54 protein-coding genes and 1 tRNA gene (2 of these 55 cut by a window edge) are annotated in these 56,753 nt (G+C 71.5%); 20 read left to right on the top strand and 35 right to left on the bottom strand.

Annotated features, from left to right (window positions below):
- Positions 1–237: the 5' portion of a hypothetical protein gene (locus D1648_RS10040; protein WP_122941321.1), read on the bottom strand. The gene continues 639 nt to the left of window position 1, outside the view; 237 of the gene's 876 nt are visible here — the first part of the coding sequence; it begins with the start codon at positions 235–237; its stop codon lies off the left edge, out of view.
- 221 nt (positions 238–458) lie between these two features.
- On the opposite strand from D1648_RS10040, the gene nucS reads away from it, so the two are divergent.
- Together nucS and D1648_RS10030 are read left to right on the top strand one after the other, a co-directional pair.
- Entirely contained in the window at positions 459–1,166 is a 708-nt protein-coding gene (gene nucS, locus D1648_RS10035; protein WP_122941845.1) for an endonuclease NucS, read from the top strand.
- 30 nt (positions 1,167–1,196) lie between these two features.
- Entirely contained in the window at positions 1,197–2,408 is a 1,212-nt protein-coding gene (locus D1648_RS10030; RefSeq protein ID WP_122941319.1) for an N-acetylglucosamine-6-phosphate deacetylase, read from the top strand.
- A gap of 27 nt (positions 2,409–2,435) precedes the next feature.
- On the opposite strand, the gene D1648_RS10025 is transcribed toward D1648_RS10030, so the two are convergent.
- The 17 genes from D1648_RS10025 to D1648_RS09945 all read right to left on the bottom strand — a co-directional run bounded on the left by D1648_RS10025 (position 2,436) and on the right by D1648_RS09945 (position 18,284).
- Positions 2,436–2,870: a DUF2550 family protein gene (locus D1648_RS10025; protein WP_122941316.1), complete on the bottom strand. Its 435-nt coding sequence runs from the start codon at positions 2,868–2,870 to the stop codon at positions 2,436–2,438.
- Between the two features lie 18 nt (positions 2,871–2,888).
- Positions 2,889–3,170, bottom strand: a complete 282-nt coding sequence (locus tag D1648_RS10020; RefSeq protein WP_122941314.1) for a F0F1 ATP synthase subunit epsilon — start codon at positions 3,168–3,170, stop codon at positions 2,889–2,891.
- Positions 3,167–4,639 (bottom strand): F0F1 ATP synthase subunit beta, encoded by a 1,473-nt coding sequence (gene atpD, locus D1648_RS10015; RefSeq protein ID WP_122941312.1) that lies wholly within the window; start codon positions 4,637–4,639, stop codon positions 3,167–3,169. Before atpD ends, D1648_RS10020 begins: the two co-directional genes overlap by 4 nt.
- A 60-nt stretch (positions 4,640–4,699) precedes the next feature.
- Positions 4,700–5,614 carry a F0F1 ATP synthase subunit gamma gene (locus tag D1648_RS10010; protein WP_122941310.1) on the bottom strand — a complete coding sequence of 305 codons (915 nt, stop codon included), beginning with the start codon at positions 5,612–5,614 and terminating at the stop codon, positions 4,700–4,702.
- A 71-nt stretch (positions 5,615–5,685) separates the two neighbouring features.
- Positions 5,686–7,311 carry a F0F1 ATP synthase subunit alpha gene (atpA, locus tag D1648_RS10005; protein ID WP_122941308.1) on the bottom strand — a complete coding sequence of 542 codons (1,626 nt, stop codon included), beginning with the start codon at positions 7,309–7,311 and terminating at the stop codon, positions 5,686–5,688.
- An 82-nt stretch (positions 7,312–7,393) separates the two neighbouring features.
- Positions 7,394–8,209 carry a F0F1 ATP synthase subunit delta gene (locus tag D1648_RS10000; RefSeq protein WP_122941306.1) on the bottom strand — a complete coding sequence of 272 codons (816 nt, stop codon included), beginning with the start codon at positions 8,207–8,209 and terminating at the stop codon, positions 7,394–7,396.
- A 9-nt stretch (positions 8,210–8,218) separates the two neighbouring features.
- On the bottom strand, positions 8,219–8,764 hold the full coding sequence (locus D1648_RS09995) for a F0F1 ATP synthase subunit B (protein WP_122941304.1): 546 nt from the start codon (positions 8,762–8,764) through the stop codon (positions 8,219–8,221).
- A 10-nt stretch (positions 8,765–8,774) separates the two neighbouring features.
- Positions 8,775–9,005, bottom strand: a complete 231-nt coding sequence (gene atpE / locus D1648_RS09990) for an ATP synthase F0 subunit C (RefSeq protein ID WP_122941302.1) — start codon at positions 9,003–9,005, stop codon at positions 8,775–8,777.
- Positions 9,006–9,080: 75 nt separating this feature from the next.
- Entirely contained in the window at positions 9,081–9,935 is an 855-nt protein-coding gene (gene atpB, locus D1648_RS09985) for a F0F1 ATP synthase subunit A (protein ID WP_241155437.1), read from the bottom strand.
- 174 nt (positions 9,936–10,109) lie between these two features.
- The gene (locus D1648_RS09980; RefSeq protein ID WP_122941297.1) at positions 10,110–10,598 is read right to left on the bottom strand and encodes a hypothetical protein; all 489 of its coding nucleotides are present in this window, start codon (positions 10,596–10,598) and stop codon (positions 10,110–10,112) included.
- Entirely contained in the window at positions 10,582–11,706 is a 1,125-nt protein-coding gene (locus D1648_RS09975) for a glycosyltransferase family 4 protein (RefSeq protein WP_122941295.1), read from the bottom strand. The genes D1648_RS09980 and D1648_RS09975 overlap by 17 nt, the downstream gene beginning before the upstream one ends.
- On the bottom strand, positions 11,703–12,686 hold the full coding sequence (locus D1648_RS09970; protein WP_122941292.1) for an L-threonylcarbamoyladenylate synthase: 984 nt from the start codon (positions 12,684–12,686) through the stop codon (positions 11,703–11,705). The genes D1648_RS09975 and D1648_RS09970 overlap by 4 nt, the downstream gene beginning before the upstream one ends.
- The gene (gene prmC, locus D1648_RS09965; RefSeq protein WP_122941289.1) at positions 12,683–13,615 is read right to left on the bottom strand and encodes a peptide chain release factor N(5)-glutamine methyltransferase; all 933 of its coding nucleotides are present in this window, start codon (positions 13,613–13,615) and stop codon (positions 12,683–12,685) included. The genes D1648_RS09970 and prmC overlap by 4 nt, the downstream gene beginning before the upstream one ends.
- Positions 13,612–14,760 (bottom strand): peptide chain release factor 1, encoded by a 1,149-nt coding sequence (gene prfA / locus D1648_RS09960; RefSeq protein ID WP_122941287.1) that lies wholly within the window; start codon positions 14,758–14,760, stop codon positions 13,612–13,614. The genes prmC and prfA overlap by 4 nt, the downstream gene beginning before the upstream one ends.
- A gap of 137 nt (positions 14,761–14,897) precedes the next feature.
- Positions 14,898–15,110: a 50S ribosomal protein L31 gene (gene rpmE / locus D1648_RS09955; RefSeq protein ID WP_122941285.1), complete on the bottom strand. Its 213-nt coding sequence runs from the start codon at positions 15,108–15,110 to the stop codon at positions 14,898–14,900.
- Positions 15,111–15,291: 181 nt separating this feature from the next.
- Positions 15,292–16,269, bottom strand: a complete 978-nt coding sequence (locus D1648_RS09950; protein WP_122941283.1) for a LacI family DNA-binding transcriptional regulator — start codon at positions 16,267–16,269, stop codon at positions 15,292–15,294.
- A complete protein-coding gene (locus D1648_RS09945) occupies positions 16,266–18,284 on the bottom strand; it encodes an aldo/keto reductase (RefSeq protein WP_122941281.1) in 2,019 nt (672 codons plus the stop codon). Before D1648_RS09945 ends, D1648_RS09950 begins: the two co-directional genes overlap by 4 nt.
- 407 nt (positions 18,285–18,691) lie before the next feature.
- On the opposite strand from D1648_RS09945, the gene D1648_RS09940 reads away from it, so the two are divergent.
- The 3 genes from D1648_RS09940 to D1648_RS09930 are packed head-to-tail and all read left to right on the top strand — an operon-like array spanning position 18,692 to position 21,758.
- Positions 18,692–19,858 (top strand): ABC transporter substrate-binding protein, encoded by a 1,167-nt coding sequence (locus tag D1648_RS09940; RefSeq protein WP_241155459.1) that lies wholly within the window; start codon positions 18,692–18,694, stop codon positions 19,856–19,858.
- Positions 19,855–20,856, top strand: coding sequence for a carbohydrate ABC transporter permease (locus D1648_RS09935; protein WP_122941277.1), 1,002 nt, complete (start codon positions 19,855–19,857; stop codon positions 20,854–20,856). The genes D1648_RS09940 and D1648_RS09935 overlap by 4 nt, the downstream gene beginning before the upstream one ends.
- Positions 20,853–21,758: a carbohydrate ABC transporter permease gene (locus D1648_RS09930; protein ID WP_122941275.1), complete on the top strand. Its 906-nt coding sequence runs from the start codon at positions 20,853–20,855 to the stop codon at positions 21,756–21,758. Before D1648_RS09935 ends, D1648_RS09930 begins: the two co-directional genes overlap by 4 nt.
- 28 nt (positions 21,759–21,786) lie before the next feature.
- Here D1648_RS09930 and rho read toward each other — a convergent pair whose 3' ends face one another.
- The 5 genes from rho to lysA form a co-directional block, all read right to left on the bottom strand.
- Positions 21,787–23,829, bottom strand: a complete 2,043-nt coding sequence (gene rho / locus D1648_RS09925) for a transcription termination factor Rho (RefSeq protein ID WP_122941273.1) — start codon at positions 23,827–23,829, stop codon at positions 21,787–21,789.
- A 327-nt stretch (positions 23,830–24,156) separates the two neighbouring features.
- Positions 24,157–25,071: a homoserine kinase gene (thrB, locus tag D1648_RS09920; protein WP_122941270.1), complete on the bottom strand. Its 915-nt coding sequence runs from the start codon at positions 25,069–25,071 to the stop codon at positions 24,157–24,159.
- Complete coding sequence (thrC, locus tag D1648_RS09915; protein WP_122941268.1) at positions 25,068–26,126, bottom strand: threonine synthase; 1,059 nt, start codon at positions 26,124–26,126, stop codon at positions 25,068–25,070. Before thrC ends, thrB begins: the two co-directional genes overlap by 4 nt.
- Before the next feature lie 4 nt (positions 26,127–26,130).
- Entirely contained in the window at positions 26,131–27,486 is a 1,356-nt protein-coding gene (locus D1648_RS09910) for a homoserine dehydrogenase (RefSeq protein WP_122941266.1), read from the bottom strand.
- Positions 27,487–27,628: 142 nt separating this feature from the next.
- Entirely contained in the window at positions 27,629–29,041 is a 1,413-nt protein-coding gene (gene lysA, locus D1648_RS09905; protein WP_122941264.1) for a diaminopimelate decarboxylase, read from the bottom strand.
- Between the two features lie 354 nt (positions 29,042–29,395).
- Between lysA and D1648_RS09900 the strand changes: the two genes are divergently transcribed.
- Both D1648_RS09900 and D1648_RS09895 read left to right on the top strand, forming a co-directional pair.
- Positions 29,396–31,675 (top strand): bifunctional alpha,alpha-trehalose-phosphate synthase (UDP-forming)/trehalose-phosphatase, encoded by a 2,280-nt coding sequence (locus D1648_RS09900; RefSeq protein WP_122941262.1) that lies wholly within the window; start codon positions 29,396–29,398, stop codon positions 31,673–31,675.
- Positions 31,672–32,715, top strand: coding sequence for a hypothetical protein (locus D1648_RS09895; RefSeq protein WP_122941260.1), 1,044 nt, complete (start codon positions 31,672–31,674; stop codon positions 32,713–32,715). The genes D1648_RS09900 and D1648_RS09895 overlap by 4 nt, the downstream gene beginning before the upstream one ends.
- Before the next feature lie 76 nt (positions 32,716–32,791).
- Here D1648_RS09895 and D1648_RS09890 read toward each other — a convergent pair.
- The 3 genes from D1648_RS09890 to D1648_RS09880 form a co-directional block, all read right to left on the bottom strand.
- Positions 32,792–32,867: transfer RNA gene (locus D1648_RS09890), tRNA-Arg, on the bottom strand.
- A 78-nt stretch (positions 32,868–32,945) separates the two neighbouring features.
- A complete protein-coding gene (gene tsaD, locus D1648_RS09885; protein WP_122941258.1) occupies positions 32,946–34,004 on the bottom strand; it encodes a tRNA (adenosine(37)-N6)-threonylcarbamoyltransferase complex transferase subunit TsaD in 1,059 nt (352 codons plus the stop codon).
- Positions 34,001–34,864 carry a M23 family metallopeptidase gene (locus D1648_RS09880; protein WP_241155436.1) on the bottom strand — a complete coding sequence of 288 codons (864 nt, stop codon included), beginning with the start codon at positions 34,862–34,864 and terminating at the stop codon, positions 34,001–34,003. The genes tsaD and D1648_RS09880 overlap by 4 nt, the downstream gene beginning before the upstream one ends.
- Positions 34,865–35,226: 362 nt before the next feature.
- Here D1648_RS09880 and D1648_RS09875 point away from each other — a divergent pair, with 362 nt between their 5' ends.
- The 5 genes from D1648_RS09875 (at position 35,227) to D1648_RS18495 (ending at position 42,078) form a co-directional block, all read left to right on the top strand.
- The gene (locus D1648_RS09875; RefSeq protein WP_122941256.1) at positions 35,227–36,039 is read left to right on the top strand and encodes a response regulator transcription factor; all 813 of its coding nucleotides are present in this window, start codon (positions 35,227–35,229) and stop codon (positions 36,037–36,039) included.
- Positions 36,036–37,145 (top strand): ATP-binding protein, encoded by a 1,110-nt coding sequence (locus D1648_RS09870; protein WP_370239788.1) that lies wholly within the window; start codon positions 36,036–36,038, stop codon positions 37,143–37,145. Before D1648_RS09875 ends, D1648_RS09870 begins: the two co-directional genes overlap by 4 nt.
- Positions 37,146–37,268: 123 nt before the next feature.
- Entirely contained in the window at positions 37,269–41,138 is a 3,870-nt protein-coding gene (locus D1648_RS09865; protein WP_122941254.1) for a multifunctional oxoglutarate decarboxylase/oxoglutarate dehydrogenase thiamine pyrophosphate-binding subunit/dihydrolipoyllysine-residue succinyltransferase subunit, read from the top strand.
- A gap of 80 nt (positions 41,139–41,218) precedes the next feature.
- Positions 41,219–41,863, top strand: a complete 645-nt coding sequence (locus D1648_RS09860; RefSeq protein WP_122941252.1) for a GDSL-type esterase/lipase family protein — start codon at positions 41,219–41,221, stop codon at positions 41,861–41,863.
- Positions 41,864–42,003: 140 nt separating this feature from the next.
- Positions 42,004–42,078 (top strand): 50S ribosomal protein bL37, encoded by a 75-nt coding sequence (locus tag D1648_RS18495; RefSeq protein WP_369801468.1) that lies wholly within the window; start codon positions 42,004–42,006, stop codon positions 42,076–42,078.
- Positions 42,079–42,192: 114 nt separating this feature from the next.
- Here the strand turns inward: D1648_RS18495 and rsrA are convergent, their stop codons facing one another.
- Together rsrA and D1648_RS09850 are read right to left on the bottom strand one after the other, a co-directional pair.
- The gene (rsrA, locus tag D1648_RS09855; protein ID WP_122941250.1) at positions 42,193–42,534 is read right to left on the bottom strand and encodes a mycothiol system anti-sigma-R factor; all 342 of its coding nucleotides are present in this window, start codon (positions 42,532–42,534) and stop codon (positions 42,193–42,195) included.
- Entirely contained in the window at positions 42,531–43,232 is a 702-nt protein-coding gene (locus D1648_RS09850; protein WP_122941248.1) for a sigma-70 family RNA polymerase sigma factor, read from the bottom strand. Before D1648_RS09850 ends, rsrA begins: the two co-directional genes overlap by 4 nt.
- 260 nt (positions 43,233–43,492) lie before the next feature.
- On the opposite strand from D1648_RS09850, the gene D1648_RS09845 reads away from it, so the two are divergent.
- From D1648_RS09845 to D1648_RS09820, 6 genes are all read left to right on the top strand, one after another.
- On the top strand, positions 43,493–44,059 hold the full coding sequence (locus D1648_RS09845) for a hypothetical protein (protein WP_122941245.1): 567 nt from the start codon (positions 43,493–43,495) through the stop codon (positions 44,057–44,059).
- A gap of 5 nt (positions 44,060–44,064) precedes the next feature.
- Positions 44,065–45,390 (top strand): 3-phosphoshikimate 1-carboxyvinyltransferase, encoded by a 1,326-nt coding sequence (gene aroA, locus D1648_RS09840; RefSeq protein ID WP_122941243.1) that lies wholly within the window; start codon positions 44,065–44,067, stop codon positions 45,388–45,390.
- Positions 45,391–45,448: 58 nt separating this feature from the next.
- Positions 45,449–46,519 (top strand): ribosome small subunit-dependent GTPase A, encoded by a 1,071-nt coding sequence (rsgA, locus tag D1648_RS09835; RefSeq protein ID WP_164518673.1) that lies wholly within the window; start codon positions 45,449–45,451, stop codon positions 46,517–46,519.
- A gap of 84 nt (positions 46,520–46,603) precedes the next feature.
- A complete protein-coding gene (gene hisN, locus D1648_RS09830; protein ID WP_122941241.1) occupies positions 46,604–47,398 on the top strand; it encodes a histidinol-phosphatase in 795 nt (264 codons plus the stop codon).
- Positions 47,399–47,582: 184 nt separating this feature from the next.
- Complete coding sequence (locus D1648_RS09825; protein WP_122941239.1) at positions 47,583–48,803, top strand: pyrophosphate--fructose-6-phosphate 1-phosphotransferase; 1,221 nt, start codon at positions 47,583–47,585, stop codon at positions 48,801–48,803.
- Positions 48,804–48,834: 31 nt separating this feature from the next.
- On the top strand, positions 48,835–49,698 hold the full coding sequence (locus tag D1648_RS09820; protein WP_241155435.1) for a C2 family cysteine protease: 864 nt from the start codon (positions 48,835–48,837) through the stop codon (positions 49,696–49,698).
- 111 nt (positions 49,699–49,809) lie between these two features.
- Here the strand turns inward: D1648_RS09820 and D1648_RS09815 are convergent, their stop codons facing one another.
- From D1648_RS09815 to D1648_RS09800, 4 genes are all read right to left on the bottom strand, one after another.
- Entirely contained in the window at positions 49,810–50,436 is a 627-nt protein-coding gene (locus D1648_RS09815; RefSeq protein ID WP_122941237.1) for an SGNH/GDSL hydrolase family protein, read from the bottom strand.
- Between the two features lie 188 nt (positions 50,437–50,624).
- Entirely contained in the window at positions 50,625–50,930 is a 306-nt protein-coding gene (locus tag D1648_RS09810; protein WP_122941235.1) for a type II toxin-antitoxin system RelE/ParE family toxin, read from the bottom strand.
- A complete protein-coding gene (locus D1648_RS09805) occupies positions 50,927–51,160 on the bottom strand; it encodes a type II toxin-antitoxin system ParD family antitoxin (RefSeq protein ID WP_122941233.1) in 234 nt (77 codons plus the stop codon). Before D1648_RS09805 ends, D1648_RS09810 begins: the two co-directional genes overlap by 4 nt.
- A 182-nt stretch (positions 51,161–51,342) precedes the next feature.
- On the bottom strand, positions 51,343–52,062 hold the full coding sequence (locus tag D1648_RS09800) for a hypothetical protein (protein ID WP_126281988.1): 720 nt from the start codon (positions 52,060–52,062) through the stop codon (positions 51,343–51,345).
- Positions 52,063–52,095: 33 nt separating this feature from the next.
- Between D1648_RS09800 and D1648_RS09795 the strand changes: the two genes are divergently transcribed.
- Together D1648_RS09795 and D1648_RS09790 are read left to right on the top strand one after the other, a co-directional pair.
- Positions 52,096–52,950 (top strand): hypothetical protein, encoded by an 855-nt coding sequence (locus D1648_RS09795; protein WP_126281987.1) that lies wholly within the window; start codon positions 52,096–52,098, stop codon positions 52,948–52,950.
- A gap of 136 nt (positions 52,951–53,086) precedes the next feature.
- Complete coding sequence (locus tag D1648_RS09790) at positions 53,087–53,575, top strand: hypothetical protein (RefSeq protein WP_122941226.1); 489 nt, start codon at positions 53,087–53,089, stop codon at positions 53,573–53,575.
- Positions 53,576–55,426: 1,851 nt separating this feature from the next.
- Here the strand turns inward: D1648_RS09790 and D1648_RS09785 are convergent.
- The 3 genes from D1648_RS09785 to D1648_RS09775 all read right to left on the bottom strand — a co-directional run.
- A complete protein-coding gene (locus D1648_RS09785) occupies positions 55,427–55,660 on the bottom strand; it encodes a hypothetical protein (protein ID WP_122941224.1) in 234 nt (77 codons plus the stop codon).
- Entirely contained in the window at positions 55,657–56,358 is a 702-nt protein-coding gene (locus D1648_RS09780) for a hypothetical protein (protein WP_122941222.1), read from the bottom strand. The genes D1648_RS09785 and D1648_RS09780 overlap by 4 nt, the downstream gene beginning before the upstream one ends.
- A 142-nt stretch (positions 56,359–56,500) precedes the next feature.
- On the bottom strand, positions 56,501–56,753 hold the 3' portion of the coding sequence (locus D1648_RS09775) for a hypothetical protein (protein ID WP_126281986.1). The gene runs 200 nt beyond the window's last position; only the last 253 of its 453 coding nucleotides appear in the window; its start codon lies off the right edge, out of view; it ends in the stop codon at positions 56,501–56,503.

Here is a 56,753-nt window from a genome sequence, read left to right as displayed (position 1 = left end):
GTCGCCGTTCGAGGCGGTGATCACGGAGACGTCGGAGGCGCCCTCGATCGTGACCTGGCCCTCCTCGCCGCCCACGTAGAGCACGCCGGGGTCGATCACGACCGCGGGCCCCGGGTCCTCCAGCGTCACGGAGGCGGTGGTCTCGGTGTCGGGAGCCCAGACGGTGTCGCCCAGACGGCCGAGCGCGAGCCCGATCAGTCCGACCAGGACCAGCAGGACGGCCAGGAGTCGTTGCACGGTGGATTGCTCCTTCGATGGGGGCCGTCAGGGCCCCGGGCACGGGACCGCTCCACGATACGAGCCGACCGCGGCGCGGACCAGGCCCGCGTGAGCATGGGCACGAGAGATGAGGCGGCTCTCACGCGCCTCTCGTCCCGCCCTCATGCGGCCCGTCCCGGGCGCCCGGGGCACCCCTCGGGCAGTCCCGGGCGCGGTCCCGCGTGTCGTACGCTGTCCGGGTGCGTCTCGTCGTTGCCCGCTGCTCCGTCGACTACACCGGTCGACTCACCGCCCACCTGCCGCTCGCCCCCCGGCTCCTGATCGTCAAGGCCGACGGCAGCGTGCTGGTCCACTCCGACGGCGGCAGCTACAAGCCCCTGAACTGGATGAGCCCGCCGTGCACCCTGACCACCTCGCGCCGTGACGACGCGGAGGCGGAGCAGGATCCCGAGGGCGACTGGATCGAGCAGTGGGACGTGGTCCACGACAAGTCCGGCGACCGCCTGAGGGTGCGGCTGCACGAGGTGCTCGAGGACTCCTCGCACGAGCTGGGCGTCGATCCCGGCCTGCAGAAGGACGGCGTCGAGGCGCATCTGCAGGCGCTATTGGCGGAGAACATCGAGACCCTCGGCGACGGCTGGTCGCTCGTGCGCCGCGAGTACTTCACCGCGATCGGTCCCGTCGACATCCTCGCGCGCGACGAGAGCGGCGGGACGGTCGCGATCGAGATCAAGCGCCGCGGCGAGATCGACGGCGTCGAGCAGCTGACGCGCTATCTCGAGCTGCTCAACCGCGACCCGCTGCTCGCCCCCGTGCGCGGCATCTTCGCCGCCCAGGCCATCAAGCCGCAGGCCAAGGTGCTGGCCGGGGACCGCGGCATCGACTGCGTGACCCTCGACTACGACGCCCTGCGCGGCATCGACGACGCCGAGTCGCGCCTGTTCTGAGCCCGTTCCGCCCCCGAGACCGGAGAGAGCATGTCCACCGCCGAGTCACCGCTGAGAGTCGACCTCGCCCTGCGCGGCACCGCCGTGCTCGAGCAGGGGGTGGTCCCGGGCGCGCTCGTGCTGGTGCACGGCGAGCGGATCCGCTGGGCCGGCCCCGCCGAGCACGCCCCCGCCCATGAGGCCGCCCGCACCCTCGAGCACGAGGGGCTGATCCTGCCCGGCCTCGTGGACCTGCACTGCCACGGCGGCGGCGGCGCCTCCTTCCCCGACTCCCCCGGGGCGGAGGAGATGCTCACCGCGATCCTCGAGCACCGTCGGCACGGCACGACCTCGCTCGTCGCCTCCCTGGTCACGGCCGACGCCGCGACGCTCCGGGACCGGGTCGCCCAGCTCGCCCGGCTCCACCGGGACGGGGAGATCGCCGCGATCCATCTCGAGGGCCCCTTCCTCTCCGAGGCGAGGCGCGGCGCGCAGAACCCCGCACATCTCACCGGCGGGGACCCCGATCTCGTGCGCGAGCTCGCCGAGATCGCCGGCGGCGCGCTCGCGACCATGACCGTCGCCCCCGAGACGGACCGCGCCGACGAGGTCATCGATGCCCTCGCCGTGGCCGGCGCCGTCCCCTCCCTCGGCCACTCCGACGGGAGCAGCGCGGAGATGACCCACGCCGTGGAGCGTTCGCGGGATGCGCTGCGCCGGACCCGGGGCCGATCGCCGCTGCCCACCGCGACCCACCTGTTCAACGGCATGCGGCCGATCCACCACCGCGATCCGGGGCCGGCGCTGGCCGCCCTCGACGCCGCCTCCCGCGGCGAGATGGTGGTGGAGGCGATCGCCGACGGCGTGCACCTCGACCCCCGCACGGTCGCGCACGTCTTCTCCCTCGCGGCCGAGGACTGCGTCGTCCTGGTCACCGATGCGATGGCCGCCGCCGGGATGGCCGACGGCCGCTACCGGCTCGGCGCGCTCGACGTCACCGTCCAGAACCAGGTCGCGACCCTCACCGAGGGCGGGGCGATCGCGGGCGGGACCGCGCACCTGGTGGACGTGCTGCGCCATGCCGTGCGCGAGGCGGGCGTGGAGCTCGTCGCCGCGGTGCGGGCGGCCTCGACGGTCCCGGCGCGCGTGCTCGGCCTGGAGGACGAGATCGGCGCCCTCGCCGCGGGGCGCCGCGCCGACGTGCTGCTGGTGGACGCGGAGCTGCGCCCCGTCACCGTGCTGCGGGGCGGCCAGCAGGTCTGAGCACCGCTGCCCCCGCCCCGCGAGGGCTCAGTCGGCATCGCCGCGCACACCGCCCGTCGGGGCCGCCTCGAGCCAGGAGTTCAGCGCCGCGCCGGGCACGAGGTCCACGATCGCGTGGATCTCACGCCCGTCGCGCAGCGTGAACTCCAGCAGATAGCTCTCCTGTCCTCCCTCGAGACGGGCCGGGAGCCGGCGACGGCTCACCTCCAGGATCTCCCCGCGCCGGAGCACCACCGCGGGTCCCAGCCGCAGGGAGAACGCCCGGAACCAGCGCAGACGGTCCGTGCCGAAGCGCATCATCCCGCGCTGCCAGCGCTCCCCGCCCACGATCCCGCGCCGCTGCAGCGAGCACTCGAAGGCGCCGCGGCTGCGCTGGACCAGCAGCTGGCGCAGCACCAGCGCCGCCACGACGACGAGCATCCCGACCCCCACGAGGAGGATCGGGATGCTCAGGTCGGTCATCTCAGGGCAGTCCGCGGCTCAGAACCGCTCGGAGCGCGGGGCGACGGCCTCGGCGTCGTCCACGCCGATCGTGACCACGTCGGAGTCGACCGAGACGAAGCCGCCGCTGACGGACCGCTCGTCGGCATGGCCGTCCTCGTCGGTGATCTTCACGATCCCGTCGCCCAGGATCGCGAGGGTCGGCTGCATCTGCGGCAGGATGCCCATCGAGCCGTCGATCGCGGGGACGACGACCTGCGAGGCCTTCCCGGTCCAGACGGTCCGGTCCGCGGTGACGAAGGTGACCTCGAGCGCACTCACGCCCCGAGCTCCTTGTCGATGCGGTGCTGGTTCTCGAGCACCATGTCGATGCCGCCCACGTTGAAGAAGGCCGACTCGGTGATGTGGTCGAACTCGCCGTCGCAGATGCCCTTGAAGCCCTCGATGGTGTCCTTCATCGGGACGTCCGAGCCGTCCACGCCGGTGAACTGCTTGGCGAGGTGGGTGTTCTGCGAGAGGAACTGCTGGATGCGGCGTGCGCGCGAGACGATGACCTTGTCCTCCTCGGACAGCTCGTCCACGCCCAGCATCGCGATGATGTCCTGCAGCTCCTTGTTGCGCTGCAGGATCTGCTTCACGCGCACCGCGGTGTCGTAGTGGTCCTGTCCCACGTAGCGCGGGTCGAGGATCCGCGAGGTCGAGGCCAGCGGATCGATCGCCGGGTAGAGGCCGCGCGAGGCGATCTCTCGCGAGAGCTCGGTGGTGGCGTCGAGGTGGGCGAAGGTCGTCGCCGGAGCCGGGTCGGTGTAGTCGTCGGCCGGGACGTAGATCGCCTGCATCGAGGTGATCGAGTGGCCGCGGGTCGAGGTGATGCGCTCCTGCAGCACGCCCATCTCGTCGGCCAGGTTCGGCTGGTAGCCCACCGCGGAGGGCATGCGGCCCAGCAGCGTGGAGACCTCGGAGCCCGCCTGGGTGAAGCGGAAGATGTTGTCGATGAACAGCAGCACGTCCTGCGCCTGCTCGTCGCGGAAGTACTCCGCCATGGTGAGGGCGGAGAGCGCGACGCGCAGACGGGTGCCCGGCGGCTCGTCCATCTGGCCGAAGACCAGGGCGGTCTTCTCGATGACGCCGGACTCGGTCATCTCCTCGATGAGGTCCCAGCCCTCACGGGTGCGCTCGCCGACGCCCGCGAAGACGGACACGCCGTCGTGGTTGTTCGCGACGCGGTAGATCATCTCCTGGATGAGCACCGTCTTGCCGACGCCCGCGCCGCCGAACAGGCCGATCTTGCCGCCCTTGACGTACGGGGTGAGCAGGTCGATCGACTTGATGCCCGTCTCGAACATCTGCGTGGCGGACTCGAGCTGGTCGAAGTTCGGCGCCTTGCGGTGGATGGGCCAGCGCTCGGTGATCTGCAGCTGCTCGGCCGGCTTGTTCAGCGGGGTGCCGACCACGTCGAACACGGTGCCGAGGGTGACGTCGCCGACGGGCACGGAGATCGGTGCGCCGGTATCGGTCACGGCCTGGCCGCGGACCACGCCGTCGGTGGGCTTCAGCGCGATGCCGCGCACCATGCCGTCGCCGAGGTGCTGGGCGGTCTCGAGCACGAGGGTCGAGGCCTCCAGGCCCGAGCCGCTCGCCTCGATCTCGATCGTCAGCGCGTTGTACAGGTCGGGGATGTTCCCCGGGGGGAACTCGATGTCGACGACGGCGCCGGTGACGCGCGCGACGCGCCCGCTGGCGCTGGGCGCCGCGGCGACGGGGGCCTGGCTGTCAGTGGTGGTGGTCATGTGTTCTCTCCATGTCGTGCCGACGCGGGGCGGGGTCGGCCAGATAGCTCGGCGGATGTCTCAGCGTTCGGTGCGGCCGGATCCCGAGAGGGCGTCGGCGCCGCCGACGATCTCCGTGATCTCCTGGGTGATCTCCGCCTGGCGGGCGGAGTTCGCCAGCCGGGTGAACTTGTCGATCTGCGTCTGGGCGTTGTCGGTCGCCGTCTTCATCGCACGCTGCGTGGAAGCGTGCTCGGAGGCCATCGCCTGGAGCAGGATGTTGATGATCCGCGACTGGATGTAGCGGGGCAGGAGCTCCTCGATGACCGCGTCCGCGTCCGGCACGAACTCGTACAGCGGGAACGCGGGGCGCTCTGCCGCGGCCTCGGCCTCGACCAGGCCCATCGGCACCATGCGGATGGACTTCGTGTGCTGGATGAAGCGGCTCTCGAACTTCGTGCCGACGACGTACAGCTCGTCGAGATGCACCGCCGGGTCCTCGGACAGGAGGTCCTCGGTGAGCACGGACGCGATCTCGCGCCCGAGCGCAGGCAGCTCGTTCTCCTTGTACGGCGTCCACGCACGGTGCGGGGGCCGGTTGCGGAAGCGGTAGTACGACTCGCCCTTGCGGCCGACGACGTACATCACGGGCTCCTTGCCCGCATCGCGCAGCGTGTTCGCGAGCTGCTCGGCGGCCCGGATCACGTTGTGCGAGTACGGGCCGGTCATGCCGCGGTCCGCGGTGATCATCAGGATGCCGACGCGGCCGGTCTCCCGGCGCTCGCTGTCCAGGAACGGGTGCGAGATCTCCTGGGAGTGCGTCGCCACCGATCCGATCGCGCGGGTGAGCGCCTCGGCGTACGGCGTGGTCGCCTCCACCCTGGCGTGCGCCTTGGCGATGCGCGAGGCCGCGACCATCTCCTTGGCCTTGAAGATCTTCTTCATCCCCTGGGCGGAGCGGATCCTCTGCTTGTATACCCTCTGCTGGGCTCCCATTGCTCTCCTCGTGCGAGATCGGTGCGTGGCCGGCGGGCGCCGCCGCCCCGTGCGGGGCGGCGGCTGCCCCGTCAGCCTCGGACGATCTGCTCCTGCTCGATCTCGCCGGCGTCCATGCGTCCGCTCTCGTCGCTGCGCGCCTGGCCGTCGGCCTTCCCGGCGAGGAAGTCCTGCTTGACCTGGTCGAGGGTGCGCGCGAGCTCCTCCTCGGTGGCGGACTCGAACTTGCCGGAGGTGCGGATCGCCTCGAGCACGCCGCCGTTGTGGCGCAGGTGCTCCAGCAGGTGGTTCTCGAAGTCGCGGACGTCCTCGACCTCGATGTCGTCGAACTTGCCGTTGGTGCCGGCCCAGATCGAGACGACCTGCTCCTCCATCGGGAAGGGCGAGTACTGGGACTGCTTGAGCAGCTCCATCAGGCGGGCGCCGCGGTGCAGCTGCTGCTTCGAGGCGGCGTCGAGGTCCGAGGCGAACATCGCGAAGGCCTCGAGGTCGCGGAACTGCGCGAGCGAGAGCTTCAGCGTGCCGGATACGGCCTTCATCGCCTTGGTCTGCGCGGAGCCGCCCACGCGGGAGACCGAGATGCCGACGTCGACCGCCGGGCGCTGGTTCGCGTTGAACAGGTCCGACTGCAGGAAGCACTGGCCGTCGGTGATCGAGATGACGTTGGTCGGGATGTACGCCGAGACGTCGTTGGCCTTCGTCTCGATGATCGGCAGGCCGGTCATCGAGCCGCCGCCCATCTCGTCGCTCAGCTTCGCGCAGCGCTCGAGCAGGCGGGAGTGCAGGTAGAAGACGTCGCCCGGGTAGGCCTCGCGGCCCGGCGGGCGGCGCAGCAGCAGCGACACGGCGCGGTAGGCCTCGGCCTGCTTCGAGAGGTCGTCGAAGATGATCAGGACGTGCTTGCCCTCGTACATCCAGTGCTGGCCGATGGCCGAGCCGGTGTAGGGGGCGATGTACTTGAAGCCCGCGGGGTCCGAGGCGGGGGCGGCGACGATCGTCGTGTACTCCATGGCACCGGCCTCCTCGAGGGTGGCGCGCACGGAGGCGATGGTCGAGCCCTTCTGGCCGACGGCGACGTAGATGCAGCGGACCTGCTTCTCGGGGTCGCCGGACTCCCAGTTGGCCTTCTGGTTCAGGATCGTGTCGATGCCGATGGCGGTCTTGCCGGTCTGGCGGTCGCCGATGATCAGCTGGCGCTGGCCGCGGCCGATCGGGGTCATCGCGTCGATGGCCTTGAGGCCGGTCTGCATCGGCTCCTTGACGGCCTTGCGCTGCATGACCGTGGGGGCCTGCAGCTCGAGGGCGCGGCGACCGACGGTCTCGATCTCGCCGAGGCCGTCGATCGGGGCGCCGACCGGGTCCACGACGCGGCCGAGGTAGCCGTCGCCGACGGGGACGGAGAGCACCTGGCCGGTGCGGCGGACCTCCTGGCCCTCCTCGATCCCGGTGAACTCGCCGAGGACGACGACGCCGACCTCGCGCAGCTCGAGGTTCAGGGCGAGGCCGATGGTGCCGTCCTCGAAGCGGACGAGCTCGTTGGCCATGACGTTCGGCAGGCCCTCGACGCGGGCGATGCCGTCCGCGGCCTCGCTGACGCGGCCGATCTCCTCGCGCTCGGTGGCGCCTGCCTGGTAGGTGGACACTGCGGTGTCCAGGGCGTTCCGGATCTCCTCCGGGCTGATCGTGAGCTCCGCCATCTGGTGCTTCGCTTCCTCTCGGTCTCCCCGTGACGGGGATGGTCTGGTCAGTGCTGGGGACGCCGGGGCGTCGAGGGCTGGGTCACGCCACCAGCGTGGACCGGGCCCGCGAGAGCCTGGCCAGCACCGTGGCGTCGAAGAGGTCGTCGCCGACCTGGATCCGGAGCCCGCCGACGACGTCCGGGTCGACGTTGAGGTTCAGCTGCACCTCGCGGCCGTAGATGCCGGCCAGGACCGCGCTGAGGCGGGCCTGCTGCGGCTCGCTGAGCGGGATGGCGCTGGAGACCTCGGCGAAGGCGCGGCGGCGCCGGTCCGCCGCGAACCGCGCGAAGTCCTCGACCCGACGGGCGGGCTTGAGCTCGCTGCGCCGGCCGACGGCGCGAGCCGCGATGGCGATCGCGAGCGGGTGCGCACGGCCGTCCAGCAGCGTGCGCAGCAGCGCGGCGCGCCGTCCGGGCTCGTCCCGCGCACCGTCGAGGGCGGCGGTGAGCTCACCGCTGCCGTCGATGAGGCGGGAGACCTCGAAGAGCTCCCCCTCGACCTGCTCCAGCACTCCCTCGCGCAGCGCGAGGTCGAGGAGGGTCGAGACGCCGAGCAGCTCGAGGGCATCGAGGATGTCCTCCTGCTCGGACCAGCGCCGCTGCACGACATCGAGGGTCAGCTCGAGGGTGCGCGGGCCGACCCGGCCGTCGAACAGCGAGCGCACGGCGGCCTCCTTGACGGCCGCGGGGCGGCCGGCGTCGGAGAGCGTGCGCACGAGCTGGTTGCTGGAATCGATGGCGTCGGCCACCGAGAACAGCTCCTCGGCCGCGGTCTCCGGGGCGGCGCCGTCGGCCGCGAAGGCGGCCTCGGCCCGTCGGAGCACCTCGGCGAAGGAGGTGGAGGAGGTTCCTCGCATCACGGGTCCTTATCGGGTGGTGGTCTGGCTCGACTCGAGGTCGTCCAGGAACCGGTCGATCACACGGCGGGAGCGCTCGTCGTCGGAGAGGGACTCCCCGACGATCTTCGAGGCCAGGTCGCTGGCGAGGGTTCCGACCTCGCTGCGCAGCTCGGTCGAGGCGGCGATCCGCTCGGCGGACAGCTGCTGACGGCCGGCGGCGAGCACGCGCTCGCTCTCGGCCTCGGCGCGGGCACGGGCCTCGTCGACGATCTTCTGACCGTCGGCGCGGGCCTTCTCGCGGATGGACGCCGCCTCCTGGCGCGCCGCCGCGAGCTCCTGCTCCTGATCGTTCTTGAGCTGGTCGACCTGTTCCTGGACCTGCTCCGCCTTGCGGAGGCCGCCCTCGATCTTCTCGGTGCGCTCGTCCAGCACCGCGGTGAGCCGCGGCAGGATGAACTTCATGAAGACCAGCGCGAAGATCACCAGGAAGATGAGCGACCAGACGATCTCCTGGGGCATCGGGACCAGAAGGCGCCAGCTGGGCACCGTCTGCTCTCCTTCGGCGAGAATCATGGGGTGAACCTCAGCCGAAGAGCAGGCCGGTGACGATGGCCAGCAGCGTCAGGATCTCGGTGAAGGCGATACCGATGAACATGGTGGACTGCAGGGCGCCGCGCAGCTCGGGCTGGCGGGCGGTGGCCTCGGCGGTCTTGCCGACGATGATGCCGATGCCGATGCCGGGGCCGATGGCAGCGAGGCCGTAGCCGATCGACGCGACGTTGCCGTTGAGCTCAGAGAGGATCATCGGGTCCACAGGGGGTTTCCTTTCGTTGTGCCGCCCGGGCGGGCGGCGGACAGGTCAGTCGGGGGTCGAGGGGTCGGGGGCAGGTCAGTGCTCGTCGGCGGTGGCCATCTGGATGTACACCGCGGCGAGGATCGTGAAGATGAAGGCCTGGAGGCCGGCGACGAAGATCTCGAAGCCGTAGATCCCGATCGCCAGCGCGCCGGCGAAGGGCGAGATCACGGTGAGCCACGAGGCGGAGAACAGCAGGCCGTGGGTCAGGCCGATGAAGACGACCATCATGATGTGGCCGGCGACCATGTTCGCGAGGAGTCGGATCGTGAGCGAGGCCCAGCGGATCAGGACCACCTGGAGGAACTCGATCGGCACCAGCAGGAGGTAGATGGGCTTGGGCAGGCCGGGCGGGGCGGTCTCGTGCTTGAGGTAGCCCGCGAACCCGCGCTTCTTCACTCCGGCGACGACGTAGACGACGAAGGTCCACAGCGCGGCGAGCAGCGGCAGGCCGATCACGGAGGTGCCGGCGAGGTTCAGGCCCGGGATGACGCCGGCGATGTTCATCGTCAGCAGGAACACGAACAGGGTGATCAGGAAGGGCGCGAAGCGCATGCCGTCCTTGAGGCCCAGCGTGTTCTTGATGATGCCGTTGTGCACGAACTCGATGATCAGCTCGACGATGCTCTGCGCACGGCCCGGCACGAGCTTCGCGCGGGAGGCGATGATGCACAGCACGATCAGCACGACGGCGATCATGATCAGGCGCACCAGCTGGACGCGGTTGAACTCGAAGGGGGTGCCCGCGAAGAGGAGAGCCTCCGGGAAGAACTCGTCCAGCGTCGGGATGTGGAAGAGCGAATCGCCCTCGGCGTGCAGCGTGGGGCTGAGGTCTGCGGTGTTCAGCTCGATCTCCCGGGGTCTGGGGCCGACAGCGGGGTGCCCGGCCACGTTGTGAATCTCGATCCGTGCCGACCCGGGTGCGGCCACCATTGCGTGCAGCGATGGACGACGCCGTGGCGTCCGGGTGGTCGATCAGTGGTCGGCCCGATCGCGGTTATGCACCGTGATCAGGGCTCGAACACCTCGGGAAGCATAACAGAGGATCCCCTTCGCACAGGGGCGTCAGCCATGGTCGCGGGGCTCGCTCGGAGGGGCGACGTCGAGCGGCTGGCGGGTGCGCATCAGCACCGTGGCCTCGACGACCATCGCCGAGACCGCACCGACCAGCAGTGCGAGCCCGATCCACGTGGTCGACAGCGCCGCCATGTCCCTGACCAGGAGTAGGACCAGGATCACAACGAACATCTTCACCGCCCAGGAGCCCAGCACCGTCGCGGCCATGCTCACCGGGGTCAGGCGCGGCCCGGCGAAGGCGATCGCGACGGTGGGCAGCACGATCACGAGCGTGAGGCCGGTCCCGACGAGCGCGCCGTACAGGGCCGCGCTCTCGGGCCGCGTCACGGCGATCGCGAGCAGCACGAGGTCCGCGACGAGGCCGACGCCGGCCGCGATCAGCGTCGCGCGCTGCATCGAGCGGTCGCTCGCGGCGCGGCGGGCGGAGACGGGAGGGCGGGCGCCGGGGTCGGAGGGGGTCTCAGGCTGAGCGGGCATCGTGGTCCTTCCGGTGGCGGCCGGGCCGCCATCTGAGGGGGTCGAAGGTGAGCAGGACGGCGAAGAGCATCCCGATCACCCAGAACAGCAGGACGGTGCGGAGGGAGGCCACCAGCGGCAGCAGCAGCCCCACGGAGATCACGATCGTCCAGGTGTACATGATCAGCACGGCGGTGCGCTTGGAGTGGCCGAGGCTGAGCAGGCGGTGATGGAGGTGGGCCTTGTCGGCGTGGAAGGGCGACTTGCCCGAGCCGATGCGGCGCAGCACGGCGAGCCCGAAGTCGAGGAACGGGACGACCATCACGCCGATGGGCAGGAGGATGGGCAGGAACTGACCGAAGAAGTCCGCGCCGGAGAGGCGCGCGGGGTCGACCTGCCCGGTGACCGCGATGGTGCTCGCGGCCAGCAGCAGGCCCAGCAGCATCGAGCCGGAGTCGCCCATGAAGATGCGGGCCCGGGTGAGGTTGTGGGGCAGGAAGCCCAGACACGCGCCGATCATCACGGCGGTCAGCAGCGCGGCGAGGGAGGAGTAGTCCGAGGCGGAGGTGCCGCGGGTGAGGGTGTAGGCGTAGACGAAGAAGGCGGAGCCGCCGATCGCCATGACCCCGGCGGCGAGCCCGTCGAGGCCGTCGACGAAGTTCACCGCGTTCATGCTCACCACCACCACGAGCACCGTGAGGATCAGCGCCGAGCGGCCGGAGAGCACCGTCATCCCGTTGATCGGGAGGGTCACGAGGCTCACGCCCTGCCAGGCGAGGAGGAGGGCGGCGAGCACCTGGCCGGCGAGCTTGGTGACCCAGTCCAGGTCCCAGCGGTCGTCGGCGGCGCCCAGCAGGCACACCAGCGCACCGGCGGCGAGGATCGCCCAGGGCTGGCGCGAGTCGTGGAAGAGCCCCTCGAGGAAGGGCACGTTGCTGGCGATGAGCATGGCCGCGACCACGCCGCCGAGCATCGCCAGTCCCCCCAGGCGCGGGGTGACGGCGTCGTGGACGTCGCGGTCCCGCACTGCCGTCATCGCCCCGGCGCGTCGGGCGAGCAGCCGCACCGCGGGCGTGACCAGGAAGGTCACCGCCGCCGCGAGCAGCAGCAGGAACAGATAGATCCTCACCCGGGCGTGTTCTCCGCGGCGGCGGTCCCGTCGTCGGGGCGGTCCTCGGGGCGTGCCCCGGGCGCGGGGTCGGGCTCGGCGGCGGGGGCGGCCGGCGGGGTCTCGGCGGAAGCCTGTGCAGGGGTGGCGAGCTCGGGCTCGGAGGGGAGGTCCAGCACGGGGGCCTCGGGAGCGGCGGGCTCGGCCCGGGCATCCTCGGTAGCCGGTACGGGACCGTCGGCGCTCGTCCCCTCGGCCTCCTGCGCGTCGCCCGTCGGCGCGTCGGCGTCGCCCGTCGCGGTGCCGTCGCCGTCCTCGCCCTGCTCGGCGTCCGCGTCCGCAGGGCCCTCCTCGGGCTCGGGGGCGGTGAAGATGTCCCCGACCACGTCGATGATCTGCTGCTTCGTGATCCCGCCCGCGCGGACGATCTCGGCGGGGGTCACGGTCGCATCCAGGATCGTGGAGCTCTCCCCGATCTGCGCATCGCCCCCGTCGAGGTAGATCTCGACCGCGTCGCCCAGCTGGGTCGCGGCCTCGAGGACCGTGCGCGCGGCGGGCTTGCCGTGGCGGTTGGCGCTGGAGACGGCCAGCGGGCCGGTGCGGCGCAGCAGCTCGAGGGCGGTCTCGTCCTCGGGCATGCGCAGCGCGACGGTGCCGCGGGTCTCCCCCAGGTCCCACGTGAGCGAGGGCTGGGCGGTGAGGATGATGGTCAGCGCCCCGGGCCAGAGCGCCTCGGTCAGGTCCTCGACGTAGTCCGGCAGGTCCGTCGCGAGCGCCATCAGCACGGCGTGGTCGCCGATCAGGACCGGGGGCGGGGTGTCGCGGCCGCGGCCCTTCGCCTCGAGCAGGTCCTGGACGGCCTGGGGAGTGAAGGCGTCGGCGCCGATGCCGTAGACGGTGTCGGTGGGCAGGACGATGAGACCACCGCCCCGCACGGCGTCGACGGCGGCGGCGAGGGCGTCCTCGCGGGATTCTGGGTTCTGGGTGTCGTGCACGCTCACCGTGACAGTCTCCCATGCCGACCCTCAGGGGCGTCGTCGCGGCGTCGCGCGAGGAGGAAGCGGTCGCGTCCGGTGAGGTCGGCGGCGGTCGCGATCTCCGCGAAGCCGCCGTGGGCCTCGGCGAGCCCGCGCGCCGCCGCGCCCTGCACGTCCGCGTGCTCCATCACGAGCATCCCTCCGGGCCGCAGCAGGCGGGCGGCCCAGGCCACGACCGCGCGCGGCACCTCGAGGCCGTCCTCTCCCCCGCCGAAGAGCGCGCGCTGGGGGTCGTGCTCGCGCACCTCGGGGTCCTGCGGCACGGCACCGGCGGGGATGTAGGGCGGGTTGGAGAGCACGGCGTCCACAGGGGCGGCCGCGGCGAGCTCGGGGACCTCGCCGAGGAGGTCAGCCCGCAGCACGCGGCCACGGCCGGGACCGCCGAGCTCGAGGTTCTGCGCCGCGAGCTCGGCGGCGGCCTCGTCGACCTCGACGGCGAGGACCCGGGCGGCGGGCAGCTCGTCGAGCACGGCGGCGCCGAGCGCGCCGCTGCCGGTGCAGAGGTCCACGACCTGTGCGAGCGGACCGTCGGTGCGCTCGCGCAGCAGGTCCAGGGCGAGCTCGGTCTCGGGGCGCGGGATGAACACCCCGGCCCGGACGCGCAGCTCGAGCCGGCGGAAGGGCGCGCGGCCGAGGATCAGCTGCAGCGGCTCGCGCGCCTCGCGCCGCACCGTCGTCTCCTCGAGCCGGGCCTCGAAGTCCTCGGGCAGCGCGTCCAGGAGCACGAGCGGACGGTCGGTGCGGGCGGCATGGGCGATCAGGGCGCGGGCGTCGACGCTCGGCGAGGGCACGCCGGCGCTGCCGAGACGCTCCGTGGTGGCGGCGAGGGCGGTGCGCAGGCGGGCTCGCAGGTCCTGGGACTCCGCGGCAGGCTGCGGGACCAGGGAGCTCATGGACGCTCCTCCGTGTCCGCGTCGGCGGCCTCCCGGGCGGCCTCGGCCAGGCGCGCCTCACGCTCGGCGCGGCGGGAGGAGTCGATGAGATCGCCGAGATCGCCGGCGAGGACCTGCGGGAGATTGCTCGCCTTGTACCCGGTGCGGTGGTCGGCCACCCGCGACTCGGGGAAGTTGTAGGTGCGGATCCGCTCGCTGCGGTCGACGGTGCGCACCTGGGAGCGGCGCGCGGCGGAGGAGACCGCCTCCTGCTCCGCCCGGCGCGCGTCCAGCAGCCGGGTGCGCAGGATCCGCAGCGCCTGCTCGCGGTTCTGCAGCTGGCTCTTCTGGTCCTGGCAGGAGACGACGATGCCGGTGGGGACGTGGGTGATGCGCACCGCCGAGTCGGTGGTGTTCACGCTCTGCCCGCCGGGGCCGGAGGAGCGGAAGACGTCGATGCGCAGGTTCGCGGGGGCCATCGCCTCGGACAGCAGCTCGGACTCGTCGGCCTCGTCCGCCTCGGGCAGGACGAGCACGCCGACGGCGGAGGTGTGGATGCGCCCCTGGGACTCGGTGACGGGGACACGCTGGACGCGATGCACCCCGGCCTCGTGCTTGAGGTGGGCGTAGACCCCGTCCCCGGGGGCGCCGGCGCCGCGGGAGGCGATCGCGACGGTGACGTCCTTGAGGCCGCCGAGCTCGGTGGGCGAGGAGGTCAGCACCTCGGTGCGCCAGCCCTTCGCCTCTGCGAAGGCCCGGTACATCCGCAGCATCTCCGCGGCGAAGAGCGCGGACTCCTCGCCGCCGGCGCCGGCCTTGATCTCGAGGATCACGTCGCGGGCGTCGTCCGGATCGCGGGGGGCCAGGAGCTCCTCGAGGTGGGCACGCTCGGCCTCGAGGCGCTCCCGGAGCTGCGCGGTCTCGGCGGCGAGCTCCTCGTCCTCCTCCCCCAGCTCGGCGAGCTCGGCGGCGGTGGCGAGGTCGGCGGCGGTGCGGTCCCGGCGATCGGCGGCCTCGAGGATGCCCTCGAGCTCCGCGTAGCGTCGTCCCACGCGACGTGCCCGGCCGGGGTCGTCGTGCAGGTCGGGATCCGCCATCGACTCCTGCAGCCGCGCATGCTCCTGGCGCAGCGGCGCCAGACGATCGCCGCTCTCGTGCTCGCTCATCGGTGCTCCTCCGCCCCTCCGGGGCCCTGCGGACGACGACGCCGGTGCGCGCCCTGGGGCGCGCACCGGCGTCGGAGACGTGCTGTGCGTGGGTCAGGCCGCGCAGGCGACCGGACCGTCCGCCGCTCGCAGAAGGGTCAGGAGTTCTTCTTGCCGTAGCGGGCCTGGAAGCGGGCGACGCGGCCGCCGGTGTCCAGGATCTTCTGCTTGCCGGTGTAGAAGGGGTGGCACGCGGAGCAGACCTCGGTGCTGATGACGCCGTCGGTCTTGGTGCTGCGGGTGGTGAACGAGTTGCCGCAGGTGCAGGTCACCTGGGTCTCGACGTATGCGGGGTGGATGTCAGCCTTCATGTCTCTCCTTGCTCGGGGTCGCTGGGTCGGCGCCCGACGGGCGCCGTGAACCAGAACCGACGTCACAGTCTGCCACGGCGGAGCCCTGCGGGGCGAGGGCCGCGGATGCGGCGTGCGCAACATCGCAGGGCCTGCGCCGTTGCCGGAACCGCCGCCGAGCCCGGCACGCGGCCGGTCGCGCTCAGGTGGAGTCGCGCACGACGAGTCGGTAGTCGACCTGCCGGTGCGCCTCCTCACCGTTGAGCGGCACCGTCCCCTCGAGCATCCCGGCAACGAGGGTCACGGTCTCCCGGGCGACGCGGTCGATGTCGAGGGCGAGGGTGGTCAGCTCCGGGGTGACCAGGGTCGAGAGCTCGAGCCCGTCCACCCCCGTCACGCGCACCTGCTCGGGCACGGCGACGCCCCGGCGGCGCAGCGCCCGCAGCATCCGCACCGCGAGCTCGTCGTTGAAGGCGACGAGCACGTCGGTGCCGCCCGCGAGGAGCTCCGGCAGCGCCTCCTCGTGCCCCTCGCGCGCAGGCACCGTCCGCACCGGCACCTCCCCGCCCTCGACGAGGCCGGACAGGGCGCCGGCCAGCGCGCGCGAGCGCTCGCCGGTCTCCCCGGTGCCGAGGTCGAGCACGACGGGGCGGCGCGCCCCCCGCTCCCGCAGGTGCGCGGCGAGGTCCTCCATCGCACGGGCGCGAGGGAGCTCGAGCACGCCCGCGTCGGCGATCTGGTCCGGGGTGCCGTCGACCTGCACGATCGGCATGCCGCCGCCGCGGATCCCCGCGGTCGCCACGCCGTAGCCGACCAGCGCGTCGACACGGCGCGAGAGGTCCGCGGCGACCCGCTCGGGCTGCGGGGCGTCGTCGGCCTCGGCCAGGACGACGTTCCAGCCGTACGGGGCGCAGGCGCGCACCACGGCCGCGCCGAGCTCCGCGTAGTAGCTGTTCGAGAGGCTCCCGACGACCAGGCCGAGCGTCGTCGGGCCCTGCTCGACCAGACCGCGCCCGAAGCGGGAGGGACGGTAGTTCAGCTCCTTCGCCGCCTCGAGCACGCGGTCGCGGGTGGCGGCGCTGATGCCGGGCAGATCGTTCATCGCCCGCGAGACGGTCTGCCGGGAGACCCCCGCCCTCGCGGCGACGTCGATGATCGTCGCCCGGCGCGCGGAGGTCATCGCGTCGGCGCCTTGAGATCCAGCCAGGCCATCTCCTGCGGGCTGAGCTCGACCCCGAGGCCGAGGGTGGAGGAGCGCATCTCGCCGATGCTGCGCGGCCCGAACAGGGCGAAGGTCGGGAACTGCTGGTGCAGCACGAAGGCGAGGGCGATCGCGGTGGCGGGCACGCCGCGCTCGGCGCCGAGCTCCTGGGCGCGGGCGAGGCGCTCGAAGTTCTCGTCGCTGTAGTAGCAGCGCACGAGCTCCGCGTCCGAGCGGTCCTCGGGATGGGCGCGGCCGGTGAAGAACCCGCGGGCCTGCGAGGACCAGGGCAGCAGCGCGATGCCGCGTTCGGTGAGCCATGCCTTGGAGTCGGGGTCGGTGGCGTGCACGCAGCCGGCCCACGGCACGTCCAGCGCCTCGGCGAGCCCGAAGTGGTTCGACAGGATCGTGAAGCCGGTGCGGCCGTTGGCCTGCGCATAGGCGTTGGCCTCGTCGACGCGCTCGGGCGTCCAGTTCGACCCGCCGTAGGCGCGGATCCGGCCGGCGCGCAGGTGCTCGTCCATGACGTCGACGAACTCGCCGACGGGGACGTCGGGGTTGTCGCGATGCATCATGTACAGGTCCGCATAGTCGGTGCCCTGCCGATCGAGGGACTCCTCGAGCTGACGGGTGAGCGACTCGGGGTCGCAGTGCGGGGTGTGGGCCCCCTTGGTGATCATCACGACGTCCTCGCGCACGCCGCGATTGCGCACCCACTGGCCCACCAGCTGCTCGATGTACCCGCCTCCGTAGATGTAGGCGGTGTCGAAGGTGGTGCCGCCGATCTCGAAGAAGGCATCGAACATCGCCGAGGCGTGGGCGAGGTTCATCTGGTTGTCGCAGCCCATGACCAGGCGGGAGAGCTGCTTGTCGACGCCCGGGACCGTGCCGTAGGCCATCGGCACGCCGGCGCCGGTGGGCACGCTGGCGGCCTGCAGGGGCCGGCCGGTGAGGGTGGGGATGTCCGCGGTGTCCTGCTCGAAGGGGAAGCGCAGCGAGAGCTCCTCGCGCCAGGCGTCCAGCGCCCGGGCCTGCCCGAGGGAGTTCTCGGCGGTCAGCTCGGGAACCTCGGCGCCCTCGCGGGCGGCGCGGGCCAGGGCGTCGGCCTCGAGGGCGTAGGCGGAGGCGGCGGGCACCTCGATCCGGCGCGGCTCCTCGCCCACCACGTCGAGCTCGACGACCTGCTGCTCGGTCAGGCCCCACGGATCGGCGAGCCGGATCACGCCGCGGGAGCCGGTGATCGTGGCGGACTGCGGATCGGCCAGGCGCACTCCGGTGCGCAGGCTCGCCGTCGCGCCGCCGGGGAAGGTCAGCTCGGCCGCGGCCCACTCGTCCACGCCCGTCGGCCCGAGGGCTCCGCGGCCGGTGAGGGTCGCGGGCTCGACGAACGGACGGCCCGCGGCGGCACCGGCGACGAAGCGGGCGAAGGACAGCGGGTAGCAGCCGACGTCGAGGATGCCGCCGCCGGCGGTGGCGGCGTCGAAGAGGCGGCCGCTGCGCGATCCGGTGTCGAAGGAGAAGGAGGCGTCGACGTGGACGAGCTGGCCGATCGCGCCGTCGGAGACGAGCTCGAGGACCGTCGCGGTCTGGGGGTGGAAGCGGTACATGTACGCCTCCAGCAGCACCTTCCCGGAGCGGGCGGCGAGATCGAGCAGGGCCATGGAGGTGCCGGAGTTCGGGGTCAGCGGCTTCTCGACCAGCACGTGCTTGCCGGCCTCGAGCGCCGCGGCGGCCAGACGGGCGTGACCGGTGTGGACGGTGGAGACGTACACCGCGTCGACCTCGTCGCTGGCGAGGACCTGCTCGTAGTCGCCCACGATCGCGGGCTCGGCCAGCGGGAACTCCTCGGCGAAGGCGCGCGCCCGCTCGGCCGAGCTGCTGCCGACGGCGACCAGGACACCGTGGTCCGAGTCGGGCAGCTGGGCGGCGAAGCGGCGGGCGATCGCGCCGGGGCCCAGGACGGCCCAGCGGAAGGGGGTGGCGGCATTGCTCATGGGGGTGGGGTCCTTCGGGGGCGGAGACGGAGTTCGTGAACGTTCACGACACGGAGCACGCTATCCGGTTCCGGCTCCGCCCACAAGCGGATCCGCGACGGCGGCGTGCAACGAGCAGCGGCCGGTCCCGCACCGCCGATCCGCCTCGGCCCTGTTGACGACGCACCCCCATCCTGCCATGATCCACGTCACACGTGAACGTTCACGTCCTCTTTCGCCGCTCGATGAGGAGGGTGCGCATGTCCCCGCTGTCCACCGTCAGATCCCGTCCGCTTCCGCCGCCGCCATCTGGAGGACCCTGTCTCTCCCGCCGCGCTCTCATGCTCGGCGCCGCAGGCCTGATGCCGCTCGCGGCAGCCGGATGCGGATCCCCGGAGACTATCTCCGAGGATCCCTCGGAACTCGTGATGTGGTACTGGAACCGGTCGGCGAGCCCCGAGCTGCTCGACCAGGCGAGCAGCGCCATCCCCGGGACGGACAAGCATGTGAGGGCCGACGTGATCGGCACGAACTTCGACACGAAGCTCCGCACGAGCCTCGCGGGGAAGGCATACATCCCCGACATCACGTACATCAACTCGAACAACGCCCTGTATTTCACCAACGAGGACCTCTTCCTCGACCTGGACGAACTCGGCGCGGACGCCGTCAAGAGCGACTTCTACGAGTGGAAGTGGGAGCTCGGCATCACACCGAAGGGCCGGTTCTGCTTCTTCCCGCTCGACATCGGCCCCACGGGCTTCTTCTACCGTCAGGACGTCTTCGAGGACGCAGGTCTGCCCAGCTCGCCCGAGGACGTCTCTGCGGCGATCACCACCTGGGAGGACTGGATCGCCCTGGGCGCGGAGCTGAAGGACAGCGCCGGCTCCTTCCTCGTGAACGACGCCCAGAACATCTTCGAGGGATATCTGAACTCGAGCCCGGAACGGTACTTCGACACCGACGACAACGCCCTCTACCTCGAGGACGGCTCCGCCGTGCGCAGGGCATGGGACGTCACCATCACCGCCATCGAGGCCGGGCTCACCGCGAAGATCCCTCGCGATCGGGGCACCGATCAGAACGCGGCGTGGTCTTCCGGACGCACCGCGGGCAACATCGGCGCGGCTTGGTGGACGCAGATCCTCGCCGAGTCCGCTCCGGACACCGAGGGAAGCTGGCGGATCGCCTCACAGCCGGTCCGCGCCGGGAACAACGGCGGCTCCTTCGCCGCGCTCCCCCACACCTGCAAGGATCCCGAGGCCGCCCTGGCGTTCCTGACATGGATCAACTCGCCGTCCAACCAGGCTCTCGCGTACGAGGACGTCCAGCTGTTCCCCTCCACCCCCGACTCGTTCACCGACCTGAGCTACTCGGGGACCTTCTTCGGCGACCAGGATCCGCTGGACTTCTTCTCCACGGCGGCCGAGACCGTGCCGACCAGCTTCATCAGTGCCTGGGAGACGATGATCGGGGGATCCTTCACCTTCGAGATCGCCAACGTCGAGACGACCGGCAAGGACCCCGATCAGGCTTGGGCGGATGCCCTGTCCCAGGCCGAGCGGGTGCTGACGAAGCGAGGTGTCGAGGTATGACGGCCGCACCGCCCGCCATCGCCCGACCCGACGCCCCCGCGCCCGCTCCCGCGCCAGGACGGAGGGACACGCGAGCGCGCCGACGTCGGAGACGTCGCGAGAACCTCCCCCTGTACATCGCGATCTCTCCGTTCTACCTCCTGTTCGCCGTCTTCGGACTGTTCCCCATCCTGTTCTCGATCGTGCTGTCCTTCACCGACTGGGACGGGATGGGCGAGATCTCCTTCGTGGGGCTGGCCCAGTACCAGTTCCTCGTCACCGACGATCGCTTCTGGAACGCGGTGGGGAACACCTTCATCATCTGGATCCTCTCCACGGTGCCGATGCTGTTCCTGGCGATGGCCATCGCCTTCCTGCTGCACCAGAACATCCGCTTCACACCCTTGTACCGCGTCGCGTTCTTCCTGCCGAACGTCACCTCGATGGTGGCGATGGCGATCGTGTTCGGCTCCGTCTTCTCCGACACCTTCGGCCTCGTGAACTCCGCCATGACCGCTCTGGGCCTGGACGCGGTGCCGTGGCTGTCGAGTCCATGGGGCATCAAGATCACGATCGCCGCCATGGTCATCTGGCGCTTCACCGGCTACAACGCGATCATCTACCTCGCGGGGCTGCAGTCCATCCCCACCGACCTCTACGACGCCGCACGCGTCGACGGCGCGAGCCTCCTGCAGGTGTTCTTCCGCATCACCATCCCGCTGATGCGGCCGATCATCCTCTTCACCGTCATCACCTCCACCATCGGCGGTCTCAGCCTGTTCACCGAGCCGCAGGTGCTGCTCGGCGACGGCGGCGGCGCCGGCGAGGCCGGCATGACGATCGTGCTGTACCAGTACAACCAGGCGTTCACCCAGTTCGACTTCGGCTACGGCTCCGCCATCGCCTGGGCACTCTTCCTCATCGCCGCGGTCTTCGCCATCATCAACTGGCGCCTGGTCTCCGGGCGCGGTGACGGCCCCGCCCGGCGTCCCCGCGCACGGAAGGACTCCCGCCGATGACCGCCGCCCCGCCCCTGCCCCGCACCACGGCCTCCGGACGGAAGTCGACTCGCCGTGCGATCTCACCGCACTACGGCGCCCGTTCCCTGGTCGCAAAGATCGTCGTCCACCTGTGCGTGCTGATCGGCGTGGTCCTGTCGATCTTCCCGTTCTACTGGCTGGTCGTCATGTCCACCTCGACCACGGCGGAGATCTTCGGCTACCCGCCGAAGCTGACCTTCGGAGACAGCTTCGTCGAGAACGTCCGGAACGTCGTCCAGAGCGTCGACATGCTGCAGGCCCTCACGAACACGGTGATCGTCTCCGGCGCCTGTGCGCTGCTGGTGATGTTCTTCGACTCCCTCGCGGCGTTCGCCTTCGCGAAGTTCGACTTCCCCGGGAAGAACGTGCTGTTCGTCCTGCTGATCGCGACGATGCTGGTGCCCGGGAGCCTCTCGCTCGTGCCCAGCTTCATCCTGATGTCCCAGATCGGATGGGTGGGCACGCTGCAGGCGCTCATCGTCCCCGGCGCCGCGAACGCCTTCGGAATCTTCCTGCTGCGGCAGATGGCGGCGGGATCGATCCCCGATGAGCTGGTGGAGTCCGCGCGCATCGACGGCGCAGGGTTCTTCACCACCTACTGGAGGATCGCCGTGCCGCTGCTGCGCGGCGGCCTCGCGTTCCTCGGGATCTTCACCTTCATCGCGGCCTGGAACGACTACGTCTGGCCGCTGATCGTCCTGGTGAATCCCGAGCGGCAGACCCTGCAGACAGCGCTGCAGAACCTCAACTCCCTGTATCTCACCGACTACGGGATGGTGATGGCGGGCGCTCTCATCAGCGTCGTCCCCCTCATCGGGGTGTTCATCATCGGGTCGAGGCACTTCATCGCGAACATCGCCGCCGGGGCGATCAAGGGCTGAGCGCTCCGACGGCGACGGCAGTGCGGGCTCAGTCGCCGCTGCGGGAGCCGACGCTGGGAGTGTTCTTCTGGACCGTCATGAGGAACTCGGTGTTCGACTGGGTCTTCTTGGTCCGCTCCAGGAGCAGCTCGAGCGCCTGCTGCTGCTCGAGCGCGCCGAGGACCCGACGCAGCTTCCACATGATCGACAGCTCGTCCTTGCCCATGAGCACCTCCTCGCGGCGGGTGCCGGAGGCGTTGACGTCCACGGCCGGGAAGATCCGCTTGTCCGCGAGGTGGCGGGACAGGCGCAGCTCCATGTTGCCGGTGCCCTTGAACTCCTCGAAGATCACCTCGTCCATCTTCGAGCCGGTCTCCACCAGCGCGGAGGCGAGGATCGTCAGCGAACCGCCGTGCTCGATGTTGCGCGCGGCGCCGAAGAACCGCTTAGGCGGGTACAGCGCCGAGGCGTCCACACCGCCGGAGAGGATCCGGCCCGAGGCGGGGGCGGCGAGGTTGTAGGCGCGCGAGAGCCGGGTGAGGGAGTCCAGCAGCACCACGACGTCCTTGCCCATCTCCACCAGGCGCTTGGCCCGCTCGATCGCGAGCTCGGCGACGATGGTGTGGTCCGAGGCGGGCCGGTCGAAGGTCGAGGCGATGACCTCGCCCTTGACCGTGCGCTGCATGTCGGTGACCTCCTCGGGACGCTCGTCGACGAGCACGACCATGAGGTGGACCTCGGGGTTGTTGGTGGTGATCGCGTTGGCGATCTGCTGCATGATGATCGTCTTGCCCGCCTTCGGGGGCGCGACGATGAGGCCGCGCTGGCCCTTGCCGATCGGCGAGACGAGATCGATGATCCGCGGCGCGAGGGCGGTCTGCGTGGTCTCCAGGCGCAGGCGCTCGTCCGGGTACAGCGGGGTGAGCTTGGAGAAGTCGACCCGCTGGCGCGCCCTCTCGGCGGGCATGCCGTTGATGGTGTCGACCTGCACCAGCGCGGCGTACTTGCTGTGGTTGGCGCCGCCCTTGCCGCGGCGGTTGCGGCCGCCGCCGTGGTGCTGCTGATGCTCGACGCGCTGCTCCTCGCCGTCGCGGGGGGCCTTGACCTGGCCGGTGACGGCGTCGCCCTTGCGCAGGCCGTTCTTGCGCACCTGGTTCATCGTCACGTAGACGTCGCTGGGGCCGGGCAGGTAGCCGGTGGTGCGCACGTAGGCGTTGTTGTCGCGGATGTCGAGGATGCCGGCGATCTGCATCAGCTCGTCGCCGTCGCGCACCTCATGGTCATCCTGCGAGCCCTGACCGCCCTGGGAGCCCTGCCCCTGGCCGCCCTGGTCGTTGCCGCCCCGGCCGCGGCGCTTGCGGTCACGCGAGCGGTTGCGGCTGCGGGAGCGGCCGCGGCGGTCGTCGTCGTAGCCGTCGCCGCTCTGGCGGTCGTCCTGCTGCTCGCCGGAGCGGTCCGGCAGCTCGATGTCCTCGAGCCGACGACGGGGCGCACCGCCCTGCTGATCGCCCTGGCGACCGCGGCCCTGCTGCTCCCGTCCCTGCCGCTCGCGAGGCTGCTCGTCGCCTCGCTGCTGGTCACGACCCTGCTGCTGGTCGCGGCTCTGCCCATCACCGCGCTGCTGGTCACGGTTCTGCTGCCCGTCACGCTGCTCGCCGCGGCGGTCGCGGTCGCCCTGCTGGCCCGCGCCCTCGCGGGAGGACGTGCGCTCGCGGGCGGCGCCGCGCTCGGGGAGCTCGATGCCGAGGTCCGGGGCGCTGTGCTCAGGGCCCGGCGCGGAGGCCTCACGGGTGCTGCGCGAGCGCGAGCGGGTGCGGGGGCGCTCGCTCTCGTCGGCGGCGGGGGCCTCCTGGGCCTCGGGCCCGGGGCCGGAGGTGGTGGCGAGGGCCGTCGTCGTGGACGCGCTCGTCGCCGCGGGGGTCTTCTCGGCGGGCGCGGTCGGCGCCGCAGGAGCGCCTCCCCCGCGGATCGCCTCGATCAGCTCGCCCTTGCGCAGCCGCCGGGCCCCCTTGATGCCGAGCTCTGCGGCAATGGCCTGCAGCTCGGGGAGCTTCTTCGCCGCGAGATCTGCGCCGGAGGTGGTGTCGTTCACCCGGGTTCCTTCCTGTCGAGCCGGCCTCGCCGGCTCATGTCTGGTCTGGATGCCGCTCAGGGCCGGGGTCCATGCCCGGGCGCTGCGGCGGCGGGTCCGTGCAGGATGCTCGCTCGCGGTGCGGGACGACTGCGACCGACCTGCCGGTGTGCTTCGGGGTGCGTCGAGGGCGGCGTACGGGACCATGGGGCATCCCACATGGGAGATGCGGGGACCGTGCGCGGCACTGCTCGGCGAGCACATCGGGGGCGCGGAGATCTGCGCAGAGGATCCCGTCGGGATCGTGATGCAGGGATCAGCGTCGTGCGATGTCGCCTGGACGCAGGCTCAACCTACCACAGGCGCCGACGGCTGCTCACGCAGCGGGACCTCGGCGATCCGCCAGTTGGAGGGTTCGCTCACGAAGCGGCGCACGAGCGGAGCGATCTCGCTGCGGCGGCCGGCCAGCACCAGCACCGAGGGCCCGGCGCCGGAGATCACCGCGGGATGGCCCTCCTGCCGCAGCACCCGCATGAGCTCGAGGCTCTCGGGCATCCCCGGAGCACGCTGCTCCTGGTGGAGGCGGTCCTCCGTGGCCTCCATCAGCAGCTCGGGGTCACCGGCCAGCGCATGCACCAGCAGCGCGGAGCGGGAGGCGTTGAACACCGCGTCGGCGTGAGGGACCTCGGCGGGCAGCAGGCCGCGCGCTCGGTGCGTGGACAGGGTCGCGGAGGGCAGCAGCACCACCGGGCGCAGCACCTCGGGGCCGTGGCGCAGCGGCACCGCCCGGGCAGTCTTCCCCTGCATCCAGGAGAGCACGGGACCGCCCAGCAGGGCCGGGGCGGCGTTGTCCGGATGGCCCTCGAACTCGGTGGAGAGCTGCAGCACCGCCTGGTCGTCCAGCGCCGCCGGCTCGGAGAGCATCCCGCGGGCCAGGAGCAGCCCCGCCACGGTCGCGGCGGCGCTCGAGCCGAGGCCCCGGCCGTGCGGGATCCGGTTCACGGCGTGCAGGCGCAGCCCGCTCTGGGGTGCTCCGGCATGGTCGAGGCCGCGACGCAGGGCCCGCACCACCAGGTGCTCCTCGCCGTGGGGGACGGAGCCCGCCCCCTCCCCGCCCACGGTGATCTCGAGCCCGCCCGTGGTGGCCTGGACCGTGAGCTCGTCGCAGAGGTCCAGGGCCAGGCCCATGGTGTCGAAGCCGGGGCCGAGGTTCGCGGAGGTCGCGGGGACCTGTACGGAGACCTGCGTGTGCTGGATCCTCACAGGCCGATGGCTTCCGCGGCCGCTGCGATGTCCACCGGCACCACCGTCGGGGTGAGGTCGTGCTGGGTGAGCGCCGTGTCGGTGTCCTTGAGCCCGTTGCCGGTCACGGTGATCGCGATCGTGGCCCCGGCGGGGACCTGTCCCCGCTCGGCCTGCTGCAGCAGTCCGGCCACGCCCGCCGCGGAGGCGGGCTCGACGAAGATCCCGACCTCGGCCGCGAGCAGCTTCTGCGCGTCCAGGATCTGCTGGTCGGTGACCGCGTCGATCAGCCCGCCGGAGTCGTCGCGCGCCTCGACGGCCAGGTGCCACGAGGCGGGCGCGCCGATCCGGATCGCGGTCGCGACGGTCTCGGGATCGGTGATCGGGTGCCCGGCGACGAAGGGCGCGGCGCCGGCGGCCTGGAAGCCCCACATCGCGGGCAGCGAATCGGTGATCCCCTTCTCGCGGTACTCGCGATATCCCATCCAGTAGGCGGAGATGTTCCCGGCGTTGCCGACGGGCAGGACGTGCACGTCGGGGGCGCGGCCCAGCGCGTCCGCGATCTCGAAGGCCGCGGTCTTCTGCCCCTGGAGCCGGTAGGGGTTCACCGAGTTCACCAGCTCGATGGGGTGCTCGGCGTCGAGCTTGCGGGCGATCTCGAGGCAGTCGTCGAAGTTGCCGTCGACCTGGATGAGCTTCGCGCCGTGCACGACGGCCTGGGCGAGCTTGCCCGCCGCGATCTTCCCCTGCGGGATGAGCACCGCGCAGGTGATCCCCGCGGCGGTCGCATAGGCGGCGGCGGAAGCGGAGGTGTTCCCGGTCGAGGCGCACACCACCGCGGTCGCGCCGTCGCTGACGGCCCGGGACATCGCCGAGACCATGCCGCGATCCTTGAAGGAGCCGGTCGGGTTCATCCCCTCGACCTTGACGTGCACCTCGGCGCCGACCCGGTCGGACAGCGCGGGGGCGGCCACGAGCGGGGTGCCGCCCTCGCCGAGGGTGAGGAGGGTGTCGTCGCCGGCGAAGGGCAGGTGCTCGCGGTACTCGGCGAGGACGCCGCGCCACTGGTGGGCCATGGGGTCAATCTCCTTCGATGCGGAGGACGGAGTCGATGCTGAGCACGGTCGCGGTCGAGGAGAACATGTCCAGCGAGGCGGTCATCGCGCTCTCGAGCGCGCGGTGGGTGCTGATGCCGATGTGGGCGCGGTCCGCGCCCTGGCCCTCGCCGTCGGCGAGCAGCTCCTGGTGGATCGTCGAGATCGAGATGCCGTAGCCGGAGAGGGTCCCGGCGATCTCGGCGAGCACGCCGGGACGGTCCTCGACCGTCAGCGAGACGTAGAACGCGCTGCGCAGCTCCTCGAGCGGGATCGACTCGAGCTCGGCGTAGCGGGACTCGCGCGGTCCCACTCCCCCGTGCACGCGGGCACGGGCGGTGGAGACGACGTCGCCGAGGATCGCCGAGGCGGTCGGCGCGCCGCCGGCGCCCTGGCCGTAGAACATCAGGGAGCCGGCGGCGTCGGCCTCGACGAACACGGCGTTGTACGCCTCGGAGACGGAGGCCAGCGGATGGGCCTCGGGGATCAGCGCGGGGTAGACGCGGGCGGAGATCCGCTCGCCGTTCTCCTCCGCGATCCGCTCGACGATGGACAGCAGCTTGATCGTGCGGCCCATCCGACCGGCGGCGGCGATGTCCTGGGCCGAGACTGCGCTGATGCCCTCGCAGTGCACGTCGGACAGCCGCACCCGGGAGTGGAAGGCCAGGGACGCGAGGATCGAGGCTTTCGCGGCGGCGTCATGGCCCTCGACGTCGGCCGTCGGGTCGGCCTCGGCGTAGCCGAGCTCCTGCGCGCTCGCGAGCGCGTCGCCGAAGTCGGCGCCGGTGCGGGTCATCGCGTCGAGGATGTAGTTGGTGGTGCCGTTGACGATGCCCATGACGCGCTGGATCCTGTCGCCGGCCAGGGATTCGCGCACGGGGCGCACGACGGGGATCGCGCCCGCGACGGCGGCCTCGAAGGACAGGTCCACGCCGTGCACGTCCGCGGCCTCGTAGAGCGCGGGGCCGTCCTGGGCCAGCAGCGCCTTGTTGGCGGTGACGACGCTCGCTCCGTGCGCCATCGCCTCGAGCAGCAGGGTGCGGGCCGGCTCGATGCCGCCCATCACCTCGATCACCAGGTCGGCCTCGCGCACGAGCGCACTCGGGTCCTCGGTGAGCAGCGCGGCGGGCACGTGCTCGCCGCGGTCCCGGGAGCGGTCGCGCACGGCGATGCCGATGACCTCGAGGCGGGCGCCCACGCGGTGGGCGAGCTCGTCCCCCTGCTGGGCGAGCAGGCGCAGCACCTCGGTGCCGACCGTGCCGGCGCCGAGCACCGCCACCCGCAGGGCGGGGCGGGTCGGGAGGTCCGGTGTCGCCGGAGGCTGCGGGACGTGCTGGGACATGGGCGAGGGGTCCTTCCACAGGGGCCGGGATGCGGCCGGGGGCGGGCTCTGCGCACTGTAGCCGAGGTGGGCGTCGGTGCGTGACCGCGTATGAACGCGTGCGTCGGGGCCGGGGCCCCGCGGGATCGCGGGGCCGCGCCGGTCAGCCGACGTCGAGGCCGAGGAGGTCCTCCTCCGTCTCCCGGCGGAGCAGGGTGCGGATCTCCCCGTCCTTCACGGCGACCACGGGCGGGCGCGGGACGTGGTTGTAGTTCGAGGCGAGCGAGTAGCAGTAGGCGCCGGTGACGGGCACGGAGATCAGGTCGCCGCGGCGCACGTCGGCCGGCAGGTACTCGTCCTTGACGACGATGTCGCCGCTCTCGCAGTGCTTGCCCACCACGCGCACCACCTCGGGCGGCTCGGCGGAGACGCGGCCGCTGAGCAGGCAGGAGTAGTCGGCGTCGTACAGGGCGGTGCGCACGTTGTCGCTCATGCCGCCGTCCACGGAGACGTACACGCGGTGGTGGGGGCCGCCGAGGCGCACGTCCTTGACGGTGCCGACGGTGTAGAGGGTCTGGGTGGAGGGGCCGGCGATCGCGCGGCCCGGCTCGAAGGCGAGGTGCGGGACCTCGAGCTCGAGGTCGTGGCACTGCTTCTCGACGATCCCGGCGATCCCGCTCGCGAGCGCCTCCGGCTCGGCGGGGGTGTGCTGGGTGTTGTACATGACGCCGAAGCCGCCGCCGAGATCGAGATGGGTGATCGTGTGGCCGAGCTCGTCCCGCACCTGGGCGACGAGGTCCAGCACCCGGCGGGCCGCGACCTCGAAGCCGCCGGTGTCGAAGATCTGCGAGCCGATGTGGGAGTGCAGGCCCACGAGGTCGAGCTGCGCGGCGTCCAGCACCCGGCGCACGGCCTCGAAGGCGATGCCGCCGGTGAGGGAGAGACCGAACTTCTGGTCCTCGTGGGCGGTGGCGATGAACTCGTGGGTGTGGGCCTCCACGCCCGTGGTCACGCGCAGCATGACGGCGGCGCGCACGCCCAGCTCGGCGGCGACGGCGTCGACCAGGTCGACCTCGTCGAGGGAGTCGACCACGATCCGGCCCACCCCCGCCTCGAGGGCGCGGCGGATCTCGGCGACGGACTTGTTGTTGCCGTGCAGCGCGATCCGCTCGGGCGGGAACTGCGCGCGCAGGGCGACGGCGAGCTCCCCGCCGGTGCACACGTCCAGGCCCAGCCCGTCCTCCTCGACCCAGCGGGCCACCGCGCCGCACAGGAACGCCTTGCCGGCGTAGTAGACGTCGGCCCCGGCGTGGGGGCGGAACGCCTCGGCGAAGGCGTCGCGGAAGCGGCGGGCGCGGCGGCGGAAGTCGTCCTCGTCGAGCACGAAGGCGGGGGTGCCGACCTCCTCGGCGATGCGGCGGACGTCCACGCCGCCCACCTCGACGGCGCCGTCGACGGTGCGTCGGGTGGTGCGGGACCAGAGGCCGTCGATGAGCGTGTTGACGTCGCTGGGGTAGGGCAGCCACGTGGGGGCCGCGTCGTTGCCGTGGAGGGCACCGGCTTCGTGGGCGCGCATGGGGGCTCCTGGTCCTCGCTGGGGTCCGGGGGACGATGTGCGCCGACGGCGCCCTGGGATCGTACGAGGACCGGGGCCGGTCCCGCGCACGGGTCCGCACCGCGAACATCGCACGGGCTCCCCCTCCCGCCCCGGTGCGGTCGGCGCCCACCGTCCGGTCGGCCGCTGTCCCGGCAGGTCCGGACGTCAGGGCGAGTGCGCTGGTGAGAGCGGCGCCGGTCGGGTGAGGGCTCGCCGCGTGAGGCATCGCACTTGATAGGCTCGGGCCGTCGGCGCGGGAGCCGCCAGGGCCCGTCCACGGTCCCCCGACGCATGCGCTCCTCGCCCCTGACCCGTTCCAGCGAAGGAGTCCCGGTGTCCACCACCCCCGCCCCCGAACAGCCCCGCGGCCACGAGCTCGTAGTCGTCGCCAACCGCCTGCCCGTCGACTCCCGCACCCTGCCCGACGGCGCCACCGAGTGGGTGACCAGCCCCGGCGGCCTCGTCACCGCGATGGAGTCGGTGATGCGCACCGTCGACTCGGGGGCCTGGGTGGGCTGGGCCGGATCGCCCGGCGAGGCACCGGACCCCTTCGAGGCCGATGGGATGAGCCTGTACCCGGTGCGGCTCGAGCAGCAGGACGTCGAGCGCTATTACGAGGGGTTCTCCAACGGGACCCTGTGGCCGCTGTACCACGACGTGATCGTCGACCCGGTCTTCCATCGCACCTGGTGGGACTCGTACCTCTCGGCCAACCGGCGCTTCGCCGAGGCCGCCGCACCGGTCGCCGCCCGCGGCGGCACGATCTGGGTGCACGACTACCAGCTGCAGCTGGTGCCGCGGATGATCCGGGAGAAGCGGCCCGACGTGCGGATCGGCTTCTTCAACCACATCCCCTTCCCCTCCGTGGAGCTGTTCTCCCAGCTGCCCAAGCGCAACTCGATCCTGCGCGGCCTGCTCGGCGCGGACCTGCTGGGCTTCCAGCGCGAGAGCGACACCCTGAACTTCGTCGCCGCGGTGCGGAAGCTGCTGGGCTATCACGTCGATGGCACGACGATCTCGGTGCCCGGCCTGGGAGCGGCGCCGCGGCGCGAGGTCGAGGCGCGCACCTTCCCGATCTCGATCGACTCCGCCGCCGTCTCCGCCCTCACCGAGGACCCGGACATCCGCGCCCGCGCGGAGCAGCTGCGCCACGACCTCGGCGATCCCGACAAGGTGGTGCTGGGGGTGGACCGGTTGGACTACACCAAGGGCATCCGCCACCGTCTGAAGGCCTGGGGCGAGCTGCTGGACGACGGGGCGATCGATCCGCATGACGCAGTCATGATCCAGGTCGCGACCCCGTCGCGGGAGCGCGTGGAGGCCTATCGGCAGCTGCGCGACGAGGTCGAGCTGACCGTGGGACGCATCAACGGAGAGCATGCACCGCTGGGCCGTCCGGCGGTCTCCTACCAGCACCACTCCTTCGACCGGCGCGACATGACGGCGATGTACATGGCCGCGGACGTGGTGCTCGTGACCGCGCTGCGGGACGGGATGAACCTCGTCGCCAAGGAGTACGTCGCCTCCCGCCCGGATCTCCGCGGCGTGCTCGTGCTCAGCGAGTTCGCGGGCGCCGCCGACGAGCTGCGCGCCGCCGTGCTGGTCAACCCCCACGACATCGACGAGCTCAAGGCCGCGATCCTCAAGGCCCTGGCCATGCCGGTCGAGGAGCAGGAGGAGGCGATGCGCTCGCTGCGCCACCAGGTGATGGAGAACGATGTGCAGACCTGGGCTCACGACTTCCTGGACCATCTCGGGCACGTCGGCGCCGAGGCGCAGGCCGCGGTGCCCTCGGTGAGGCTCCGCGGCGACGAGCCCAGCGACCCGGCCGCTGTCGACGAGGCGCTGCGCACCTTCTCCGATGTTCCGCGCCTGCTGATCGCCACGGACTTCGACGGCGTGCTCGCGCCGATCGTCGAGGACCGCGACGCGGTGCAGCCCGATGCGGAGGCCCTCGCCGCGCTGCGGGACCTGGCCGAGCTGCCCGGGGTCGCGGTCGCCCTCGTCTCCGGCCGCGCGCTCGAGGATCTAAACGGGCACACGCGGATGCCCAGTTCCGTGGTGCTCGTCGGCTCCCACGGCGCGGAGGTCGGGGCGCTGCCGCCGTGGATGCAGGCCGAGGTGCTGGACCGCTCCTCGCTGTCGATGACTCCGGAGAAGGAGGAGCTGCTCGGGACGATCACCGCCGAGCTGCGCCGGATCTCCCGCGCCCATCCCGGCGCGGAGGTCGAGACGAAGCCGACCGCCGCGGTGCTCCACACCAGGAACGCCACCGGTCGCGGGGGCCACAACGCGACGGAGTCCGCTCTCGAGTACGCCACGTCCCTGCCGGACGTGACCGTCACCCCGGGCAAGGAGGTCGTCGAGTTCGCGGTGGTGCACACCTCGAAGGGCGTCGCCGTCGACGCGCTCGCCCGGGCGAGCGCCGCGGATGCGTGGCTCTATCTCGGCGACGACGTGACCGACGAGTCCGTCTTCGCGACGGCCGAGGAGCGGGACGTGACGGTGAAGGTGGGCGGCGGCGACACCGCAGCGGGGCTGCGGATCGCGGACACCGTCGCGGCACGTGAGGTGCTGCAGCGGCTGCGCGAGCTGCGGAGCGAGCAGAGTTGACGAGTCTCGACCTGACGCCGCTCGAGCGCAGGCCGAGTCCCCTCTCCCGTCTGCGATCCCTCGGCGCCTCCCCCATCCAGGTCGTCGGGGCCACCATCGGCGGGGTGATCCTGTTCGGCCCCATGATCGGCATCCTGGTGGCCGTCCTCCGCCCGGGGACGGACTGGGGATTCGTCGGCACCATGACGCTCTTCGCAGCGTGCGGCGCCTGGGCCCTGTTCGACGTGCTGCGCAAGGCGGGGACCGGCACCGGGCTCGAGGGAGTGGCCCGCGCGAACGGGCTGACGCTGCAGCGCTCGGTCGAGGCCCGTCACTACACGGGCAGTCGGTTCCGCAGCGGGGAGCGGATCATCCTGCACAGCCTGCGCACTCACACGTCGCCGGCCCTCGAGGTCGGCGACACGTGGCCGACGAAGCGGGTCAGGATCAGGCTGGGCTCCTCGGGGACGGTGAGCGCGGCGAACGCGCCGCAGGCGGAGGGCTTCGTGCGAGTGGTCCTCCCTCCCGGCGACCATCCGACGCTCCGGACCTTCCCGATGACTGCGCAGCTGGACGACGCCCTCTGGAGGCTGCTCGGCGACTGCAGCCTGGAGATCCACGGCCGGGAGATCACCGTGATGGGCTCGCAGCCGCTCGAGCCGGAGTCCCCCGAACGGCTCACCGCCGCCTTCCAGCTCGCCGACGCCCTCGCCCAGTTCGCGGGAGCCACGCAGTCGACCGGCGCGGACGTTCCGCCGCCCGAGCCCGTGCAGCGCGGCGGCACTCGCCGCACCCGCCATCCGCTGACGATCGTCGGCGGCGTGCTGGGATTCTTCGTCGTGGTCTCGGTGGCGTTCGCGATCGTGATGTCGAGCCTGGAGGGCCTCCACCTCGGCGAGGCAGGACTCCACGCCGTGCTGGCCTGGGGCATCGTCCCGGTGATCGGTGTGCTCGTGGCGCTCCTGCTCCGCTGGGCCACGGTGCGGCCTCGACGGTCCCGTCGCAGTGAGCGCGCCTCCCGGCGCGAGCGGTGGCGGTCCGGCGAGGACGCGTGGCGCTGAGGCGGGGGACGACGCCCCGGGAACGGGAAGATCCCCGGCCCGCGGCCCTGAGGGGCCGCTGACCGGGGATCTCCCGTGGTGCCCGCGACAGGATTCGAACCTACGACCTTCTGCTCCGGAGGCAGACGCTCTATCCACTGAGCTACGCGGGCGGACTCCAGGAGTCTAGCAACACCTGGGGGTGCGGCAGGCCGGGCGCGGGGCCCGGAGCGCCGGGTGTGAGAGGGACCTCACCGCGGCAGCGGGAGCTGGGCCCCGTGGAGCACGGCCGAGGGGTCCGCGGCGATGGACAGCCCGCTGGGCTCGGCGCCGGAGCGCACCAGCAGGTCCCCGACCGCGGCGATCATCGCCCCGTTGTCGGTGCACAGCCGTGGCGGCGGGATGCGCAGCTCGATCCCCGCCGCATCGCAGCGCTCCTGGGCGACGGCGCGCAGACGCGCGTTCGCGGCGACGCCGCCGACGATGACGAGGGTGTCCAGGCCACGCTCCTGCACGGCCCGCACAGCCTTGGCGACCAGCACGTCCACGACGGACTGCTCGAAGGAGGCGGCGATGTCCGCGACGGGCACGGGCTCGCCGGCGCGCTCGAGGCTCTCCACGGTGCGGGCGACCGACGTCTTCAGCCCGGAGAAGGAGAAGGTGAAGGGCGCATCGCCCGGCCGCAGCATCGCGCGCGGGAAGGCGAAGGCGGCGGGGTCCCCGTCCGCAGCGGCGCGGGAGATCGCCGGACCGCCGGGGTAGCCGAGGCCGAGCAGGCGGGACACCTTGTCGAAGGCCTCCCCCGCGGCGTCGTCGAGGGTGTCGCCGAGGTGCTCGATCGGATCGCGCACGAGGTCGCCGACGGCGAGGATCGAGGTGTGCCCGCCGGAGACGATCAGCACGATCGAGCGCTCGGGCAGAGGCCCGTGCTCGAGGGTGTCGGCGGCGGCATGGCCGGCGAGGTGGTGCACCCCGTACAGCGGCCGGTCCAGCGCCCAGGCGATGGACTTCGCGGCGGCGAGCCCCACGTGGACGGCGGTGGCGAGGCCCGGCCCGGAGGTCGCGGCGACGTGGGTGATGTCGCGGGCTTCGACGCCCGCGTCCTCGAGCGCGATCTGCAGGGTGGGCACGACGGCCTCGAGGTGCGCGCGGGCCGCGATCTCGGGGACGACCCCGCCGAACATGGCGTGCTGGGCGGCGCTCGAGGCGAGGCCCTGGCCCAGCAGGACGCCGTCGGAGACGATCCCGAAGCCGGTCTCGTCGCAGGAGGACTCGACCCCGAGGACGACGGGCGCGCCGGAGGCGGTCACCGCAGCAGCGACATCGGGTCGGAGTAGTTGCCGGCCTCGTCCATCTTCGCGAAGTGCAGATGGCAGCCGGTGGAGCGCCCGGTGGACCCGACGTAGCCGATGACGTCGCCCTGGGAGACCTTCGCGCCGACGGAGGTGTTGAAGCCCTGGAGGTGGTAGTAGCCCGTGATGACCCCGTTGCCGTGGTCGATCTTCACCCGGTTGCCGGAGGCGTGGTGGTACTCGACGGCGACGACGGTGCCGGACTTCGCGGCCTTCGCCGGGGCACCGCACGCGGCACCGAAGTCGACGCCGTCATGGCCCTTGTAGTAGCCGAGCACAGGGTGGACGCGGCCGCCGTAGCCGGAGGTGATGGGGCCGGAGGCGGGACGGATGTAGCCGGAGTCGCTCGACCCGGCGTCGGCGCTCTCGCCGTCCTCGGCGCCGGCCTGCTCCTCGGTGGCGACGGGCTCGGGCTCGGGCACGGAGACCTCGATGCCGGTGCCTTCGGAGTCCCCTGCCTCCTCGGCGGGGGCGGTGCGCTCCTCGGAGCGGCTCGCGGCCTCTCCGTCGGAGCGCTCCTCGAGGGCGGCCTCGGTCGCGCCGGGCAGCTCGACGGGGGCGATCGCGGCAGCTGCCTCCGCGGCGGCGGCCTGCGGGGCGGCGGGCTCCTGGGCGGCCTGGGCGAGGGAGTCGGTCGGAGCGGACTCGTCGATGCCCGCGGCGGCGGCGGCGAGGGGGGCGGCGATGGTGGCGGTGGCGAGGACGCCGAGCACACCGACCTTCACAGCGCTCGCGGGGAGCGCGGCGTCACGATGGGTCCCTCCGACCGCACGGTGCTTGCGCACCGTGGCGCGTCCGTCAGCGCGATGATTCGCCACCTGTGTCCCTCTTCCGTTGCGACTGCAAGTCTCGTCCGTGTGCGTTCCTGGCACGGTGCTGTCCCGTGCGCGACGCCGGACGGGGAAGTACGCGTCGCCGAACAACCTCGAACAACCTAGGCCCAGGTCACGACGCCGAGCGAGCCACGCGGTCGGGTCATTGCCAAGTTTTTGCCGATCTGGCAGAAAGGTGGGGAGGTCTTGACGGGAGCGCCCGGCGCGCGAGGGGATGCGTCACGTCGGGACGTTCCCCGCGCCCCCGCCGCCGTCGTTCGCAGGGCCCGGTCGCCCGCCGACGCCGCCCGCCGTGGCCCGACGCCCGCCTCCGACGCCGTTCAGGGCCCGCCGTCTACAGTGACCCCATGTCGACCCCGGACCGCAGCACATCCGCCGACTCCTCGCCCGTGCGCGTGGTGGTGATCGAGGACGAGCCCACGATCACCCGCGCGATCGCCGACCGGCTCACCGCGGAGGGCTGGGAGGTCGCCACCGCCCTGGACGGCCCCTCGGGAGTGCGCACCGTCGCCGAGGTGCGCCCGGACCTCGTGGTGCTCGACGTGATGCTGCCCGGCTTCGACGGCCTCGAGGTGTGCCGCCGCATCCAGGCCGATGAGCCGGTGCCCGTGCTCATGCTCACCGCCCGCGACGACGAGACCGACATGCTCGTGGGCCTCGGCGTCGGCGCCGACGACTACATGACCAAGCCCTTCTCGATCCGCGAGCTCGTCGCCCGTCTCAAGGCGCTGCTGCGCCGGGTGCGGCGCGCCGGGCCGCCCGCGCCCGGCGAGGCCGAGAAGCAGGAGGCGCTGCAGTTCGGCGACCTCGTCATCGACCGGGCCGGCCGCCGCGTGATGCGCGCCGGCGTGCCCGCCCACCTCACCCCCACCGAGTTCGACCTGCTGCTGTGCCTGGCCAATGCGCCCGGCACCGTGCTCACCCGCGAGCAGCTCCTCGCGGACGTGTGGGACTGGGTCGACGCGACCGGAACCCGCACGGTCGACTCCCATGTCAAGGCGCTGCGGCGCAAGCTCGGCGCGGACCTCGTGCGCACCGTGCACGGGGTGGGCTACGCGCTCGAGGTCCCGGAGGATCCGGAGGAGGGCGCCCCCGCCCGGGAGCCGGCACCGTACGACCTCCACTCGATGCCCACCCCGGACGAGCCGACCGCCCCATGAGCCCGATGCGCGGTGGGGACGGCGAGGACGGCGGCGCGCCCGCCCGACGCCGCGTCCCCGATCGGCTCGATGTGCGCCCCCTGGACCGCTTCCGCTCCTTCAAGGTCAAGCTCGGGATCCTGGTGGGCGTGAGCGTGACGGTCGCGGCGCTGCTGACCCAGGTGAGCATCCGCGCCGGCATCGAACCGCTGCTGTCCCTGCCGCTGGTCGTGATCGCAGCACTCGTGTCGACCCAGCTGCTCGCCCGCGGGATGACCTCGCCGCTGCGGCAGATGACCGCGGCCGCCCGGGCGATGGCCCGCGGCGACTACAGCGGGCCGGTGCGCGCCACGAGCCGCGACGAGGTGGGGCAGCTGGCCGAGGCGTTCTCCGCCATGGCCGCCGAGCTCGAGCAGACCGACCGCACCCGCCGGGACCTCGTCGCGAACGTCTCCCACGAGCTGCGCACCCCGGTCGCGGGTCTGCGCGCGCAGCTGGAGAACCTCGTCGACGGGGTCACCGAGCCCGATCCCGCCGCGCTCGAGGTCGCGCTCACCGAGACGGAGCGGCTCTCCCAGCTGGTCGACCATCTGCTGGACCTCTCCCGGCTCGACGCGGGGGTGGTCGAGCTCGACCTCGAGGAGGTCGAGCTCACCCCCTTCCTCCACGAGGTCGTCGACGCCGCCGCGCTCGCCGCGGGCGGCCGGGACGTGCGCTGGATCGTGGACGTCGACCCGCCGGACCTCGCCGTCGACGTCGACGCCGCCCGCCTGCATCAGGTGATCCACAACCTGCTGGAGAACGCCGCGCGCCACTCCCCCGCCGGCGGGCGGATCCACATCAGCGCCGCCCGCACGAGCGCGGACGACGGCGTGCACATCGACGTGCACGACGAGGGCCCGGGCATCGCGCGCGAGGACCGCGAGCGCGTCTTCGAGCGCTTCCAGCGCGGCGGCGCCGCGGACTCCTCCGGCGGGACGGGCCTGGGGCTCGCCATCGCCCGCTGGGCGGTGGGACTGCACGGCGGGACGATCGAGGTGCTCGACGACCCTCGCAGCGCCGCCGCGAGCGAGGGCCGCTCCTCGCTCATCCGGGTGGTCCTCCCCGACGTCGGCCGGAAGGCGTGATGTCCCCCACCACCGTCGCTCCGTGCCGCCCACGACCTGCGCCGCGGCGCACGTCGGCCCGCCCGGCCCGTTACGCTGGGTCCATCCGTATCTCTCGATTGTGAGAAGGCTGGCGATCTCAGAGTGTCACAGCAGACACAGGACTCCGATTCCGCGGAGTTCGGTCCGAATCAGTGGCTCGTGGACGTGCTCCGCGAGCAGTGGCGGGAGGACCCCTCGAGCGTCGATCCCAGCTGGGCGGAGCACTTCGCCTCCACCAGCTCGGCAGGCGCCGAGAGCCCCGGGACGACCGGGCCCGGCACCGAGACCTCCGGGACGGCGACGGCGCCGTCCACGGCTTCGGAGGCCTCCGCCCCCGCTCCGTCCTCCGCCCCCGACGGGCCCTCCGCCGAGGACCGGCCCGCCGCACCTGCCGACGCGGCCCCCGCCGCGTCCTCCCCCGATCCCGCACCGACCGCCCCCGCGGCCGCTGCTCCCTCCCCGGCCGCGCCGTCGGCCGCCTCGTCGCCCGCGAAGGAATCCCCTGCCGTGAACGCATCCTCCGAGTCCGCCTCCCCGAGGACGCCGTCGGTCTCCACGACCTCCGACCGCCCCGCCAAGGTCCCCACCACCACTGCGCAGATCCCCGCGGTCGAGCTGCGCGAGCCCGAGGCCGTCAAGCTGCGCGGCCCCGCCGCCGCCGTCGTGCGGAACATGGACGAGTCCCTGGGCGTCCCCACCGCGACCTCGGTGCGCGACGTGCCGGTCAAGCTCCTGTTCGACAACCGGCTGGTGATCAACAACCATCTCAAGCGCCATCGAGCGGGCAAGGTCTCCTTCACCCACCTCATCGGCTGGGCGATGGTCGAGGCGGTCACCGAGATCACCGACATGAACAACGGCTTCGACCTCGACGAGAAGGGCAAGCCCCTCCTCATGAAGCGCGAGGACGTCAACTTCGGCCTCGCGATCGACATGCCCCGCCCCGACGGCTCCCGCGGCCTCGTCGTGCCGAACATCAAGGCCGCGCAGCGCTTCGACTTCCACGGCTTCTGGAAGGCCTACGAGGAGGTCGTGAAGAAGGCCCGCAGCGGCAAGCTGACGATGGACGACTTCACCGGCACCACCGTCTCCCTGACGAACCCCGGCGGCATCGGCACCGTCCACTCGATCCCCCGCCTCATGCAGGGCCAGGGCGTGATCGTCGGCGTCGGCGCGATGGACTACCCCGCCCAGTTCCAGGGCGCGAGCCCCGCGACCCTCGCCGAGCTCGCGGTCTCGAAGGTCATGACCCTGACCTCGACCTACGACCACCGCATCATCCAGGGCGCCGCCTCGGGCGAGTTCCTCAAGCGGATGGCGGACAAGCTGCTGGGCAAGGACGGGTTCTACGACCGGGTCTTCGCCGCGCTGCGCCTGCCCTACCAGCCGGTGCGCTGGGTGCCGGACAACCCCTTCCGCCACACCACCTCGGAGCGCCTGGCCCGGGTGATGGACCTGATCCACTCCTTCCGCGTGCGCGGGCACCTCATGGCGGACACCGATCCGCTCCAGTACAAGGTGCGCAACCACCCGGATCTCGACGTGGAGACCTACGGCCTCACGCTGTGGGACCTCGACCGCACCTTCCCGACCCGGGGCCTCGGCGGCAAGGAGCACATGACCCTGCGGGACATTCTCGGGGTGCTGCGCGACGCGTACTGCCGCACCATCGGCGTGGAGTACATGCACATCTCCGATCCGGCCGAGCGCGCCTGGATCCAGCAGAAGATGGAGACTCCGCGCGAGCCCTTCGACAAGGCCGAGCTGACCCACATCATGGATCGCCTCAACGCCGCCGAGGCGTTCGAGACCTTCCTCCAGACGAAGTTCGTCGGCCAGAAGCGCTTCTCCCTCGAGGGCGGCGAGGCGGTCATCCCGATGCTCGACACCGTGCTGCACGGCGCCGCGCACGAGGGCCTGGACGAGGTGTGCATCGGCATGAGCCACCGCGGCCGGCTCAACGTGCTCTCGAACCTCGCCGGCAAGAGCTACGGCCAGATCTTCCAGGAGTTCGAGGGCAACTACGGCCAGAAGCTCGGCTCCGGCGACGTGAAGTACCACCTGGGCACCGAGGGCGAGTACACCTCGCACGACGGGAAGTCCACGAAGGTCTACCTCGCCGCGAACCCCTCGCACCTCGAGGCGGTCAACCCCGTCCTCGAGGGCATCGTGCGCGCCAAGCAGGACCGTCTCGAGCGACCCGAGGACTTCCCGGTGCTGCCGGTGCTGGTCCACGGCGACGCTGCCTTCGCCGGCCAGGGCGTGGTGACCGAGACGCTGAACCTCTCCGAGCTGCGCGGCTACCGCACCGGCGGCACGATCCACGTGATCATCAACAACCAGATCGGCTTCACGACGCTGCCGGACTCCTCGCGCTCGTCCTTCTACTCCACGGACGTCGCGAAGTCGACGCAGCTGCCGATCTTCCACGTCAACGGCGACGACCCGGAGGCCTGCGTACGGGTCGCCGAGATCGCCTTCGAGTTCCGCCAGAAGTTCCACCGCGACGTGGTGATCGACATGGTCTGCTACCGCCGACGGGGCCACAACGAGGGCGACGACCCCTCGATGACGCAGCCGGAGATGTACAAGCTGATCGGCGAGAAGGCCTCCACCCGCAAGCAGTACATGGAGGCGCTCATCGAGCGCGGCGACCTGACCGAGGAGGAGACCGAGGGCCTGGTGCGCAACTTCCAGGAGCACCTCGACGAGGCCTTCGCCTCGATCCGCTCCGACGCCGCCGGCGGCGCCTCCACCGATGCGAACGTCCAGGGCCTGGACCTGCCCGCCGCGCAGCGCGGCGGCTCCGCGCCGGCCGCGGCCACCACCGCCGTGGACCGCGCCGTGATCGAGCGGATCGGCCAGGCGCATGCGGAGATCCCCGAGTCCTTCGAGGTCCACCCCAAGCTGCGCCAGGTCCTCGAGCGCCGCACCCAGATGTCCTCCCAGGGCGGGGTCGACTGGGCCTACGGCGAGCTGCTCGCCTTCGGATCCCTGCTCATGGAGGGCCATCGGGTGCGCCTGGCCGGCCAGGACTCGCGCCGCGGCACCTTCGTGCAGCGCCACAGCGTGCTCATCGACCACGAGAACGGCGACACCTGGACCCCGCTGTCCTATCTCTCCGACGACCAGGCCCGCTTCAACGTCTACGACTCCTCCCTCTCGGAGTTCGCGGCGCTGGGCTTCGAGTACGGCTACTCCGTGGAGAGCCCGAACTCGCTGGTGCTGTGGGAGGCGCAGTTCGGCGACTTCGTCAACGGCGCCCAGACGATCATCGACGAGTTCGTCTCCGCCTCCGAGCAGAAGTGGGGCCAGAACTCGAGCGTGGTCATGCTGCTGCCCCACGGCTACGAGGGCCAGGGGCCCGACCACTCGTCCGCCCGCATCGAGCGCTTCCTGCAGCTGTGCGCGGAGGACAACATGCGCGTTGCCGCGCCGTCGACCCCGGCGAGCTACTTCCACCTGCTGCGCAAGCAGGCGCTGACCGAACCGCGCAAGCCGCTGATCGTGTTCACGCCCAAGTCGATGCTGCGCAACAAGGCCGCTGTCAGTGCGGTCGAGGACTTCACCAGCGGGACCTTCGAGCCGGTGCTGCCGGACACGACGGTGGACCCCGCCGGGGTGCGCCGGGTGCTGCTGGCCTCGGGCAAGGTGTACTGGGACCTCGTGGCCCGGCGCGAGAAGCTCGGCGCGACGAGCACCGCGATCGTGCGCGTCGAGCAGCTCTACCCGCTTCCCGAGGACGAGCTGCGCACCGTGCTGGACGCCTATCCCGACGCCCCGCTGACCTGGGTGCAGGAGGAGCCGCAGAACCAGGGCGCCTGGGGCTTCATGGCGATGAACTTCCCCGTCGAGGTGGGGCGCACTCTGCGGGTCGTGGCCCGTGCCGCTTCCGCCTCGCCCGCGACGGGGTCGACCTCCACCCACAAGGTCGAGCAGGAGGACCTGCTGGACCGGGCCTTCCAGGCCTGAGCGCGTGCGGGCCGCGGGTTCGCCCCGCGGCCCGTGCCGCCGTTAGAGTTGATCGATCCCGTCCACTTCAGGAGGTCCCGGTGCAGACCGTGCCCACTTCGCCCGTCCCGGATCCGGGCTCCCGCATCCGGATCATCGCGCTCGGCGACGAGCTCCTCGCCGGTGTCGGCGACGCTCGCGCGCTGGGCTGGCTGGGCCGGGCCGTGGCCAGCGAGCAGGGCGCGGAGTGCCGGATCGACGTGTTCTCCGCGGCGCTGCCCGGAGAGACCTCGGCCGAGCTCGCCGACCGCTGGGACGACGACGTCAAGCGCCGGTTCTCCGAGCAGGGCCGGGCCGACGGCTCGATCGACCACCGCGTCGTGCTCGCGATGGGCCGGGCCGACGTCGAGCAGGGCATCTCCCTGGCCCGTTCCCGCCTGAACCTCGCCAAGATCCTCGACGGACTCGAGCGGCTGCGCATCCCCGCCTTCGTGGTGGGGCCCGCGCCGAGCCGCGATCCGGGGACGACCGCCGGGGTGCGGGAGCTGTCGGGAGCCTTCGAGGACGTCTGCGGGCGGCGCCGGATCCCCTACGTCGACACCGTCGGCGGGCTCATCGGCCATGACCAGTGGGAGAGCGATCTGGCACGGTCGGCGGGAGACCATCCCGGCCAGACCGGTTACGGGCTCATCGCCTGGCTCGTGCTGCACAGCGGCTTCGGCTCCTGGCTCGGCACCTCCGACTGACCCGAGGCCGGGCGCTCCTCGTCCCGCCGGCCGGGTGACCTCGGCCTCAGCCGCCGCAGTGCGGCCCTCGCAGGGCACGGGCTCGAGGTGGGGTGTGGCAGAATCGGATGGTCGTATCCGGGCGAAGGAAGGAGAGCGTGATGAGCAAGCGAGGACGCAAGCGCAAGGCTCGCCGCAAGAACAGCGCGAATCGCGGCAAGCGCCCCAACAGCTGACCGCGCCGTCGCCTCGAGCGACGCGACGAAGGGCCCCTCCCGCGGGAGGGGCCCTTCGTCATGCGCGGTGCGAGGACGTGCACCGCGGCCGTCGCGCGGGGCGACCGGCGCGGGTCACTCCGGCGGGAGGGTGCGCCGCGTGGTCGTCGAGCGCGTGACCTGGACGGTGGACCCGTCGGGCCCGGTGCGGGTGACCGTGACGGTGCGGCACTGCACCGCGATCCGCTCACGCAGGTCCGAGGGGGCGCGGTCGGCGCAGCTGCGGCGCACGAGCTCCTTCATGCGGCGCACCAGCTCCCACTCGTCCGCGCACTCGGGGCAGTCGTCGGTATGGCGGCGCATCCGCTCGACGGTCTCGCGGGGCAGCTCACCGTCCAGGGCTTCCTCGAGTCCGAAGCGCATGTCGCGCGCATCCTGCGCCGCGCGCTCGCGGCGGGTGCTCTCGTGCTCGGTCATCGGTCCTCCTCCCGGTCCGCGGTGCCGGTGCCGGTCTCGTCGGCGGCGTCCCCCGCCGGGGTCGGCGCACGCAGGAAGCCCGTGCGCTGGGCGTAGTCGGTGAGCTTCTCCCGCAGCTGGCGGCGACCGCGGTGGAGGCGCGACATCACGGTGCCGATCGGCGTGTCCATGATCTCGGCGATCTCCTTGTAGGCGAAGCCCTCGACGTCGGCGAGGTAGACCGCCATCCGGTAGTCCTCGCGCAGCTCGGACAGCGCGTCCTTGACCGCGGAGTCCGGGAGATGGTCGAGCGCCTCCGCCTCGGCCGAGCGCAGTCCCGTGCTCGAGTGGCTGGAGACCTCCGCGAGCTGCCAGTCCTCGACCGTGTCGGTCCAGGACTCCTTGGGGCGGCGCTGCTTCTTGCGATAGGTCGAGATGAAGCTGTTGGTCATGATGCGGTACAGCCACGCCCGCATGTTCGTGCCCGGGGTGAAGCGGTCCTGGGCTCGGAAGGCCTTGACGAAGGTGTCCTGGACGAGGTCCTCGGCGTCGTGGGGGTTGCGGGTCATCCGCAGCGCGCCGCCGTAGAGCGAGTCCAGGTGCGAGAGCGCCTCGGTCTCGAAGTCGAAGTCCTGCGCCGCACCGGGCTGCTCGGCGGGCGTCTGCTCCGCCGGGGACAGGCCGGTCTCGTGGCCAGGAGTGGGCTGTGTCTGGGTCATCGTCCTCAAACCTACGCCACCCGGGGGCACGAGTGTGCGGTCGCGCAGTGCAGCGGTCATGCTCCGCTCCCTCCCCGGCTCTCGCCGGCGTCAGCGACCCTCCGCGTCGGCGTCCCGACGGGGCGCGGACCCTCGCCGCGCCGACCGTCCCAACGCGATGCACATGGCGGATGTTCCCCGAGCGGTAGTGTGGGGCTCGGTGATCTGCCAGACAGAGAGGTCACCGGACCGTCGACACCCGCTCAGAACGTGAGGACACCATGGCCCTGGTCCGCCGGATCGCACGACCGCTGCTCGCCGCCCCCTTCGTCTTCGAGGGCGTGCGCACCGCGCTCCATCCCGAGCGCGAGATCGACGTCTACCCGCAGGCCTTCGACGCCGTCGACTCGGCCCTGGCGAAGAGCTCCGCGCCCGGCTTCGTCGACACCCGCGCCGTGATCCGCGCCGCCGGCGCGGTCGCCGCGGGTGCCGGCCTGCTGTACGCGACCAATCGCGCTCCCCGCGCCGCTGCGGCGACGCTGCTGGTGACCACCTCCGTCGGCTGGGCCGGCCGGAAGAGGGTCTGGGAGCTGCGCGGCGAGGAGCTCGTCGCGGAGGTCCAGTCGATCCTCACCGATGCCGGCCTGCTCGGCGGCGTGCTGCTGGCCGTCGTCGACCACGACGGCCGCCCCTCGCTCGGCTACCGGGCGAGCAAGTTCGTCGAGCGCAGCCAGAAGAAGGCCGCGCAGCGGCAGCGGGAGCTCGAGAAGAAGGCCGGGAAGCTGGAGAAGAAGGCGAAGGGCGCCGCCGACTCCGCGCAGAAGCAGCTCAGCAGCCAGCTCGGTTGAGTCCGATGACGTCCGAGGTGCTGTGGAACGCACCGGTCGCCGACCAGCCGGTCGACGCGCTGGTGCGGGTGCCGGGCTCGAAGTCGCTCACGGCGCGCTGGATGCTGCTGGCCGCCGCGGCGGAGGAGCCGTCCTCGCTGCGGGGCGCGCTGGTCTCGCGTGACACGCGGCTGATGCGCGACGCGCTCGAACGGCTCGGTGCGGCGCTCGAGGTGCGCGACGGGGTGCTGCACGTGTCCCCGATCCCGCCGGCCTGCGAGCACCCCGCCGAGCCGGTCGAGATCCACACGGGCCTGGCCGGCACGGTGATGCGCTTCGTGCCGCTGCTGGCGGCGCTGCGCCACGGCGACGTGCGCTTCACCGGCGACGACGCCGCGCTCGCACGTCCCATGGACGCGGTCGTGCAGGTGCTGCGCGGCCAGGGCGTCGAGGTCACGGAGCACGGCGAGCCGGGCCGGCTGCCGCTGACCGTGCACGGCACCGGCACGCTGCGCGGCGGGAGGGTGGAGGTCGACGCCTCCGCCTCGAGCCAGTTCATCTCCAACGTGCTGCTGGTCGCGGCGCGCGCCGAGCAGGACCTCGAGCTCGTGCACGTCGGGGAGCAGCTGCCCTCCCTGCCGCACATCGACATGACCCTCGAGACCCTGCGCCGCGCGGGGGTCGAGGCCTCCCATGCGCTGGATGCGGAGGGCCGCCACACGTGGCGGGTCGCGCGCGGCCCGATCCGTCCCCTCGAGGTCGTCGTCGAGCCGGACCTGTCCAATGCCGGGCCGTTCCTGGCGGCGGCGCTGGCCACGGCCGGCACGATCGCGGTGGACGACTGGCCGGAGTCGACCACCCAGCCCGGCGACGCCTACCGTGAGCTGCTCGCGCGGATGGGTGCGGAGGTCTGGCGGGAGGACGAGGCCGTGTGCGTGCACGGCACCGGCGCGATCCGCGGGATCGAGGCGGACCTGTCCGCGACAGGGGAGCTCGCGCCCACGATCGCGGCGCTCTGCGCGCTGGCCGGCTCCCCCTCCCGGCTCACCGGCATCGGACACCTGCGCGGTCACGAGACCGACCGGCTGAAGGCGCTGGCGACCGAGCTGACGAAGATCGGTGCGGTCACCGAGGAGCTCGAGGACGGGCTCGTGATCAGCCCGGGCGAGCTGCACGGCGCGGTCTTCGAGAGCTACGAGGACCACCGCATGGCCACGGCCGGTGCGATCATCGGCCTGAAGGTGCCGGGCGTGCAGGTGGTCGACATCGGCACGACGCAGAAGACCCTGCCCGACTTCGTGGGGATGTGGCTGTCGATGCTGCATCCCGAGCCGGCGGAGGGCGAGGAGTGAGCCCGGTGCCGCGCGGGCCCGGGAGGGCCCGGGTCCTGCGCGGCGGAGGGGGCACCTCGTGGTGAGGCGGTCAGTGCGGGACTTCGACGAGTCCGACGTGCGCGTGCGTCCCAACCGGCGCGGCTCGCGGCCTCGAACGAAGGACCGTCCCAAGCACGAGGACGCGGTCACGGCGCGGGTCGTGGCAGTCGACCGCGGCCGCTGGCGGACCGTCGTCGCCGAGGGCACCGCGCAGCAGCGCGCGGTGACCGCGATGCGGGCCCGTGAGCTGGGCCGCTCCCCCGTCGTCCCCGGCGACCTGGTGGGCCTGGTCGGAGACGTCTCAGGACGCGACGGCACCCTCGCCCGCATCGTGCGGATCCAGGAGCGCAGCTCCTTCCTGCGCCGCAGCGCCGACGACGACGACGCGACCGAGCGGCCGCTGGTCGCGAACGTGGACCTCATGGTCATGGTGACGGCGCTGGCCGATCCCGAGCCGCGCGGCGGCATGATCGACCGCTGCCTGGTCGCCGCCTATGTCGCAGGGGTCGAGGCGCTGCTGGTGCTGACGAAGGCGGACCTGCGCTCTCCCGAGGAGTTCCTGGCCGCCTACGCCCCGCTCGGCCTCGAGCACGTGGTGACCCGGCGCGAGAGCCCCGCGGAGTCGGAGGATCCCGCGCGGCCGGGGGTCGTCGGCCTCGAGGAGCTGCGCGAGCGGCTCTCGGGCCGGATCAGCGTGCTCGTCGGCCATTCGGGGGTGGGCAAGTCGACGCTGCTGAACGCGCTCGTGCCGGGGACGGACCGTGCGACCGGCCAGGTCAACGACGTCACCGGCCGGGGCCGGCACACCTCCTCGTCGGCCCTCGCCCTGCAGCTGCCGGGCGACGACGGCTGGGTGATCGACACGCCGGGGGTGCGCTCCTTCGGCCTCGGGCACGTGGACCCCGAGCAGCTGCTGGACGCCTTCGCGGACCTCGCGGACCTCGCCGAGGAGTGCCCGCGCGGCTGCACCCATCTCGAGGACGCCCCCGACTGCGCCCTCGACGAGCTGGTGGAGCAGGGACGGGCCGGCACGGCGGGGCCGACACGCCTGGCCTCGTACCGGCGCCTCGCCGAGGTGCTGCGCCGCAACGACCCCTGGGACGTCTGAGCCACGGCGGCCGACGGGCGCGACCCGGGCGGCGGGCGCGGTCAATCCCGCGCCCCCGGGGTGCGGGACTTTATCGTGGAGTCCATGTCCAGCCGCTATGCCGATGACCTGCGCCTCGCCCATGTGCTCGCCGACGCCGTGGACCAGCTGACCGCCTCCCGGTTCAAGGCGCAGGACCTCGAGGTCTCCACCAAGCCCGATCTCACCGAGGTCACCGATGCGGACACCGCCGCCGAGCAGCTGGTGCGCTCCCAGCTCTCGCGCGCCCGCTCGCGGGACCAGGTGATCGGCGAGGAGTTCGGCAGCACCGGCGCCTCGCCGCGCCAGTGGGTGATCGACCCGATCGACGGCACCAGCAACTTCGTGCGCGGCGTGCCGGTGTGGGGCACGCTGATCGGGCTGATCGAGGACGGCCGGCCCGTGGTGGGCCTCGTCTCCGCGCCGGCGCTCGGACGGCGCTGGTGGGGCGGGGAGGACGCCGGCGCCTGGACCGGCTCGCGGCTGAGCAGCGCGACCCGTCTGCAGGTCTCCTCCGTCCCCACCATCGAGGAGGCCTCGCTGTCCTACTCCTCCCTGGACGGCTGGGCCGAGACCGACCGCCTGCCGCAGATGCTCAATCTCATGCAGCGCTTCTGGCGCACCCGCGCCTACGGCGACTTCTGGTCCTACATGCTGGTCGCCGAGGGCGCGGTCGACGTCGCCTGCGAGCCCGAGCTGAACCTCCACGACATGGTCGCGCTGGTGCCGATCGTCACCGAGGCCGGGGGCCGCTTCACCTCCCTGGACGGCGAGCCCGGGCCCTTCGGCGGCAACGCGGTGGCGACGAACTCGCTGCTGCACGAGGAGGTGCTGGAGGCGCTCGCCCAGCGCGAGAGCTGAGCCCGGGGCGGCGCCCGCGACGCGCCGGAGCGGGCAGGGCGGCCGCGCTTCGTCCCCGCGTCCCAGCAGGGCCTGCGCGTCGGCGTCGACGGCGCGGTCTCGGTACGATGAGCAGAACCCAGCGTCGCAGGATCGACCCTGTCCTCCTGCGCGCCCGTTCCCGGACTCTCGGAGGTTCCGCCCTATGACCGTCAAGCGCGTCGCACTTCTCACCGCCGGGGGCTACGCCCCGTGCCTCTCCTCCGCCGTCGGCGGCCTGATCGAGCGCTACACCGAACTGGTGCCGGACGTCGAGATCATCGCCTACAAGCACGGCTACTGGGGCCTGCTCTCCGGTGAGTACTTCGTCGTGGACGACGAGGTGCGTGCGAAGGCCGGTCTGCTGCACGACTTCGGCGGCTCCCCCATCGGCAACTCCCGCGTGAAGCTCACCAACACGAAGGACCTCGTCAAGCGCGGCCTGATCGCCGAGGGCGAGAACGCCCTCGAGGTCGCCGCGAACAAGCTCAAGGCCGACGGCGTGGACGTGCTGCACACCATCGGCGGCGACGACACCAACACCACCGCCGCCGACCTCGCCGCGTACCTGCACGAGCACGGCCACGAGATGCAGGTCGTGGGCCTTCCCAAGACCATCGACAACGACATCGTGCCGATCCGCCAGTCGCTCGGCGCGAAGTCCGCCGCGGAGCAGACCAGCATCTTCGCGCAGAACATCATCGCCGAGCACGGCTCGAACCCGAAGATGCTGATCATCCACGAGATCATGGGCCGCGCCTGCGGGTACCTCACTGCGCAGGCGGCCGAGTACTACCAGGACTGGCACTCCACGCAGCAGTGGCTGCCCGGCATCGGCCACAAGGCCGAGCGCTGGGACGTCCACGCCGTGTTCCTGCCCGAGCTGAAGCTCGACATCGAGGCGGAGGCCGCGCGCCTGAAGAAGGTCATGGACGAGGCCGGCTGCGTGAACATCTTCCTGTCCGAGGGCGCGGGCATCCCCGAGATCATCGCCGAGATGCAGGAGCGCGGCGAGGAGCCGGAGAAGGACCCCTTCGGCCACGTCAAGATCGACACGATCAACCCCGGCCAGTGGTTCGCGAAGCAGTTCGCGGAGAAGCTCGGCGCCGAGAAGGTCATGGTCCAGAAGTCCGGCTACTTCTCCCGCTCCGCGAAGGCGAACCCCGAGGACATCCGTCTGATCAAGTCGATGACGGACTACGCGGTGCAGGTCGCCCTCGAGGGCGGCTCGGGCCTGATCGGACACGACGAGGAGCGCGGGGACGTGCTGCGCGCCGTCGAGTTCGACCGCGTCGCCGGGCACAAGGCCTTCGACATCTCCCAGCCCTGGTTCGCGGAGGTCATGGAGCGCACCGGGCAGAAGATCGTCCCGGCCGAGGCGCACTGAGCGTCCCGATGACCGACGGGCGGAGGGCCTCGTGAGCAGCTCCCGCCCGCGCGTGCGCACCTGGCGCCGCACCCTGCGCGCGCTCGCCCCGTCGGGGCGGGCGCGCGTTGCGCGTTCCGGGACGGCCGGCGCGCTCGGCAGATCGCCCCACGAGCCTCTCAGGGCCGACGCGGCGGCGGCCGACGGCGCGGCCTCGCACGGGACGGTGCTGCACCTCTCCCCCGGCCCGCACGCCGTCGCCCTCGCCCTGGACCGCGGACCCCTCGCACCGGACGTGCTGCGCCGGCCGCGGCAGGGCCGGCTCGGGGACTGCTGGCTGATGGCGCCGATGCTCGCCCTCCACGAAACGGCGCCCGAGCGGCTGCGCGCCCTGGTGGGCGCCGAGGAGGACGGCCTCGTCCCCGTGCGTCTGCCGGGCGTGGACGGCCCGCTGCTGGTGGACAGACGCCTGCCCGTCGACGAGCGCGGCGTGTTCCAGCACGCCCGGCGCGACGGCGCGAACCCCGGCTGGGCGGGCGTGCTCGAGAAGGCGATCGCCGGGCATGTCGCGGGCGGCTACGGGATGCTGCAGCGCGGCATCGCCCGCTTCGGCCTCGAGCTGCTCACGGGCGAGCGGGTGCGCACCCGGCTGCGGCTCCCCGATGCCGCGCAGATCCTCGCCTGGAGGGCCGAGGGACGGGCGCTGTGCGCCTCCACCCATCCGCTGAGCCCTCGCGTGGGCACGGTCGCCGGGCCGCTGCCGCCCAACCACGTCTTCGCCCTCGTCGGCGCTGATGCGCGCAGCGGGCACGTGCACCTGCGCAATCCGGTGCGGCCCGCGGAGGTGGTGGTGCTCGATGCGCGCTCGTTCCGGCGCGGGTTCCTCTCCGCCGACATCAGCGCGCCGCTGCGGTGACGGTCCCGGATGCTCCCTGGTCCGGGAGGCTCGACGATCTGCGGTGCTCACCGGTCCCGGGCGCTCGCCGGGGGCGGCTCCGGCACTGTGCGCGCTCTGCGGGGTGGAGGCTCAGGGGCGAACGGCGTCGAGCCAGGCGTCGGCGATGGCGCGATGCCCGATCGGGGTGGGATGCACGCCGTCCTCGGCGAACCGCTCGGGAGGCATCCCTGTGGCGAGCACGCCGGCGAGGAGCTGCTCGAGGTCGACGAGGGTGTGGCCGTGCTCCAGGGCGAGGCGACGGATGATCGCGACCTTCGGATCGAGATCGTCGTGGATCCGGCGCACGTCCTCGTCGACGTCCGCGACGAAGGGCACCACCAGGGTCACCGCGGTCCCCGGCAGGTGCTCGGCGATCTGGTCGAGCATCCACCGATAGTCCCGTTCGAAGGACTCCTCGTCCACGTGCTCGTCGCGCCCCGTCGTGTAGTGCCAGGAGTCGTTCACGCCGATGTAGACCGTCACCAGGTCCGGGGCGAGGCCGAGGCAGTCCTGCTCGAAGCGGGCCACGAGGTCGGCGGCCTTGTGCCCGCTGATGCCGCGGTTCAGGACCGTCGTGTCGGGTTCGCGAGCACGGAGCTCCTCGGCCAACATTCGCACGTAGCCGTGGCCGAGGCCGTCCGGGTCCTCCCGTCGGCCGCAGTCGGTGATCGAGTCGCCGATGAACAGGAGGATGCGGGGCGCGGTGGACGTGCTCATGGTGCTCATGGTGCCAGGGACGGCTCGCGGCACTCGAGCTCGCCGCGCCCGGCATCGGGGCCGGTCTGTCGAGCGGCGCTCTCCGCGCCGTGAGGAGCCAGCAGCGCGCGAAGCCGTAGGCCTACCCGAAAGCTGCATGGATCGACGTCTCCAGTGTGCCCGTCGACCCGATTCCAGCGGACACCTGATCATGCATCAGTCCCCCAGAGATGCCGAGTGGGATCCATACGCTGATGCAGGATTCTCACGATGACGACAGCGTCTTCGCGCACGATATAGAAGAGCAGGTGGGAGCCGATCCCGTAGCGGCGGTACCCCGTACGAACCTCGTCCGCGGGTCGCCCTCGAGCGGGGTCCTCCGCGACGCGCTCAGCCGCGGCGTGGAGCTCGAGAACGTAGGTTTCCGCCTGTGCCGCGTTCCAGCGCTCCTCGGTGAGGTCCCAGATCTCCGAGAGGTCGTCACGTGCGCCGGGCGTGAAGAGCAGAGTGCTCAACGTTTCTTGCCGGCGACGAAGGAGTCGATGTCCAGCACCTCGGGCGCGCCGCTCTCTTCGCCGGCCACGAGCGCCGAGCGCAGTGCGCGCATCTGCGACTCGTGGTCCTCGAGAAGGCGCAGGCCCGCGCGGATCACCTCACTGGAGGTGCGATAGCGGCCCGAGGCGACCTCCTCGGCGAGGAAGCCTGCGTAGTGATCGTCGAGACTGATGGAGGTGTTCTGAGCCATGCGGCAAGATTACCAACTATTGGTATCTCGTCCGAGGTGAGGATCCTTCGGCCTCGACTGCCTCTGTTCCGCTCGACGGTCTTGACCAGAGGGGGTCGGTGCACTCGACCTTCCGGGGCTGCTGACCTCGCAGGTCGCCGGGGAGACCACGAGCGTCGCTGCGGTCCCTCCGGCGGCCTTGGCTACCCCAACGTGATGGTCGGGCACCTCGTCATCGCCGAGTCTGTTGAGGACGAGGCACTCACGAGGTGCTGCAGAGAGGCCGTCAGCGCCGCACGGATAGCGTCAGGGCCGGTCGAGAGGTCGACCTGCCGCACTGCGATGGGTAGGCGGTCGATCTCGACGTCGAGGTCGCGGCCTGTGGATCCTTGGATGAGCGCGCCGAGCAGCACTGCTCGGGTCGCCCCTTCGAACTCGCCGCGGAAGTCGGAGGCGTAGGAGACGAGCTGGCGGACGTAGTCGGGCTTGATCATCGTCTTGCCCTGGTGGCGGGTGAAGACGGGGGCGAACTTGCACTCCACGATGACCTGCTGCCGATGGCCGCGGATCACCACGTCGGCGTTGAGGTGCGGCAGGAACGCGAGATCGGCAGGATCCCCGGCAGCCGGCCACGGACGCCGCTCGGCCGCGACGGCGTAGCCGAGAGGTCCGAGATGGTGCCGGTAGAACCCGCGCACCACCTGCTCGAAGAGCCGGCGCAGTGCGCACTCGTCCCGCAGGGTCCTCGGCAGCTCGGCCTCGCCCGGGGCGTGCTCGGGCGCGCACATGTCCCGCACCAGAGCGCCGAGCGTCAGCAGGGTGCTGTCCTCGGCATCGAAGTGGCCGAACTGCTCCTTGGAGAGCTCGAGCTCTCTGTCACCGACGGCTCCAGGGAGGGTTCCTGGCTGCTCCGGGCGACGCACGGCACCCGCTTCGAAGTCTCGCCTGCCCGTGCGGTGAATCGCCTCGACGCGGGCTATGTCAGGAACGCCCTGGCCCGCCGGCGCGGGGCGCTCTTGGTGGGCGACTCGGCGACGCCGTCCATCGTTTCCCGCGCCGACGCGGGCGAGCTCGACATCCTCACCGCGCACCCCATCCGGCTGATCCATGAGGGCCGGACGTACACAGCCGGCGACCAGGCAGATCCCGCTCCCCGACCGCAGCCACGACATCGGGGACGACCGGCGTGGGTTCGCTGGGCACTCGAGCGTTATCTCCTGCTCGCCGAGACCCCGGCGCGCCAGAGTGACATCGCCGCACCCCTTCACACCAGCCAGCAGGCAGTCTCCAGCGCACTGCGCCGCCTCGGGGACCTCGTGGTCGATTCCGGCGACGGTGTCATCGCCCGAGACCGGCGCGCCCTGCTCGAGCACTGGATCGACGACTACCCCGGTCCCGGCGGGCAGGAGTTCGGCTGGTACGGACTCGCCGATGCCCGAGAGCAGGCGGTCACGTCCTGCACCGTGACGGATTCGCTCGACCTGCAGCCGCTCGTCGGCGGCGACGTCGCTGCAGACATCATCGCGCCCTGGAAGCTCCCGACGAGCGCGCGCGTCTACGTACGTGAGCCCGTGGACCTGACAGGAGACGGCTTCGCCCCGGCACCGCTCGACGAGGCCACCCTCGTCACCTGCGTGCCAAGGGACCCGACGCTCTGGCAGCTGACGAGCATTGGGCGCGCTGCCGGTGGTGGGGATGACCTGCCCCTCGCAGACCCGCTGATCGTGCTCTGGGACCTGCTCAGCAGCGCCGACATCGACAGCGAACCAGCTGCCCAGAAGCTCGCTGATGCGATCGTGGGTGCGAGGTGAGCCGGGACGAGGTAGTCCAGGTCCGAGCCCACGCGCGACGAACCATGCGGATTCGCTCGGCCTGCCCGGGCTGGCCGCTATCGCGCAGGCAGCACCCGACGCCGGGTACTGCATCATCGGCGGCTACATGGTGCGCATGCTTCAGCTCGCCTACCCGATACCCGGGGCTGTGCTCCGATCGACGCGCGACGCCGATGCGGCTGTCGAGAGCGTGGAGGTCATCGGCCCCCTCGCCCAGCATCTGCTGACACATGACTTCGAGAAGAAGGGCGGGAACCTCTTCACCAAGCCGGCCGGTAGCGGCCAGGAGATCGAGATCAACGTCTTGATGCCCCGCACCGACAGCTCACGCGGCATCCGACCGAAGGACGTCCCTGGTCTCGGACAGGTCGATACGCTGCCCGAGCTCACCTTGGCGCTGTCAGGGCCCGGGCTGGTGCTGGATGTGTCTGCGGAGCTGCTGGATGGCACCCCCATCGAGTTCCGCACGCGGGTCCCGCGACTCGACGTGGCCGTCGTGCTGAAGGCACACAGCTGGAAGGCCCGCGGCCTCTCAGACCCCAGAGATCTCGCCGATCTGCACTCCCTGATGGAGATCCACCAAGCGCACCCCGATGCACCATGACGGCTCGATAAGGCCCCGCTGCGCGGCTACAGCCTGGACGGGGCGCGCCTTCTGCACGAGCTGGCGAGCACGCTCTCGAGAAGGTCCAGTCCGAGGCCCGTGCCCAGCCACGTGGAACGGCCCCGCATGGCCGCGTTGATCGCCCAGCACATCGCGAGGCCCTGACGGTCGCAGACCGGAGGGTGACTTGGTCGAGCTCGATCGGCTCGATCAGCGAGGGGTCGGCGCAATCGACCTTCCGGGCGTTGTTGACCTGGCGGTCCACCGCATCGGTCACAAGCGTCACGGCGACAACAGCGGCCGACATTGCTATAAACGCAGAACGCCGCCATGAAGCGCAAAGAAGGCTCCATGGCGGCATCGCGCCGAGTGATTGCAATTGTTCTGCCGCTTCATGTCAAAATGCATTGCGAGACTCCGCAGGGAGCGCCGATCACTAAGCGGCACCTAAGCCAAGAGTGATCACCAGACTCTATGTTCACCTCAGCCTTTGCCGCATTTCAAGAAGACGGAACCTCAATTGCTCTCGCTCGCCTACCCACTCCCATAAGAAGACTGACAACAGCGGCGACCACGCAGAGTTGGAACACCGGCAAGGAGCCACCTTCAACAACCCAGCCACGCCACCCCTCAAGGAACCCCTCCGGTGGCACATCCATCATCGAATACGCCATCACGATCGCAATCACACCAAGCACCGAGTATCCAAGACGAACACAAGCACGAGCCCCGGGACTATAGCGACTAGCAAGTATCACGATCACCGCAACACACAGCGCACTTGAGGCCACGATTGATAATGAGGAAAGGATGGGCAGTCGCGGTTCAGTGACCGCTACAACCGTGTTGTTTAGATCATAGACAGCCCCAGATTTGCTTCCGGAAGCCTGGATCGAGCCGACCCCAACGAGAAGACAGTTCACAATCGCGATTGCTGCCCCTGCAAGGAATCCTAGTATCATTCTCATCCCACGCCACCGCCTCGCCGATACAACACGACTGGGAGTACTCCCATCAAGTCCTCATCTTGCATGTGATACTCGCAACGCCCCCACCGCTGTCATACCAGCCACACCCACTCGTGGCGTTCTTCACGCGTTCGTGCGTTAGGTTCCCGACCTGACCAGCACCGGTAACATTTTTCCCAATCTCAACAAAGCCAGGAGCCGGGTAGTATGTCCTAATGTACTGATCTACCGAAACCCCCAAAGTAACTTGCACTGACCCTCCGCTAATAGCGGGACGAGTGCCGCTATCGATTTCAGCCCCCGACGCGAGTCGGGCATCATTCGCGTAAGTATACGTTGCCGCCTGAGCAGATACGGAAGGTCCCAGAATGAGGATTGCCGTTGCCAACGCGGCGGCAATCACTGGAATCTTCTTCCAGACAGGAGTCACAGACATGCGCTTTTCAGTCACGACTAGGTTCACTCCTCAATATCAAGGGGGGCAAACTCGAAGGTCGAGCCATCGCCTCTCGAAAGTAGAATGCGTGCGGCCTCCGCGAGAGGGCTCACGGACGTCGCAGGTGATCCGAATCCTGGGTCGTCACCGGCACCCGATTCTCGTCAGAACAAGGCCTTACCAGGCCATTCTACGCGGGTAGGCGACGTTCCGAACAGCTGTCGTCCGGGTGTTGTTGGGTGGTGGGACTGCGCCGGCGCGGGGTTCCGGACCACAAGTCGGCGACGGGCCGCCGGAGCACAGAGGTCACGGCCCTATGACGAGTCTGCTCGCCATAACGGCTTGCTATGGCGAGCAGACTCTCCATAGAAGAGAGGAGTGGTCGTGGCCGAGGACATCGAGCCCCGGCTGGACGCGCTGAGGCGCGCCTGAGCGAGCGAGCCGCCCTCAGAGGGTCTCGACGGACGCCGTCTTCGGTAGGTCGTTGACGGTCTGGCTCGAGCTGAGCATGAGGCTCACGCAGCCGGGGTATCGCTTCTCATGCGACAGCGGGGAGTCGTTGTCCTCGATCCACTGGACAATGCCCTCGTAGACGGTGCCGCGGTGCTCGAAGCGGACGCTGCCCGCGCTCTGCATGGACCGGATGTCGCCGGCCTGGATGGTGCGCCCTGCGGGGATCATGCTCGCTCCTCGGTGCTCGTGGTGGTGGGGGCCGAGACGCCGGAGGGCGACTCGTGGAGCCAGATCGCACGGTCGAGCGCCCGGACCTCGACGCCGAGCTCCGCCGCAGCAGCGGTGAGCAGCTGGGTCGCTCGAGACACCGAGACCTGCCTGCCGAGTACGCGCCTGAGGAAGCCGCGGATCATGACGTCCGGCTTCGTCAGCGAGCCGACGCCGGCGTTCATGAGCAGGTACTGCCAGGAGAGCGGGCCCAGACCCGTCACGCGGGTCCAGGCGCGGCGTGCGTCGTCATCCTCAGCGTGCTCGCGCAGCTGCTCCGCGGTCGTGATGCTCAGTTGCTCGAGGTTCCCGAGCGCCTCGTAGATCCCCTCGGCGCGCAGGCGCTTCGTCCCCGGCAGCTTCGAGTGGTTTTGCGTGACGTCGCCCGAGAAGCTCACCGGTCCACCGGCAGCGTCGATGACGGCGCGCAGGTCGGGGCCCGAGTCCTTCTCGGGATCAGCGCCGGCCGCGGCGCGGTGGTCGCGGTAGTGCCGGAGCACCCGGCGCACGGACGGCGTCCCGGCACGGAGACTGTGGACGGAGTTGAGGGCGCACAGCGCCAGGGAGTCGCGCATCTCCACCGGCGCGCCCCAGGTGTTGGGGTCGCCGAGGTCGGTGCGCACGGCGTCGAGGACGCGCTGCAGCTGATCGTCGGTCATGGCGGAAAGATACTGGACAGAGGGGACATTCGGGCGAGGATCCGTCGGAAGAGATCACCGGGTCAGGCTCCGAGGTATTCGACCTCCGCGAGGAGCGCGGCGGGCTCCCCACCACGAGCGACAGGTCGCACAGGAGGGAGGCTTAGCGCTCGAAATGCACCCCCTGAGGGGCAACGCTATCGACGGCCTGCTCCGGCTGCGCCTTGGAACCTCGCCGCCTGCTGCTGAACGACAGCACCGACGCGACGAGCACAAGAGCTGCTCCGGCTGGCGCGGCGATTGCCACACCACGGATGCCACCGCTCCCGAAGAGGAGGCCAGAGCCGAAGATGAGCACGTCAAGACCCATCACCACAAGAGCCACCGCTGAGAGCACGACGAGGACCCCTGGGCGG

Source organism: Brachybacterium sp. EE-P12, assembly GCF_003711805.1.
Classification (GTDB): Bacteria; Actinomycetota; Actinomycetes; order Actinomycetales; family Dermabacteraceae; genus Brachybacterium.
The sequence above is the reverse complement of the archived record's forward strand: the minus strand, read 5'-3'. Positions and strand labels throughout refer to the sequence as shown.

Coding starts and splice junctions, on each gene's coding strand:
- D1648_RS10030 (WP_122941319.1), top strand. CDS start 1,197: ATGTCCACCGCCGAGTCACCGCTGAGAGTCGACCTCGCCCTGCGCGGC.
- D1648_RS10025 (WP_122941316.1), bottom strand. CDS start 2,870: ATGACCGACCTGAGCATCCCGATCCTCCTCGTGGGGGTCGGGATGCTC.
- atpD (WP_122941312.1), bottom strand. CDS start 4,639: ATGACCACCACCACTGACAGCCAGGCCCCCGTCGCCGCGGCGCCCAGC.
- D1648_RS10010 (WP_122941310.1), bottom strand. CDS start 5,614: ATGGGAGCCCAGCAGAGGGTATACAAGCAGAGGATCCGCTCCGCCCAG.
- atpA (WP_122941308.1), bottom strand. CDS start 7,311: ATGGCGGAGCTCACGATCAGCCCGGAGGAGATCCGGAACGCCCTGGAC.
- D1648_RS10000 (WP_122941306.1), bottom strand. CDS start 8,209: ATGCGAGGAACCTCCTCCACCTCCTTCGCCGAGGTGCTCCGACGGGCC.
- D1648_RS09995 (WP_122941304.1), bottom strand. CDS start 8,764: ATGATTCTCGCCGAAGGAGAGCAGACGGTGCCCAGCTGGCGCCTTCTG.
- D1648_RS09980 (WP_122941297.1), bottom strand. CDS start 10,598: ATGCCCGCTCAGCCTGAGACCCCCTCCGACCCCGGCGCCCGCCCTCCC.
- prmC (WP_122941289.1), bottom strand. CDS start 13,615: ATGAGCTCCCTGGTCCCGCAGCCTGCCGCGGAGTCCCAGGACCTGCGA.
- prfA (WP_122941287.1), bottom strand. CDS start 14,760: ATGAGCGAGCACGAGAGCGGCGATCGTCTGGCGCCGCTGCGCCAGGAG.
- rpmE (WP_122941285.1), bottom strand. CDS start 15,110: ATGAAGGCTGACATCCACCCCGCATACGTCGAGACCCAGGTGACCTGC.
- D1648_RS09950 (WP_122941283.1), bottom strand. CDS start 16,269: ATGACCTCCGCGCGCCGGGCGACGATCATCGACGTCGCCGCGAGGGCG.
- D1648_RS09945 (WP_122941281.1), bottom strand. CDS start 18,284: ATGAGCAATGCCGCCACCCCCTTCCGCTGGGCCGTCCTGGGCCCCGGC.
- D1648_RS09940 (WP_241155459.1), top strand. CDS start 18,692: ATGTGGTACTGGAACCGGTCGGCGAGCCCCGAGCTGCTCGACCAGGCG.
- D1648_RS09935 (WP_122941277.1), top strand. CDS start 19,855: ATGACGGCCGCACCGCCCGCCATCGCCCGACCCGACGCCCCCGCGCCC.
- D1648_RS09930 (WP_122941275.1), top strand. CDS start 20,853: ATGACCGCCGCCCCGCCCCTGCCCCGCACCACGGCCTCCGGACGGAAG.
- thrC (WP_122941268.1), bottom strand. CDS start 26,126: ATGGCCCACCAGTGGCGCGGCGTCCTCGCCGAGTACCGCGAGCACCTG.
- D1648_RS09910 (WP_122941266.1), bottom strand. CDS start 27,486: ATGTCCCAGCACGTCCCGCAGCCTCCGGCGACACCGGACCTCCCGACC.
- lysA (WP_122941264.1), bottom strand. CDS start 29,041: ATGCGCGCCCACGAAGCCGGTGCCCTCCACGGCAACGACGCGGCCCCC.
- D1648_RS09875 (WP_122941256.1), top strand. CDS start 35,227: ATGTCGACCCCGGACCGCAGCACATCCGCCGACTCCTCGCCCGTGCGC.
- D1648_RS09870 (WP_370239788.1), top strand. CDS start 36,036: ATGAGCCCGATGCGCGGTGGGGACGGCGAGGACGGCGGCGCGCCCGCC.
- rsrA (WP_122941250.1), bottom strand. CDS start 42,534: ATGACCGAGCACGAGAGCACCCGCCGCGAGCGCGCGGCGCAGGATGCG.
- D1648_RS09850 (WP_122941248.1), bottom strand. CDS start 43,232: ATGACCCAGACACAGCCCACTCCTGGCCACGAGACCGGCCTGTCCCCG.
- D1648_RS09845 (WP_122941245.1), top strand. CDS start 43,493: ATGGCCCTGGTCCGCCGGATCGCACGACCGCTGCTCGCCGCCCCCTTC.
- aroA (WP_122941243.1), top strand. CDS start 44,065: ATGACGTCCGAGGTGCTGTGGAACGCACCGGTCGCCGACCAGCCGGTC.
- hisN (WP_122941241.1), top strand. CDS start 46,604: ATGTCCAGCCGCTATGCCGATGACCTGCGCCTCGCCCATGTGCTCGCC.
- D1648_RS09825 (WP_122941239.1), top strand. CDS start 47,583: ATGACCGTCAAGCGCGTCGCACTTCTCACCGCCGGGGGCTACGCCCCG.
- D1648_RS09815 (WP_122941237.1), bottom strand. CDS start 50,436: ATGAGCACGTCCACCGCGCCCCGCATCCTCCTGTTCATCGGCGACTCG.
- D1648_RS09805 (WP_122941233.1), bottom strand. CDS start 51,160: ATGGCTCAGAACACCTCCATCAGTCTCGACGATCACTACGCAGGCTTC.
- D1648_RS09790 (WP_122941226.1), top strand. CDS start 53,087: ATGCTTCAGCTCGCCTACCCGATACCCGGGGCTGTGCTCCGATCGACG.
- D1648_RS09785 (WP_122941224.1), bottom strand. CDS start 55,660: ATGATCCCCGCAGGGCGCACCATCCAGGCCGGCGACATCCGGTCCATG.
- D1648_RS09780 (WP_122941222.1), bottom strand. CDS start 56,358: ATGACCGACGATCAGCTGCAGCGCGTCCTCGACGCCGTGCGCACCGAC.